The 55,107-nt window shown below is 64.8% G+C and carries 56 protein-coding genes and 1 tRNA gene (2 of these 57 running past the window's edge); 31 read left to right on the top strand and 26 right to left on the bottom strand.

Annotated elements, in window-relative coordinates:
* Nucleotides 1-564: the 3' portion of a mechanosensitive ion channel family protein gene (locus G394_RS19935; RefSeq protein WP_051306901.1), read on the top strand. It extends 1,776 nt beyond the left edge of the window; the window shows 564 of its 2,340 coding nt (coding positions 1,777-2,340); its start codon lies off the left edge, out of view; it ends in the stop codon at nt 562-564.
* A 617-nt stretch (nt 565-1,181) separates the two neighbouring features.
* Here G394_RS19935 and G394_RS0102615 read toward each other — a convergent pair.
* Nucleotides 1,182-1,640, bottom strand: a complete 459-nt coding sequence (locus tag G394_RS0102615; protein ID WP_028576320.1) for an L-2-amino-thiazoline-4-carboxylic acid hydrolase — start codon at nt 1,638-1,640, stop codon at nt 1,182-1,184.
* A gap of 44 nt (nt 1,641-1,684) precedes the next feature.
* On the opposite strand from G394_RS0102615, the gene G394_RS0102610 reads away from it, so the two are divergent.
* Nucleotides 1,685-2,086, top strand: coding sequence for a cereblon family protein (locus G394_RS0102610; RefSeq protein WP_028576319.1), 402 nt, complete (start codon nt 1,685-1,687; stop codon nt 2,084-2,086).
* A gap of 165 nt (nt 2,087-2,251) precedes the next feature.
* Here the strand turns inward: G394_RS0102610 and G394_RS17675 are convergent, their stop codons facing one another.
* Nucleotides 2,252-2,947 (bottom strand): SIR2 family NAD-dependent protein deacylase, encoded by a 696-nt coding sequence (locus G394_RS17675; RefSeq protein ID WP_043774530.1) that lies wholly within the window; start codon nt 2,945-2,947, stop codon nt 2,252-2,254.
* A gap of 81 nt (nt 2,948-3,028) precedes the next feature.
* On the opposite strand from G394_RS17675, the gene G394_RS17670 reads away from it, so the two are divergent.
* From G394_RS17670 to G394_RS0102575, 5 genes are all read left to right on the top strand, one after another.
* Entirely contained in the window at nt 3,029-3,847 is an 819-nt protein-coding gene (locus G394_RS17670) for a TatD family hydrolase (protein ID WP_051306899.1), read from the top strand.
* 53 nt (nt 3,848-3,900) lie between these two features.
* A complete protein-coding gene (locus G394_RS17665; protein WP_051306898.1) occupies nt 3,901-4,674 on the top strand; it encodes a tRNA threonylcarbamoyladenosine dehydratase in 774 nt (257 codons plus the stop codon).
* Nucleotides 4,671-5,207: a DUF3750 domain-containing protein gene (locus tag G394_RS0102585; protein WP_028576318.1), complete on the top strand. Its 537-nt coding sequence runs from the start codon at nt 4,671-4,673 to the stop codon at nt 5,205-5,207. Before G394_RS17665 ends, G394_RS0102585 begins: the two co-directional genes overlap by 4 nt.
* A gap of 123 nt (nt 5,208-5,330) precedes the next feature.
* On the top strand, nt 5,331-6,473 hold the full coding sequence (locus tag G394_RS17660) for an efflux RND transporter periplasmic adaptor subunit (RefSeq protein WP_084435237.1): 1,143 nt from the start codon (nt 5,331-5,333) through the stop codon (nt 6,471-6,473).
* Nucleotides 6,470-9,559, top strand: coding sequence for an efflux RND transporter permease subunit (locus G394_RS0102575; protein ID WP_028576317.1), 3,090 nt, complete (start codon nt 6,470-6,472; stop codon nt 9,557-9,559). Before G394_RS17660 ends, G394_RS0102575 begins: the two co-directional genes overlap by 4 nt.
* An 88-nt stretch (nt 9,560-9,647) precedes the next feature.
* On the opposite strand, the gene wrbA is transcribed toward G394_RS0102575, so the two are convergent.
* From wrbA to G394_RS0102560, 3 genes are all read right to left on the bottom strand, one after another.
* Nucleotides 9,648-10,259, bottom strand: a complete 612-nt coding sequence (gene wrbA, locus G394_RS0102570) for an NAD(P)H:quinone oxidoreductase (RefSeq protein ID WP_028576316.1) — start codon at nt 10,257-10,259, stop codon at nt 9,648-9,650.
* 153 nt (nt 10,260-10,412) lie between these two features.
* A complete protein-coding gene (locus G394_RS0102565; RefSeq protein ID WP_051306897.1) occupies nt 10,413-11,480 on the bottom strand; it encodes a tRNA (5-methylaminomethyl-2-thiouridylate)-methyltransferase in 1,068 nt (355 codons plus the stop codon).
* A 127-nt stretch (nt 11,481-11,607) separates the two neighbouring features.
* Nucleotides 11,608-11,684: transfer RNA gene (locus G394_RS0102560), tRNA-Met, on the bottom strand.
* Nucleotides 11,685-11,750: 66 nt separating this feature from the next.
* On the opposite strand from G394_RS0102560, the gene G394_RS0102555 reads away from it, so the two are divergent.
* Together G394_RS0102555 and G394_RS0102550 are read left to right on the top strand one after the other, a co-directional pair.
* A complete protein-coding gene (locus G394_RS0102555; protein WP_028576314.1) occupies nt 11,751-12,482 on the top strand; it encodes a glycosyltransferase family 2 protein in 732 nt (243 codons plus the stop codon).
* Between the two features lie 92 nt (nt 12,483-12,574).
* Nucleotides 12,575-12,862 (top strand): lipid-A-disaccharide synthase N-terminal domain-containing protein, encoded by a 288-nt coding sequence (locus G394_RS0102550; RefSeq protein ID WP_028576313.1) that lies wholly within the window; start codon nt 12,575-12,577, stop codon nt 12,860-12,862.
* Here G394_RS0102550 and G394_RS17655 read toward each other — a convergent pair.
* Entirely contained in the window at nt 12,802-13,404 is a 603-nt protein-coding gene (locus G394_RS17655; RefSeq protein ID WP_051306896.1) for a phosphatase PAP2 family protein, read from the bottom strand. The two genes, G394_RS0102550 and G394_RS17655, sit on opposite strands and share 61 nt — an antisense overlap.
* A 131-nt stretch (nt 13,405-13,535) precedes the next feature.
* Between G394_RS17655 and rpmH the strand changes: the two genes are divergently transcribed.
* From rpmH to mnmE, 6 genes are all read left to right on the top strand, one after another.
* Nucleotides 13,536-13,673 carry a 50S ribosomal protein L34 gene (rpmH, locus tag G394_RS20545; RefSeq protein WP_015775318.1) on the top strand — a complete coding sequence of 46 codons (138 nt, stop codon included), beginning with the start codon at nt 13,536-13,538 and terminating at the stop codon, nt 13,671-13,673.
* Nucleotides 13,661-14,032, top strand: coding sequence for a ribonuclease P protein component (gene rnpA / locus G394_RS0102540; protein WP_028576312.1), 372 nt, complete (start codon nt 13,661-13,663; stop codon nt 14,030-14,032). The genes rpmH and rnpA overlap by 13 nt, the downstream gene beginning before the upstream one ends.
* Nucleotides 14,033-14,048: 16 nt before the next feature.
* Nucleotides 14,049-14,282, top strand: coding sequence for a membrane protein insertion efficiency factor YidD (gene yidD / locus G394_RS20540; protein WP_084435233.1), 234 nt, complete (start codon nt 14,049-14,051; stop codon nt 14,280-14,282).
* 5 nt (nt 14,283-14,287) lie between these two features.
* A complete protein-coding gene (gene yidC, locus G394_RS0102535; RefSeq protein WP_028576311.1) occupies nt 14,288-15,901 on the top strand; it encodes a membrane protein insertase YidC in 1,614 nt (537 codons plus the stop codon).
* Between the two features lie 82 nt (nt 15,902-15,983).
* The gene (locus G394_RS17650) at nt 15,984-16,871 is read left to right on the top strand and encodes a Jag family protein (protein ID WP_043774526.1); all 888 of its coding nucleotides are present in this window, start codon (nt 15,984-15,986) and stop codon (nt 16,869-16,871) included.
* A gap of 41 nt (nt 16,872-16,912) precedes the next feature.
* The gene (gene mnmE / locus G394_RS0102525; protein WP_028576310.1) at nt 16,913-18,286 is read left to right on the top strand and encodes a tRNA uridine-5-carboxymethylaminomethyl(34) synthesis GTPase MnmE; all 1,374 of its coding nucleotides are present in this window, start codon (nt 16,913-16,915) and stop codon (nt 18,284-18,286) included.
* A gap of 221 nt (nt 18,287-18,507) precedes the next feature.
* Here mnmE and G394_RS21805 read toward each other — a convergent pair whose 3' ends face one another.
* The 4 genes from G394_RS21805 to G394_RS0102505 all read right to left on the bottom strand — a co-directional run bounded on the left by G394_RS21805 (nt 18,508) and on the right by G394_RS0102505 (nt 23,218).
* Entirely contained in the window at nt 18,508-18,810 is a 303-nt protein-coding gene (locus G394_RS21805; protein ID WP_028576309.1) for a GIY-YIG nuclease family protein, read from the bottom strand.
* Between the two features lie 489 nt (nt 18,811-19,299).
* Nucleotides 19,300-21,402: a ribonuclease R gene (gene rnr, locus G394_RS17645; protein WP_043774522.1), complete on the bottom strand. Its 2,103-nt coding sequence runs from the start codon at nt 21,400-21,402 to the stop codon at nt 19,300-19,302.
* Nucleotides 21,374-22,471 (bottom strand): tetraacyldisaccharide 4'-kinase, encoded by a 1,098-nt coding sequence (lpxK, locus tag G394_RS0102510; RefSeq protein WP_043774520.1) that lies wholly within the window; start codon nt 22,469-22,471, stop codon nt 21,374-21,376. Before lpxK ends, rnr begins: the two co-directional genes overlap by 29 nt.
* Nucleotides 22,472-22,513: 42 nt before the next feature.
* Entirely contained in the window at nt 22,514-23,218 is a 705-nt protein-coding gene (locus tag G394_RS0102505) for a Bax inhibitor-1/YccA family protein (protein ID WP_043774518.1), read from the bottom strand.
* Nucleotides 23,219-23,562: 344 nt separating this feature from the next.
* Between G394_RS0102505 and G394_RS21715 the strand changes: the two genes are divergently transcribed.
* The gene (locus G394_RS21715) at nt 23,563-23,979 is read left to right on the top strand and encodes a type II secretion system protein (RefSeq protein WP_084435261.1); all 417 of its coding nucleotides are present in this window, start codon (nt 23,563-23,565) and stop codon (nt 23,977-23,979) included.
* Nucleotides 23,980-24,504: 525 nt separating this feature from the next.
* Here G394_RS21715 and G394_RS0102495 read toward each other — a convergent pair.
* Nucleotides 24,505-24,759, bottom strand: a complete 255-nt coding sequence (locus G394_RS0102495; RefSeq protein ID WP_028576305.1) for a helix-turn-helix domain-containing protein — start codon at nt 24,757-24,759, stop codon at nt 24,505-24,507.
* 83 nt (nt 24,760-24,842) lie between these two features.
* On the opposite strand from G394_RS0102495, the gene G394_RS0102490 reads away from it, so the two are divergent.
* Nucleotides 24,843-26,075, top strand: a complete 1,233-nt coding sequence (locus G394_RS0102490; RefSeq protein WP_028576304.1) for an ATP-binding protein — start codon at nt 24,843-24,845, stop codon at nt 26,073-26,075.
* Nucleotides 26,076-26,117: 42 nt separating this feature from the next.
* On the opposite strand, the gene G394_RS0102485 is transcribed toward G394_RS0102490, so the two are convergent.
* Complete coding sequence (locus G394_RS0102485) at nt 26,118-27,089, bottom strand: helix-turn-helix domain-containing protein (RefSeq protein WP_028576303.1); 972 nt, start codon at nt 27,087-27,089, stop codon at nt 26,118-26,120.
* Between the two features lie 130 nt (nt 27,090-27,219).
* Here G394_RS0102485 and G394_RS0102480 point away from each other — a divergent pair, with 130 nt between their 5' ends.
* The 4 genes from G394_RS0102480 to G394_RS0102465 all read left to right on the top strand — a co-directional run bounded on the left by G394_RS0102480 (nt 27,220) and on the right by G394_RS0102465 (nt 28,612).
* Nucleotides 27,220-27,498 carry a type II toxin-antitoxin system TacA family antitoxin gene (locus G394_RS0102480; protein ID WP_028576302.1) on the top strand — a complete coding sequence of 93 codons (279 nt, stop codon included), beginning with the start codon at nt 27,220-27,222 and terminating at the stop codon, nt 27,496-27,498.
* Complete coding sequence (locus tag G394_RS0102475; RefSeq protein ID WP_043774516.1) at nt 27,498-27,995, top strand: GNAT family N-acetyltransferase; 498 nt, start codon at nt 27,498-27,500, stop codon at nt 27,993-27,995. Before G394_RS0102480 ends, G394_RS0102475 begins: the two co-directional genes overlap by 1 nt.
* Before the next feature lie 103 nt (nt 27,996-28,098).
* A complete protein-coding gene (locus tag G394_RS0102470; protein WP_028576300.1) occupies nt 28,099-28,338 on the top strand; it encodes a CopG family ribbon-helix-helix protein in 240 nt (79 codons plus the stop codon).
* On the top strand, nt 28,268-28,612 hold the full coding sequence (locus G394_RS0102465) for a type II toxin-antitoxin system RelE/ParE family toxin (RefSeq protein ID WP_342663396.1): 345 nt from the start codon (nt 28,268-28,270) through the stop codon (nt 28,610-28,612). Before G394_RS0102470 ends, G394_RS0102465 begins: the two co-directional genes overlap by 71 nt.
* Before the next feature lie 5 nt (nt 28,613-28,617).
* On the opposite strand, the gene G394_RS0102460 is transcribed toward G394_RS0102465, so the two are convergent.
* Entirely contained in the window at nt 28,618-30,258 is a 1,641-nt protein-coding gene (locus G394_RS0102460; protein ID WP_245578245.1) for a class I SAM-dependent rRNA methyltransferase, read from the bottom strand.
* 408 nt (nt 30,259-30,666) lie between these two features.
* Between G394_RS0102460 and G394_RS21035 the strand changes: the two genes are divergently transcribed.
* Nucleotides 30,667-30,909 (top strand): energy transducer TonB, encoded by a 243-nt coding sequence (locus tag G394_RS21035; protein ID WP_051306895.1) that lies wholly within the window; start codon nt 30,667-30,669, stop codon nt 30,907-30,909.
* Between the two features lie 129 nt (nt 30,910-31,038).
* On the opposite strand, the gene G394_RS0102450 is transcribed toward G394_RS21035, so the two are convergent.
* The 6 genes from G394_RS0102450 to G394_RS0102425 all read right to left on the bottom strand — a co-directional run bounded on the left by G394_RS0102450 (nt 31,039) and on the right by G394_RS0102425 (nt 37,321).
* On the bottom strand, nt 31,039-32,361 hold the full coding sequence (locus G394_RS0102450; protein WP_028576297.1) for a malic enzyme-like NAD(P)-binding protein: 1,323 nt from the start codon (nt 32,359-32,361) through the stop codon (nt 31,039-31,041).
* Nucleotides 32,362-32,650: 289 nt separating this feature from the next.
* Nucleotides 32,651-33,208, bottom strand: a complete 558-nt coding sequence (locus G394_RS0102445; RefSeq protein ID WP_028576296.1) for a Fe-S-containing hydro-lyase — start codon at nt 33,206-33,208, stop codon at nt 32,651-32,653.
* Complete coding sequence (locus G394_RS0102440) at nt 33,208-34,047, bottom strand: fumarate hydratase (RefSeq protein WP_028576295.1); 840 nt, start codon at nt 34,045-34,047, stop codon at nt 33,208-33,210. The genes G394_RS0102445 and G394_RS0102440 overlap by 1 nt, the downstream gene beginning before the upstream one ends.
* A gap of 3 nt (nt 34,048-34,050) precedes the next feature.
* Complete coding sequence (locus G394_RS0102435) at nt 34,051-34,788, bottom strand: fumarate reductase iron-sulfur subunit (RefSeq protein WP_028576294.1); 738 nt, start codon at nt 34,786-34,788, stop codon at nt 34,051-34,053.
* A gap of 10 nt (nt 34,789-34,798) precedes the next feature.
* Entirely contained in the window at nt 34,799-36,655 is a 1,857-nt protein-coding gene (locus tag G394_RS0102430; RefSeq protein WP_028576293.1) for a fumarate reductase flavoprotein subunit, read from the bottom strand.
* Between the two features lie 15 nt (nt 36,656-36,670).
* Nucleotides 36,671-37,321 (bottom strand): succinate dehydrogenase/fumarate reductase transmembrane subunit, encoded by a 651-nt coding sequence (locus G394_RS0102425; RefSeq protein WP_028576292.1) that lies wholly within the window; start codon nt 37,319-37,321, stop codon nt 36,671-36,673.
* 232 nt (nt 37,322-37,553) lie between these two features.
* Between G394_RS0102425 and G394_RS0102420 the strand changes: the two genes are divergently transcribed.
* Genes G394_RS0102420 through G394_RS0102410 form a run of 3 tightly spaced genes read left to right on the top strand, consistent with a single transcriptional unit; the run spans nt 37,554 to nt 41,749 of the window.
* Nucleotides 37,554-40,022, top strand: a complete 2,469-nt coding sequence (locus G394_RS0102420; protein WP_028576291.1) for a heavy metal translocating P-type ATPase — start codon at nt 37,554-37,556, stop codon at nt 40,020-40,022.
* A 42-nt stretch (nt 40,023-40,064) separates the two neighbouring features.
* Nucleotides 40,065-41,258 carry an HDOD domain-containing protein gene (locus G394_RS19930; protein WP_028576290.1) on the top strand — a complete coding sequence of 398 codons (1,194 nt, stop codon included), beginning with the start codon at nt 40,065-40,067 and terminating at the stop codon, nt 41,256-41,258.
* Nucleotides 41,259-41,290: 32 nt separating this feature from the next.
* Entirely contained in the window at nt 41,291-41,749 is a 459-nt protein-coding gene (locus G394_RS0102410; RefSeq protein WP_028576289.1) for a GyrI-like domain-containing protein, read from the top strand.
* 30 nt (nt 41,750-41,779) lie between these two features.
* Here G394_RS0102410 and G394_RS17625 read toward each other — a convergent pair whose 3' ends face one another.
* Both G394_RS17625 and ald read right to left on the bottom strand, forming a co-directional pair.
* Nucleotides 41,780-42,631, bottom strand: a complete 852-nt coding sequence (locus G394_RS17625) for a secretin N-terminal domain-containing protein (protein ID WP_051306894.1) — start codon at nt 42,629-42,631, stop codon at nt 41,780-41,782.
* Nucleotides 42,632-42,803: 172 nt separating this feature from the next.
* Complete coding sequence (gene ald / locus G394_RS0102400; RefSeq protein ID WP_028576288.1) at nt 42,804-43,916, bottom strand: alanine dehydrogenase; 1,113 nt, start codon at nt 43,914-43,916, stop codon at nt 42,804-42,806.
* A 344-nt stretch (nt 43,917-44,260) separates the two neighbouring features.
* On the opposite strand from ald, the gene G394_RS0102395 reads away from it, so the two are divergent.
* The 4 genes from G394_RS0102395 (at nt 44,261) to G394_RS0102380 (ending at nt 47,693) form a co-directional block, all read left to right on the top strand.
* Entirely contained in the window at nt 44,261-45,583 is a 1,323-nt protein-coding gene (locus G394_RS0102395; RefSeq protein WP_028576287.1) for a cyclic 2,3-diphosphoglycerate synthase, read from the top strand.
* Between the two features lie 164 nt (nt 45,584-45,747).
* Nucleotides 45,748-46,389, top strand: a complete 642-nt coding sequence (locus G394_RS0102390; RefSeq protein ID WP_028576286.1) for an ABC transporter ATP-binding protein — start codon at nt 45,748-45,750, stop codon at nt 46,387-46,389.
* Entirely contained in the window at nt 46,386-47,180 is a 795-nt protein-coding gene (locus tag G394_RS0102385; RefSeq protein WP_028576285.1) for an ABC transporter permease, read from the top strand. Before G394_RS0102390 ends, G394_RS0102385 begins: the two co-directional genes overlap by 4 nt.
* A 156-nt stretch (nt 47,181-47,336) precedes the next feature.
* Complete coding sequence (locus tag G394_RS0102380) at nt 47,337-47,693, top strand: DMT family protein (protein WP_028576284.1); 357 nt, start codon at nt 47,337-47,339, stop codon at nt 47,691-47,693.
* 57 nt (nt 47,694-47,750) lie between these two features.
* Here the strand turns inward: G394_RS0102380 and G394_RS0102375 are convergent, their stop codons facing one another.
* The gene (locus G394_RS0102375; RefSeq protein WP_028576283.1) at nt 47,751-48,347 is read right to left on the bottom strand and encodes a nitroreductase family protein; all 597 of its coding nucleotides are present in this window, start codon (nt 48,345-48,347) and stop codon (nt 47,751-47,753) included.
* Between the two features lie 68 nt (nt 48,348-48,415).
* Nucleotides 48,416-49,090, bottom strand: coding sequence for a uracil-DNA glycosylase (locus tag G394_RS0102370; protein ID WP_051306893.1), 675 nt, complete (start codon nt 49,088-49,090; stop codon nt 48,416-48,418).
* A gap of 58 nt (nt 49,091-49,148) precedes the next feature.
* Between G394_RS0102370 and G394_RS0102365 the strand changes: the two genes are divergently transcribed.
* Entirely contained in the window at nt 49,149-49,772 is a 624-nt protein-coding gene (locus tag G394_RS0102365) for a LysE family translocator (RefSeq protein ID WP_028576281.1), read from the top strand.
* A 104-nt stretch (nt 49,773-49,876) separates the two neighbouring features.
* Nucleotides 49,877-52,717, top strand: a complete 2,841-nt coding sequence (gene ptrA / locus G394_RS0102360) for a pitrilysin (protein ID WP_028576280.1) — start codon at nt 49,877-49,879, stop codon at nt 52,715-52,717.
* Between the two features lie 22 nt (nt 52,718-52,739).
* On the opposite strand, the gene G394_RS0102355 is transcribed toward ptrA, so the two are convergent.
* The 3 genes from G394_RS0102355 to G394_RS0102345 form a co-directional block, all read right to left on the bottom strand.
* On the bottom strand, nt 52,740-53,027 hold the full coding sequence (locus tag G394_RS0102355) for a type II toxin-antitoxin system RelE/ParE family toxin (RefSeq protein ID WP_028576279.1): 288 nt from the start codon (nt 53,025-53,027) through the stop codon (nt 52,740-52,742).
* A 5-nt stretch (nt 53,028-53,032) separates the two neighbouring features.
* Entirely contained in the window at nt 53,033-53,233 is a 201-nt protein-coding gene (locus G394_RS0102350; RefSeq protein WP_028576278.1) for an addiction module protein, read from the bottom strand.
* A 74-nt stretch (nt 53,234-53,307) separates the two neighbouring features.
* A protein-coding gene (locus G394_RS0102345; RefSeq protein WP_028576277.1) for an efflux RND transporter permease subunit crosses the window boundary here: on the bottom strand, nt 53,308-55,107 show its 3' portion. 1,419 nt of this gene lie beyond the right edge of the window; only the last 1,800 of its 3,219 coding nucleotides appear in the window; its start codon lies beyond the right edge, outside the window — the gene reads right to left on this strand; the stop codon is at nt 53,308-53,310.

The following is a 55,107-nucleotide window of genomic DNA, read 5'->3' as shown; positions in this document are numbered from 1 at the left end:
ATCGGCTTCGGCATGCAGACCATCATCAGCAACTTCATCAGCGGCCTCATCCTCCTCTTCGACCGCGCCATTCAGCCCGGCGACATCATCGAGGTGAACGGCGTGTGGGCCAAGGTCATGAGCGTGAACATCCGCAACACCGAGGTCCAGACCTTCGAGAACGCCAAGATATTCCTGCCCAATTCGACCCTCATCGCCAACCAGGTCACCAACTGGACCCACCGCAACGACGTGCGCATCCGCCGCGATGTGATGGTCGGCGTGGCCTACGGTTCCGACGTGCAGCGGGTCAAAAAGATCATGCTGGAAGTCGCCCAGGAACATCCCGCAGTCCTGTCGACCCCCGAGCCCTGGGTCATCTTCAACGATTTCGGGGCCAGTTCCCTGGATTTCATCCTGCGCTTCTGGGTGCGGCACGTGGACTTGGGGCTGTCGACCTGTTCCGAGATCCGGGAGGCCATCGACGCAAGGTTCCGCGAGCACGGCGTGGAAATCCCCTTCCCGCAGATGGACGTGCACATGCGCCCCGGCGACGGGGTGATGCGGGTCAAAAGCGGAGACTGACCCTTCTCTCTCCACAGTGGTCCAGCAGGCCGCTCCCTGTCCGGGGGGCGGCCTTTTTCGTCTGTGCGGCAGCCGATGTTGTGCGGATCGTGTGCGGAAACGGGCGGGCCGTCGGAGCGGCGTTTTCGGAACACGGCAGCCCTGCTTTCGAACACGTTACGAACATTCGGCAAACACCCCTGTGAACAACTCCGCAGGGTGTGTGAACGAGCTGTGCATTTTGTGCATAAATAAAATAACATTATGAAATTAAAAAGTATTCAATGTTCGTTTCGCTGTTCTCCGTTTCACGATTGCGTCCGGTATAAGGGTCGCGCGCATTTTCATGGGGCCGGATCGGGGAATTTTGACGGATTCGGGCAAGGAACATGTTGCGAACATTTTTCGGCACATGTTTCCGCACATCCGATCTGAACAGCGCCTGAGATCGTCGTGCTTGCCCGAGTCAGGGCAAACGAATCTGTGCGAATTGTTCAAAATAAAGACAGCGGCCTGTTTTTATATGATTTTTTTTCGACAAGACAGTGTTCGTGGACATGAAGGCACCATGAGGTTCGCCTGTCGTCCGGGCCGGACGAAAGCGCGGGGGCGTGAAGGGGGCGGGCCGGGAGAGCTGGTCACCCGGCCCAGGTGAAGGTGAAAAGGCAGGCTGGAGCTCCCTGCATGATGGTTCGGGAGCGCTCCATGGACAGCCGGTGGCTGTACCCGTGGGCAAAGGGCTCGTCCCGGCAGCAGGACAGGATGAAACCCAACTCGGGGTCGAGACCCATGTCCGCGTAGGCGCGGGCGTACGCGCAGTCCGCAACGGCGAAGGAAAGCGAGTCCCCTGTCAGGGCCACGTTCTCGATGGTCAGGGCGCCGCCTTCGCGCCAGCGTTCCAAAACCGTGGCGAAGTGCGCGAGGCTCGGTGCCTGCAAGGCGAGGCGCGCGAATGCGGCGCCTGCGCAGCGGGCGTCGTTTTCGACGGCCTCGGCCAGCAGGGCGCGGGCCCGGTCCGCACCGACCGCGTTCCTGAGGGATTCGAAGATGCGCGCGGCCAGGCTGGCCTGGGCCGTGCGCACGGCGAGCATGTTCATGCGGTCCTCTTTGCTTTCGGGGGCGTCCGGGGTACCTTCCCGGCATGAACGCGTCGCCCCTTTGTTTGCGAAGTGCCGACGGTCCAGGCCGCAGCCCGGTCCTGGCCGATCAGGACAGGTCATCCCCCGACAAGCCCGGGGACAGGGTTCTGCTGTGCCGGACCTGCGGCCAGACCGTGGCCCGCGTGCGCGACCGCGTCGAGGTGAACGGCAAGCACAGCCACGCCCTGTTCAATCCGTCGGGCATCCTCTTCGAGGTCGGGTGCTTCGCCGCGGCTCCGGGGTGCCGTTTCGAGGGCGGGTTCACCCCGGAGTTCACCTGGTTTCCGGGCTACGCATGGCGCTATGCCATGTGCCGCGGCTGCGGGACGCACCTTGGCTGGGAATATCGCGGCTCGGCCAGCGGCTTCGTGGGGCTCATTCTGACCGAGCTGCGCGAATCATGAATTGTCCTTATCCTTGTCCTTGGGCTGCCAACTGCAGCCGCTGGGCATGGAGCCTCAGCCGTGGATGCCTATCTTCGGAAAGACGAATCGGACCAGCACGAGCCAGACGCCGAAGATGAGGAGCAGGTAGAGCAGTTCCTGCATATGGTTCTCCTTCCGCCGTGGTCAGGCGGGGTTTTCAAGCAATTCTGCCACCAGGAGCGGTACGCGCCCGGCGGCTTTTTCCCGGAAGATTCTGGCCCCCGGAACTCTTTCCTCCCGGGCCTCGGGGTCCACGACGATGATCTCGGCCCCGGCCGGGGCGTCGTGGGCCAGGTACGCGGCCGGGTACACGCCCAGGGATGTGCCGACGATGAGCAGCACGTCGGCCGAGGCGACCACGTCGCGGGCCTCGTCCATGGCCGGCACGGGCTCGCCGAACCAGACCACGTCGGGCCGCAGTTGGCTGCCCAGGGGGCAGGTGTCGCCCATGCGGATGGGGCCGTAGCCGATGTCCATGGTCCAGTCCGGGGCCACGGTGCTGCGTGCGCGCCGGAGCTGTCCGTGCAGGTGCAGCACGCTCGTGGAGCCGGCCCGTTCGTGCAGGTCGTCCACGTTCTGGGTCACGACGCTGACTTTGTGCCCTTGCTCCAGACGGGCAAGGGCCTTATGTGCCTGGTTGGGCTGCACGCTTTCGAGCTGCGCCCTGCGTTGGTTGTAGAAATCCAGCACCATTGCGGGGTCGCGGGCGAAAGCCTCGGGCGTGGCCACGTCCTCGATGCGGTATTTGAACCACAGGCCCCCCGAACCCCGGAAGGTGGGGATGCCGCTCTCGGCGCTGATGCCCGCGCCGGTCAGAACCACGATGTGCCGCCTGTGCATGTCCGCTCCTGTCGGTGCCGAAGAGTCCGATGGGAAATGGCTAGCACAGGCGGTGCGCAAAGGCAAAACAGGGGTTTTTCCGTGACCGACTGGAACGCGTCCGGCAACGTTGATCTCGTGGACTCCCACTGCCATCTGCAGGACGGGTTCCTGCGCCACGCCCTGGAACCGGCCCTGATCCGGGCCCGGGCCGCCGGGGTGCGCATGATGTGCTGCAACGGCACCCACGAGGGCGACTGGGCCTATGTCCTGGGCCTGGGGCGCAGCCACCCCGACATCTGCGTGTCCCTGGGCCTGCACCCCTGGTACGTGGGCGAGCGGGGGCCGGGATGGCTCGAACGGCTGGAGGCGCTGGTGGCCGCCAATCCCGTGGGCGTGGGCGAGATCGGGCTGGACAACGCCCTGCCCGAGCGCAACGACGGCGAGCAGGAGGAGGTCTTCCTGGCCCAGATGTCGCTGGCCGCCAGGTATGGCCGGCCCGTGACCATCCACTGCCGCAAGGCCTTCGGGCGGCTGGCCGATCTGGTCGCGGCCATGGACGAGAGGCCCCCGTTCATGATGCTCCACGCCTATGCCGGGTCCCACGAGATGGTGCCCGTGTTCGAAAAGCTGGGCTTTCACATCTCCATCTGCGCCTCCATCACCCGCACGGCCAATCGCAAAGCGCGCACTGCCTGCGTACGGGTTTCGCCCGACAGGCTGCTGGTGGAGTCCGACAGCCCGGCCATCGCGCCCGTGGGCGTGGATTTCGAGCGCAACGAGCCGGCCTATTTGCCCATGGTGGTGGAGGCGCTGGCGGAGTTGCGGGGCGAGGAGCCAGGGGAGGTGGCGGCGCGAACGGCAGCCAACGCGCGGCTGTTTTTCCGATGTTGCGAGGGTGCGGCCGTGACCGCGGAATGAATCGTACGGGCAGGCCTGCGTGCCTGCCTGAACCCTATATTGGAGAACAAGTTATGATGCGATTCGCCCGGACCATGCAGCTCATCGGGGAGGACGGGTTGGCCCGCCTGCAGGGGGCTACCGTGGCCGTGTTCGGTTTGGGGGCCGTGGGGTCCTATGTGGTGGAGGCCCTGGCGCGGGCCGGGGTGGGGAGCCTGGTGCTCTTCGATCATGATGTCGTGAGCGCTTCAAACATCAACCGCCAGCTTTTCGCCCTGCATTCGACCATTGGCCGGCCCAAGGCCGAGGTGGCGCGGGAGCGGGTGCTCGACATCAACCCGGACTGCGCCGTGGAGGCGCGGATTCAGTTCGTGGACGGGGACAATGTGGCCGGGCTGATGGAGGGGCAGTTCGACGTGGTCGTGGACGCCATCGACGGGGTCAACTCCAAGGTCAACCTCATCGTCGCGGCCCGTGAAAAAGGGCTGGAAGTGGTGGCCAGCATGGGCGCGGCGGCCAAGCTCGACCCGTCGAAGATCAGGGCCGCGGATATTTCCAAGTCCTTCATGTGCCCCCTGGCCCAGATCATCCGCAAGCGGCTGCGGCGCAGGGGCGTGACGGCCGGCGTGCGCTGCGTCTTTTCGACCGAGGCGGCGCAGAACAAGAATGAACCCGTCATCGAGGAGGCGCCGGAGCAGGGCGTCAGCGGCCGTCCGCGGGCGCCCATCGGCTCCATTTCGTACCTCACGGGCATGTTCGGCCTGTACGTGGCCAGCGAGGTGGTGGGCATTCTGCTGGGCGAGCCGATTGCCACGCAGGCCGGGGAAACAATCACGAGGGACCTATGATGCGTCATGTTGCGTTGATGCTTGTCGCGGCGTTGCTGGCCAGCTGTTCCCCGAATCAGGATTGGCGCACCGCCAGCCGCGAACCGGCCGGCATCGCCCCTGATCCGGCCGCGACCAGGGAGGCGGTTTTGCAGGTTTACGGTGCGGACGCCTGGGGCTGGCGCGGCTGGTTCGCGATTCATACCTGGATCGCGGCCAAGGGGGCCGGGCAATCCGCCTACACGGTCTACGAGGTGATCGGCTGGCGCGCCTCGCGGGGCTTGCCGGTGGTGCGCATCGAACAGGACTATCCGGACCGCCATTGGTACGGGGCCACCCCGCGCCTGCTCAAGGAGCACAGGGGGAAGGAGGCCGAGGCGTTGATCGAGGCCGTGGACCGGGCCGCGAAAGCCTATCCCTGGCCGCAGGAATACAAGGTGTTTCCAGGTCCGAACAGCAACACCTTCATCGCCTGGATCGGGCGGCAGGTTCCGGAGCTCGGGCTCGACCTCCCCTTTTCCGCCATCGGCAGCGGGTACGCCTCCTCGAAGTGAGGGCCGGCGCAACTTTTTTGGGCGGTGCACTGGCCTTTTCGTTGACGCTCTCGGGGCTTCGTTCGTATTGCGTCTCCAAAATATCCCGGACAATTCCGTCCGCCCGCAACATTCGAGACGCCCATGACGAAGAGATCCGTGTCCATATGCCTGCTTGCCCTGATTTGTCTGTTTTCGGCCCATAGCCAGGCTTTTGCGCAGGAAAAGCCCAAGGCCAAGGCGGCCCCTGTCCTGGCCGGCGAAGCGGTGCGCGGCTCCATTCCCGTCATCCTGACCGCCGTGGGCACCGTCGAGGCCAGCGAGATGGTGGAGATCAAGGCGCGTATCAACGGCCTGCTGCGCACGGTGCACTTCGAGGAAGGCAGCGACGTGCGCGAGGGGGACCCGCTCTTCTCCCTCGACTCCCGCGATCTCGAGGCGCAGCTGCGCTCGGCCCGGGCCGGCCTCGACCGGATCAAGGCCCAACTGAAGAAGGCCGGCGAAGACAAGCGCCGCAACGACGATCTGTTGCGGCAGGGGCTCATCAGTCGCGATCGGCAGGAAACCACGGACACGGCCCTGGCCGAGCTCCAAGCCGAGCAGCGGGAGGCCGAGGCTGCCGTGGAGGCGGCCGGAGTGGCCCTGTCCTACGCCGAAATCCGCTCGCCCATCACCGGCCGGACAGGCGTTCTGCAGCTCCACGCCGGCAACATGGTCAAGGCCAACGCCGATACGCCCATGGTAATCATCTCCCGCATCGAACCGGTCAACGTGCGTTTTTCCGTGCCCGAGGCCCATCTGTCGGCCATCATGGCCGCCCAGGCCAAGGCCCCCCTCAAGGTCACGGCCAGGCCGGCCGGCGTGAGCGAGGCCGTTTCCGGCAGCCTGTCCTTCATCGACAGCGCCGTGGACTCCAGGACCGGCACCATCACCTTGAAGGCCCGCTTCGCCAATGCGGGGCGGCAGCTCTGGCCAGGCCAGTTCGCCGACGTGTCCCTGGAGGTCGGGAACATGCAGGACGCCGTCCTCGTGCCCGGACGCGCCGTGGCCCAGGGAGCCGACGGCGAGTACGTCTTCGTCATTCTGCCCGACAACACCGTCGAGTATCGCACCGTCAGGACCGGACTGCGACACGGCGATCTCGTTGTCGTCGAGTCGGGACTGAGCGGCGGGGAGCGGATCGTCCTCGACGGCCACCTGCGCCTCACGCCCGGCGCGGCCGTGACCGTCCGCGGCCAGGGCGAGGCGGCGGCTCCGGCCGGGGGCAAGCAGGGAGCCGGGGAATGAACATCGCCGACCTCTTCATCCGTCGGCCCGTGACCACGACCCTGGTCATGCTGGCCATCCTGGTCTTCGGGGTCATGAGCTACCGCATCCTGCCGGTCAGCGACCTGCCCAACGTGGATTTCCCGACCATCCAGGTTTCGGCCAACCTGCCCGGGGCCAGCGCCGAGACCATGGCCTCCACCGTGGCCACCCCCCTGGAACGCCAGTTCGCGACCATCGCGGGCATCGATTCCATCAGCTCCACCAACACCCTGGGTACCACGCGCGTGACCCTGCAGTTCGCCCTGGACCGCTCCATCGACGCCGCGGCCCAGGACGTGCAGTCGGCCATTGCCAAGGTCCAGCGCCAGCTGCCGCCGGACATGACCAGCCCGCCGTCCTACCAGAAGGTCAACCCGGCCGACTCGCCCATCTTCTATCTGACCATGTCCTCGGCCACCCAGCCCATGTCCGTGGTCAACGAGTACGCCGACACCGTCATCGCCCCGCGCATTTCCATGATCGGCGGCGTGGCCCAGGTCTCGGTCTACGGCGCCAAGAAGTACGCGGTGCGCGTGCAGCTTGACCCCAAGGCCCTGGCCGGCCGCGATGTGGGCCTCGAAGAGGTGGCAAACGCCATCGACCGTTCCAACGTCAGTCTGCCCACGGGCACCCTGTACGGAGAGTTCACGGCCATGAACGTGCAGGCCAGCGGCAAGCTCATGGATGCGGCCGCCTTCCGGCCCCTGGTAGTGGCCTGGCGCAACGGCGCCCCCATTCGTCTGCATGATCTGGGCACGGTCATCGACAGCGTGGAGAACGACAAGATCGCCAGCTGGCGCGGGGACACGCGGGCCATCGTCCTGGCCGTGCAGCGCCAGCCGGGGACCAACACCGTCGAAGTCGTGGACAACATCCGCAAGCTGCTGCCGGCTTTTTCTGAGCAGGTGCCTGATTCCATCGAACTCAAGATCCTCTACGACCGCTCCGAGTCCATCCGGGAGTCGGTGGAGGACGTGAAGTTCACCCTGCTGCTGACCATGGGCCTGGTGGTCGGCGTCATCTTCATCTTTCTGCGCAACGTGCGGGCCACGCTCATCCCGAGCATGGCCCTGCCCATGTCCGTGGTCGGCACATTCGCCGTCATGTACCTCTGCGGCTACTCCCTGGACAACCTGTCGCTCATGGCGCTCATCCTGGCCGTTGGCTTCGTGGTCGACGACGCCATCGTCATGCTCGAAAACATCGTGCGCCACCTGGAGATGGGCAAGCCCGTGCTCCAGGCTGCCTTCGACGGGTCCAAGGAGATATCCTTCACCATCCTGTCCATGACCATCTCCCTGGCCGCTGTGTTCATCCCGGTCCTGTTCATGGGCGGGATCGTGGGCCGGCTCTTCCGCGAGTTCGCGGTGGTCATCTCCGTGGCCATCCTCATCTCCGGCTTCGTGTCCCTGAGCCTGACGCCCATGCTGTGCTCCCTTTTCCTGAAGAAGACGCACGAGGTGCGGCACGGGGCGGTCTTCAGGGCCTCGGAGAAGGTCTTCGACGGCCTGCTGGCCCTGTACCGCTGGAGCCTGGCGGCCTGCCTGCGGCATCACGTGCTGACCTTCCTCGTGTCTCTGGCGGTCCTGGCCGGGAGCGTCGTTTTGTTCCGCGACATGCCCAAGGGCTTCCTGCCCAGTCAGGACACGGGCCAGATCAACGCCGTGACCGAGGCCGTGCAGGGCATCAGCTACGAGAACATGGTCCGCAACCAGCTGGCCTTGCATGACGTGCTGCTGGCCGAGCCGGCGGTGGAGACGTTCATGTCCGTGGTCGGCGGCGGCGGTCCCAACGCCGCGGGCAACTCGGGCCGCTTCATGATCCGCCTGAAGAACCACGCCGAGCGCAACGAGACCGCCGACCAGCTCATTGCAAAGCTTCGTCCCAAGCTGAACACCCAGCCGGGCATCCAGGCCTTCCTGGTCAACCCGCCGGCCATCAACATTGGCGGCCGCAGCACCAAGAGCCTGTACCAGTACACCTTGCAGAGTCCGGACACCGACGAGCTCTACCGCTACGCCGTGATCATGGAAGGAGCCCTCAAGGGGCTGCCCCAGCTGCAGGACGTGACGAGCGACCTGCAGCTCAAGAACCCCGAGGTGCGTCTCCTCATCAACCGCGACAAGGCCGCGAGCCTGGGCGTGACGCCCCGCGAGGTTGAGCTGGCCCTGCAGTCGGCCTTCGGCTCGCGCGAGGTCTCGACCATCTACGCGCCCACGGACAGCTACTCCGTCATCATGGAGCTGTTGCCCGAATACCGGCGCGACCCGTCGGCCCTGTCGCTCCTGTACGTCCGCACCGGGGACGGCAGGCTCGCGCCCCTCGACACGCTTGTGGACACCACCACCGGGGTGGGGCCGCTGTCCGTCAACCATTCCGGGCAGCTGCCGTCCGTGACCCTGTCCTTCAACCTGCGCCCCGGCGTGTCCCTGAGCGAGGCCACCGCCGCCGTGGAGGAGCTGGCGGCGAACACGCTGCCCGACACCTTCAGCGCGAGTTTCCAGGGCACGGCCCAAGCCTTCCAGAGTTCCCTCAAGAACATGCGGCTGCTGCTCATCCTGGCCGTGATGGTCATCTACATCGTGCTTGGCATCCTGTACGAGTCCTTCATCCACCCCCTGACCATCCTGTCAGGCCTGCCCTCGGCCGGCTTCGGGGCGCTCCTGACGCTCAAGCTCTTCGGGATGGATCTCAACCTGTACGGGTTCGTGGGCATCATCATGCTCATCGGCATCGTCAAGAAGAACGCCATCATGATGATCGACTTCGCCCTGGAGGCCCAGCGGGCCGGGAACAAGACCCCGGCCGAGGCCATCTTCGAAGGCTGCCTGGTGCGTTTTCGACCCATCATGATGACGACCATGGCCGCCATCATGGGCACCATGCCCATTGCCGTCGGATACGGCGCAGGCGGCGACGCGCGCCAGCCCCTGGGTCTGTGCGTGGTCGGCGGCCTGGTCACGTCGCAGCTTCTGACCCTGTACATCACGCCTGTCTATTACATGTACCTGGACAAGGCCGGCCGCGTGGTGCGGCGGGTCTTCGGGAAGAAAGCCGAGGGTTAGGGGAAGGGTCTTTCGAGCACCGGGACCGAAATGAAAAGCCCCGCGGTCTGTCGATCGCGGGGCTTCGTTCATCTTGTGGCGCAGACCGTCAGGCTTTGAGCTTGAGGCCGATTTTTGCCAAGTGGGCGGCCTGATAGCGCACTCCGTCCAGTTCGTTTTCCGAGGGCTGGCGCGAGCCGTCACCGCCGGCGATGGTGCTGGCCCCGTATGGGGAGCCGCCGGTGATTTCGTCCAGGCGCATCTGGCCCTGGAAGGCGTAGGGCAGCCCGACCACGACCATGCCTTGGTGCAGAAGATAGGTATGGAAGGACAGGATGGTCGACTCCTGCCCGCCGTGCTGGGTGGCGCTGGAAGTGAAGACGCCGCCCGGTTTCCCAACCATGGTTCCATTCGCCCACAGGCCGCCCGTGGCGTCCAGGAACTGGCGCATCTGGCCGGTCATGTTGCCGAAGCGGGTGGGCGTGCCGAAGAGCACCGCGTCGGCCTGGCCCAGTTCCTCCACCGTGGCCACGGGCACGTCGGCCTGGGCCCGGGCCGCGTCCAGGGCGCCCATCTTGGTCAGCACTTCGTCGCTCAGAGTTTCGGGGACGCGGCGCAGGGCCACCTCCACGCCGGGGATTGCGGCAGCCGCTTCGGCAGCGGCCTTGGCCATGGTCCTGATGTGTCCGTATGTGGAATGGTAGACGATGAGCATCTTCATGACGGTCTCCTTGTCCGGCCCTGTCCGGCCGGTGGTGGTCGTTTTTGGCAAAACTTATCAATAGTGGTCTATCAGTCTTCCGTCAAGGATCCCCCGTGAAAAACCGTGCCTGCCGCCGGACAGGAGGGTGAGGCGGGATGGTTGCCGCGGCGTTCACCGTCCCAGGCTTTTTTCCCATTCCTTCTGCTGCGCTCTGGTTTCGGGCCAGGTCGCGTTGTCCGAGAAGCCGTGCGGGGCGTCGGGGCGGACGGCGATGACCCGCTCCTGCCCGAACCGGGTGACGGACACCTCCACCTCGCCTCCGCCCCTGCGGGCCTTGGGCGAGAAGGAGGCCAGGCAGGCGCAGGCCTCGGCCAGAATGTCCTCGGGCCAGTCCCGACCAGGGACGGGGCAGCCCACGGCGTGGGGGCCGGGGAAATTTTTGAGCACAAAGACGTAATGCTCGGGCCGCACCAGCTTCAGGAGCTTCTCGTTGTCCTTGTGCTCCCGGCCCATGGCCAGCCAGTGGCCGCCGTCGCGCCAGAGTTGGCGGCCGACGTTGGCCAGGTCGAAATAATGGGCCAGGGGCCGGGGGAAGGCGCGTAGGATGGGCCAGTAGCGGCGGGCCGATTCCCGCTCGCCCAGGCGGCAGCCTCCGGCCTGGGTGGGGATGGTCGTCACGCCCAGGGTCCTGGCCAGGTCATACTGCCCTTTCCGTCCCCGTCCGACCAGGGACGGGAGTTTCGAACGGTCGACCAGGCCCGACTCCTCCATGGGCGTGGGCTGGAGCACGCCCGCGCTCAAGGGGCGCAGCAGCACGTCGCGCACGTCGGCGTCGTTGCGGATGATGTTCAGTGTGTCGGCGCGCTGGGACATGGGGCGCTGCCCGAGGACCTCGCCGGAGATGATGAACGTGGCGCCGTATGCCGGCAGGAGTTCCTTGGCCCTGCGCAGCATGAGGATCTTGCAGTCCACGCAGGGGTTCAAAACCTTGCCGAAGCCGTGGGGCGGGAAGGCGGCCATGAGGTCGACGAACTCCTGGCCGACGTCGATGATCTCGACCGGGATGCCGTATTCGCTCTCCCAGAAGTCCTTTTTCTCGGGCTTGCCGAAAAAGGGGCTGACGAAGTGCAGGCCCAGGACCCTGTGCCCGTGGCGCTGCAGGAGCATGGTGGCCAGGATGCTGTCCAGGCCTCCGGAAAAGAGGGACAGTGCGTCGAATGATTCTTTGGTCATGTTCATGGAAATAATCGTTGCGGGCAGGCCGGGCAAGGAAGCGGCGCCCTTGTTGGACCGGATTTCGGCGGATATGTCGGGTTGGGGAAAACGGAAAGGGCTTGAATGTTTCCATCCAAGCCCTTGATCTTTTTGGTAGCGGGGGCAGGATTTGAACCTACGGCCTTCGGGTTATGAGCCCGACGAGCTACCATGCTGCTCCACCCCGCGTCATGTGAGAAGAACCTTTTAGGCAGGTTTACAATGCTTGTCAAATGCTATAGTCACTTTTTTTGTATGAAAAACAAAATTAATAAAATTTCACTGATAATTCCGGTATATAACGAAGAGGAAAACCTTCGGGACCTGTGCCGGGAGGTGTCTCGGAGCCTTTCGGGGCTGGCCTGCGCGTGGGAAATGGTCCTGGTCGACGACGGCAGTTCCGACGCGAGCCTGTCCATCATCCGCGATCTGGCCGGCGCCGACCCCCGTGTGCGGTACATCGCATTCGCCAGGAACTGCGGGCAGTCCGCGGCCTTTGCCGCGGGTTTCCGCTTCGCCGGCGGCGATGTGGTAGTGACCCTCGACGCGGACCTGCAGAACGACCCGGCCGACATCCCGGCCATGCTCGAGGTCTACGAACAGGGTGTGGACATGGTCATCGGCTGGCGGGCCAGGCGTCAGGACACCCTGGTCAAGCGCTACGCCTCCCGCTTCGCCAACTGGGTGCGCAACAGGGTCAGCCGCGAAACCGTGCGCGACACGGGGTGTTCCCTGAAGGTCATGCGCACGGAGATGGTGCGGGCCATTCCCATGTTCACCGGCATGCACCGCTTCCTGCCGACGCTCATGAAACTGGAGGGCGCGACGGTGGCGGAGGTGCCCGTCAACCATCGTCCGCGAAGCAGGGGCGTCTCGAAGTACGGGATCTGGGACCGGGCCTGGGCTTCGGCCTATGATCTCCTGGCGGTGCGCTGGATGCAAAAGCGGCACATCGGCTACGTTGTTTCCGATACGAATCTCGAATAATCCTCGAAACATTCCGGATTTCGGGGCGTCATGATGCGGCGGCGCATGACGCCCCGGGCGGGAATGCGGCGCGCTCGCGCCTTGGGCGGAACATGGAATTTTCGACCGAGTGGTGGCTGCTGGCCATCGGATTTCTGGGTCAGGCTTTTTTCTTTTTGCGGTTTTTCTGGCAGTGGGTGGTCTCCGAAAAGGAGAAGCGCAGCGTCATCCCTGTCAGCTTCTGGTATTTCAGCCTGCTGGGCAGCTTTTTTCTGCTGATCTATGCCATCCTGCGCCGCGACATCGTCTTCATCGTCGGGCAGTCCACGGGCTCCATCATCTACGTCCGCAACTTGTTCCTCATCCATCGCGAACGGAGGCGGCTGCACAGCGCCGGATAGAGGGTCACGAACACGCCGCCCACGGCCAGGCCCACGGCCCACGCGGCCAGGACGTCCGTAGGGAAGTGCTTGCCGACGTAGATGCGCGAAAAGCCGATGGCCACGGGGATGGCCCACAGGGATTTCCTGCGCAGCGCGGCATAGAGGAATGTTGCGGCGGCCGCCGCGTTGGAGGCGTGGGAGGACGGGAATGACGAGCCGGTGCGCTTTTGCGGCGAGAAGTCCGCAGGGAGCGTCTTCCAGACGCCCGAGTCCTGATAGCGCGTGCCCGGCAGGCTCTGGTAGGGGCGCACCCGGCCGATGCTTTCCTTGATGTGGTAGCACACCTGGTCCGAAATGCCGACGCACAGAGCCACACCCACGATCATGGTCGCGGTGACGCGCCGGAACTTCATGCCCGCGGCCATCAAGGCGATGCTTGCGGCCCACAGGAATGCCGAGCTGGACAGAAGCGGCATGAGCACATCGAGCAGGCCGTTCTGGATGTCCTGGTTGATCCAGGTGAAGAGCGCCAGTTCCCAGTCCGGGGTGTGAAAAAACATGGTTCCTCCTTGTTCCGCCCAGTTTGGGTGAAGCGGGGGAAATTGTCCAGAGTGCACATGCATGAGAGTGCTTGACGAGCCGCTTTCTTGCGGCTATTTTCCCAGTTTACTTTTTTCGAAGGAGAACAGAAATGAGCAAGAGAACATATCAGCCCAGCACCACCAAGCGCAAAAGAAGCCACGGGTTCCTGGTGCGCTCCCGGACCAAGAACGGCCAGGCAGTCCTGCGCCGCAGAAGAGCCAAGGGAAGAAAAAGATTAGCCGTCTAACCTCCCCTTCCTCGTACCGCCTGAAGAGACGGCCCCAGTTCACGAACTGTTATGATCGGGGCCGTCGTTTTTTCTCAAAGAGCTTCAGCCTCTTTGTTCTCGAGCGGGAAGACGCCGGGGGGACCTGGCGTCTTGGACTGACGGTGAGCAGAAAAGTCGGCAAGTCCGTGCGTCGCAACCGGATCAAACGTCTGGTCCGGGAGTTCTTCCGGCTCCATCAGCACGATTTTTCCCTGCGCGCGGACATTGTCGTCGTGCCCAAGCGGGGCATCTCCGCGGACAGTCTGAGCCTTGCGCAGGTATCCTCGGAGCTCGGCCCCCTGATGGCGAAGATCGTGTCGCGCGCCACCGCCGGGTAGGCTGACCGGAGATTGCATGAGACGAGTATTCGTATCTTTCCTTTCGCTGTATCAGTATCTGATATCCCCGCTGTATTCCCCGTGTTGCCGCTTCACTCCTTCGTGTTCCGAATACGCCCGGCAGGCCGTCATGACTCATGGCATTTTCCGGGGGATGGGCCTTGCCTTCATGCGGATCATGCGTTGTCATCCCCTGTGCGCCGGCGGCTACGACCCGGTTCCCTCCCCTAACTTCTCAAAGAGAGATTGAAATCGATGGATAGCAACAAGCGCGTCATCCTTGCCGTTTCCCTGTCCCTGATGGTGCTTTTGGGCTGGAATTACTTCTTCCCGCCCGTCACCCCCCTGGAGACGGACACCCAGAACGTGACTGCCCCCAGCCAGACCACGGCCCAGGCTCCCGAAGCCGGTTCCCAGGCCGCGCCCGCGGCGTCGTCCGCCCCGAAGGTGCAGTTTTCGCCGGTCAGCGGCCAGAAGCTGAACGTGGACACTCCCCTGTACCACGCCGTGATCAACACCTCCGGCGGCGTGCTCGAGAGCTTCGTGCTCAAGAACTACAAGGAAACCATCGCAGCGGACTCCAAGAATATCGACCTGGTTTCCGCCCAGTCCGTCACCAAGGCCCCCATGGGGCTGATCTGGAACTCCCAGCCCACCTGGGCCCAGGGTGAATGGACGGTGCAGGGCGGCGACATGGACCTGGCCGACGGCCAGACGGGCGCCATCCAGCTGGTGGGCACCCTCGGCGGCGTGAAGGTCGAGCGCAGCCTGATCTTCACCGGCGGCACCTACGAGATCAAGGAAGAGGTCAAGATCACCAACACCTCCCCGGCCCAGATCCAGGGCAATCTCGCCTTTTCCGTTTCGAGCGGCCGGCTCACGGCCGAGAGCGACAAGTACAACCACACCAAGATCGCCTACATGGCCGCCGGCTCCCTCAAGCAGGAGGACAGCCAGAAGGACCTGCATCTGGGAGTTGAATCCTCCGCCCCGGCCCAGTGGGGCGGCATCGAGAGCAACTACTTCCTGCTTGCTCTGGTGCCGACGTCGGCCGACATGACCGTTCGCGCCAAGCTCGAGGACGACGTCTACCGTCTGACCGTAGCCGACCAGATGCTTCTGGATCCGGGCACCACCCAGCTGCGCACGGCGTCCTACTATTTCGGCCCCAAGACCAACAAGGGCCTGTCCGGGCTGCCCAAGAACCTGAAGGCCAGCATCAACTACGGCTTCTTCGACATCATCGCCAAGCCCCTCAACCAGTTCCTGCACTTCCTGCATGGCTATGTGGGCAACTACGGCGTGGCCATCATCATCCTGACGGTCATCATCAAGGCGCTGTTTTGGCCCCTCTCGCACAAGAGCTACAAGTCCATGGAGCAGATGAAGAAGCTGCAGCCCATGATGGCCAAGATCCGCGAGAAGTACGCCGACGACCGCGAAAAGATGAACGCCGAGATCATGCAGCTCTACAAGACCTACAAGGTCAACCCGGCCGGCGGCTGCCTGCCGATGCTGCTGCAGATTCCCGTGTTCTTCGCCCTGTACCAGGCCCTGCTCGGCGCCATCGAGCTTCGGCACGCGCCCTTCATCCCACACCTGCCCTTTACGGACATGGTCTGGCTGGCCGACCTCTCGGCCAAGGACCCGTACTACATCACGCCGCTGATCATGGGCGCCACCATGTTCCTGCAGCAGCGCATGTCCCCGCCCATGGGCGACCCCATGCAGGCCAAGATCATGATGTTCATGCCCGTGATCTTCACCTTCCTGTTCCTGAACTTCCCGTCCGGCCTGGTCGTGTACTGGATGGTCAACAACGTGCTTTCCATCGGCCAGCAGTGGCTGATGATCAGAAAGTCGAAGTAGGGCCTGTGCGGCGCGGTTCCGGAAACGGTGCCGCGCCTGCGACGGGCGCGTTGTTGAACTTCCGGACGCGAAGGAGAATCGCATGAGCGCATACAAGGAATTCCGGGCCAAGACCGTGGACTTGGCCATCGAGGACGCGTGCCGTTTCTTCGCCGTTGGGCGGGACGCCCTGGAGATCGAGATCCTCAGCGGCGGGTCCTCGGGCATTTTCGGCCTGGGCGCCAAGAAGGCCGCCATCAGGGCCGTCCGCCGGCGTCTTGCCTCAGTGCCGGAGGAAACGGCCGCGCCGCAGAAGAAAGAACCGGTCGCTTCGCCGCCCGCGGCGCCAGTCGCGGCAGGGCCTGACGAGGCGGTTGAAGCTGCCGAGGCTGAGGTCGAAGCCGGCCCCGACCTGGTCGAAGAGTTTGAGGATGAGGACGAAGGGACTCCGGCGGTCCTGCTTTCCGACGAGGAAAAGGCCCGGCTGGAGGCCGACATCCGCGTCATCATGACCGCCCTCCTGCGGCCCATCGCCGAGAACGTGACCCTGACCGTCGACGTCGCATCGAGCCCCGTCACGGTCCATATCGAAGGCGAGGAAAGCTCCGGGCTCATCATCGGCCGCGACGGGCAGACCATCACCGCCCTGCAGTACCTGGCCAACCGCATCGTTTCCAAGACCTGGCCCAAGAGCCCGCGCATCCAGCTCGACGCCGGCGACTACCGGCAGAAGCAGGAGGAGCAGCTTCTGAGCATCGCCCAGTTCCTGTCGGAAAAGGCCAAGAAATCCGGCCGGGTGCAGAGCACCAGACCGCTCAGTTCCTTCCATCGCCGGGTGGTGCACATGGCCCTGCAGGACGACCGGGGCGTGCAGACGCGCAGCAAGGGGGAAGGGCACATGAAGCGGGTCCTCATCCTGCCGGTCAAGCGCGGCAAGCACGCGGGCCGGCCGCCCAGGCGGCAGGATCCGCCGCAGGCGCGTCAATCCTAACAACCAGGGCGGGCCTGTACGGTCCGCCCTTTTTTTACGCCATGCCAACACACACCAATACCATCGTCGCCATCGCCACCCCGCCCGGACAGGGCGCCATCGGCATCGTCCGCCTGAGCGGCCCCGCGGCCCGGGACATCGGGCTCGGGCTCTTCCAGTCCTCGCGTCCGGATTTTTCCGGTTTCGGGGCGTACCGCCTGCACCACGGCCAGTTGCGTGACGCGGCGGGAAACTTCATCGACGAGGTCCTGACCGCCTGGATGCCGGGCCCGCGCTCCTTCACCGGCGAAGACGTGCTCGAGTTCCAGTGCCACGGCGGCGCGGCCGTCCTGCGTCTGGTGGTTGAGGCCTGCCTGACGCGCGGAGCGCGGCTGGCCGAGCCGGGGGAGTTCTCCAAGCGGGCTTTCCTGAACGGTCGCATGGACCTGACCCAGGCCGAGGCCATCATGGAGCTCGTGGGCGCGCCCACGGGCGTGGCCGTGGGATTGGCCGGGACCAAGCTCGAAGGGCTCCTGGCGCGGCGCATCGCCGAGCTCCGCGCGAGCCTTGAGGCGTTGCGCGTGCAGCTCTGTGTGGCGGTTGATTTTCCCGAGGACGAAGTGGAATGCTTGGCCCCTGAGGAACTGGAGCGCGGCGTGTCCGAGGCGCGGGCGGCCATGGCCGAACTGGCCGGCAACTACGACCGCGGCCGATGCTGGCGCGAGGGCGCCCTGGTGGTCCTGGCCGGGCAGGTCAACGCGGGCAAGTCGAGCCTCATGAACGCCATCCTCGGCGTGAGCCGCGCCATCGTTACGGACATCCCCGGCACGACTCGCGATTATCTGGAGGAATCCGTACAGCTTGACGGCCTGCCCGTGCGTCTGGTGGACACGGCGGGCCTGCGCGCCTCCCTGGACAGCGTGGAGATGCTCGGCATCGAGCGCAGCCGGGAGCTCATGTCCCGGGCCGACCTGGTGCTGCTGATCATCGACGCGGACCTGGGTCCAGGCGCCGAGGATCTCGACCTTGCGGACGAGGTGAAAAACCTGCTGGTCGTTGCCAACAAGATGGATCTCGTATCCGGCGACCCCGCATGGTTCGCGGAACAGCCCTGGCGTGAACGGACGATCTGCCCCCTCTCGGCCAAACTCGGCCAGGGCCTGCCCGGCCTCCTGGCCGCCGTGCGCCGCCTGGTCGCCGGCGCCGGCACCCCTGAACCCGGTGCCCTGGTCCCCAACCTGCGCCAGCACACGGCCCTGGTCGCCGCCATGGGCGAACTGGACAGCCTCCTGTACGACCTGTCCGCAGGTCTGCCCTACGACATCCTCTCGGTCCACCTGGACACGGCCTGCGCCCTCCTGGGCGAGATTACGGGCGCGATCACGTCGCAGGAAGTGCTGAACGCCGTTTTCGACGGGTTCTGCATCGGCAAGTGATGGGGAAGCGCGAAATGTTCAGTCTTCTCGTGTGAAGTGCATGGGATGGATTCCCGCCTTCGCGGGAATGACGTTCAAATGAAGCGGCAGGCCGAAGCAAGGTTATTACGTTGTCTGAAGGTGGGCCTTGCTGAAATTCAACAGATAGTCTTCGCACAACCCTTCGGCGTCACTACCATGTCATTCCCGCGAAGGCGGGAATCTATGCCTTTCATTCAGTTTTACATAGACGAAATCTCTTCCCACAAATCCTTCCATGCAGGATTGTTTTCCTCGATCAGTCGGATCTTCCAATCCCTGTTCCATTTTTTGATCTGTTTTTCACGTAAGATTGCATCATTTGGAGAGCTGTGCATCTCGAAATAAACGAGTTTGTGCACCTGGTACTTCTGGGTGAATCCTTCCACAACGTTGCTTTTGTGCTGCCAAATCCGAGCTTTCAGGCTCGATGTCACGCCAGTGTACAATGTTCCGTTTAGCTTGCTTGCTAGGATGTACACAAAATAGGATTTTGAGGCGTCCATGGCGTTTTTTCAGAAGGAGATGTTTTAATTTTTCTTGTCTCGACGGCAAAGAGGCAAATAGTCGATGTGCCATTGTGTCATTCCCGCGAAGGCGGGAATCCATCTTCTAAAATGCAGGGAAAGGCATGGATTCCCGCCTTCGCGGGAATGACAAGGTGGTGGTGCGGAATTTCGTTGCGTTTGCCTTAGATGCACTATTTTTTTGGATCAACGCAAAATTTTCTGTAAATATCCTGATATTGCCACAATGACGAGTTGTCCGATGCCGTGTTTCTTGATTTTCTTGGCAAAACGATAAGTTATCATTCAATCACCACGTCATTCCCGCGAAAGCGGGAATCCATCTTCAAAAATGCGGGTAAAGACATGGATTCCAGTCTTCGCAGGAATGACATTGGAGGAGGTGCGGGTGTTCTCAGTTCTTCCTTGATAGAACGGAGAAATCCGTCTGGAGACGAAGTTCTCCAATCACCGCACCTCTTCTTGTGATCACGCCAGCGTGAAATTGATCTCCACCCGCTCCAGGCTCACGACATCAAGCACCACGTCCAGGGTCTGGCCCATGGAGAAGGTCTTGCCCGTGCGCTGGCCCAGGAGGTCCTGACGCTCGGGGTCGTAGACGTAGTAGTCGTCCAGGGTGGCCAGGCGCACGAGGCCGTCCACGGGCATGTCCAGCAGTTCCACCCAGAAGCCGAAATCCGCCACGCCCGAAATCACGCCGCGCATGGTTTCGCCGACCCTGTCCTCCAGGGCCAGGATTGACGCGCGTTTCTGAATCTCCCTCTCCGCCTCCATGGCCTTGCGCTCAAGTGAGTTCAGGCCCTCGCAGATGCCCTGCACTTCATCCATGTCCATGCTTTCCGCCTCGCCGGCCAACAGGCGTTTGAGGCTCCGGTGCACCAGCAGGTCCGCGTAGCGGCGGATGGGCGAGGTGAAGTGGCAGTAGGCCTCGGAAGCCAGGCCGTAGTGCCCTCCGTTGTCCGGCGAGTACTGGGCCTGCATCATGGTCCGCAGGACCAGGCGGTTGACCAGGAACTCCATGTCCGTGCCGTCGGCGGCGTGTGTCAGGCTCTGCAGGCCTTTCTGGTCCAGGTCTTTCGGCAGACGGTCCACCAGACTGGTGTGGGCCAGGAGGTTGCGCAGGGTCTCAAGCTTGCGCTCGTCGGGCTGCGGGTGGATGCGGTAGGGGAAGACGCGTTCGCGCGCCCCGAGGTATTCGGCCACGCGTTCGTTGGCCGCGATCATGAACTCCTCGATGAGGCGGTGGCTGAAGAGGCGCGTACCGGCGTGGACGCTGACGATGTCCTCCACCAGCCTCACCTGGGCCTCGGGGATGTCGAAGTCCAGGCAGCCGCGCTCCGTGCGACGTTTGAGGAAGAGCTGCGCCAGCGCCTCGGCGTCGCGCAGCATGGGCATGAGGGGTTCGGTGTTCGTGTCCGGCGAGCCGTCCAGGGCTGCCTGGACCTGGTTGTAGGTCAGGCGGGCCTGGCTCTCGATCACGGCGTTGTAGAGCCTGGGCTTTCCGGGCTCGCCGTCCAGGGAGTAGGGCGTGTCCACGACCATGGCCAGGCGCGGCACGTGCGGCCGCAGGCTGCACAGGCCGTTGGACAGGGCTTCCGGGAACATGGGTTCCACCGACAGGGGGAAATAGTAGGAGTTGCCGCGCACCCGGGCTTCCACGTCCAGGGCCGAGTTCTCGGGCACGTAGTGGGCCACGTCGGCGATGGCCACGACGAGGCGGTAGCCGTTCTCCTGGCGCTCCACGTAGACCGCGTCATCGAAGTCCTTGGCCGTCTCGCCGTCGATGGTCACCAGGGCCACCCCGCGCAGGTCCGTGCGGCCGGCCCAGTCCGCGGGCGACGGTTCGGCGGGCAGGGCCTCGGCCTGGCGCAGGACGGGCGTCGGGAATTCCTCGGGGATGGAATAGCTGGTCTTGACCAGCAGTTCCTGGGTGGCCAGGTCGCGCTCCTCGCCGAGGCGTCGCAGGGCCGTGCAGCGCCACAGCCCCTTCTCCTGCTCCTCTTCGGGTCGCACGCTCAGGATGTCGCCCTTTTCGGGGGTCGGAATGTCGCTCGTGTCGACCACGGTATAGAAGGGCATGCGTGCATCCGTGGGATGGCAGAAGAAGCTGTCGCCGGAAATGCGGCGGCTGACGCGGACCATCAGTTCCGCGACCCCGCGCTCCAGGATTTCGACGATGCGCCCTTCCGGGGCGTCCTTCTTGCGGCCCGTGTCGACCACGGCCGTGACCCGGTCGCCGGGCCAGGCCCCGCCGAAGTTGCTGGGGTGGATGAAGAGGTCCTTCTGGCGGCGGTCGTCGGAGATGAGGTAGCCCACGCCCGAGCGGCGCACGTCCAGGGTGCCTGTCATGCGCGGCAGGCTGTCCAGCAGGCCGTAGCTCTTGCCCATCTGGGCGATTTCGCCGCTCTCGACCATCTGGGCCAGGGTGGACTTGATGACCTTTTTCAGGGACGCGTCGGCGTCGAAGAGGCCGTAGATGTTCTTGCTGCGCAGGGGAGCTCCGGCCTGGCGCAGGGCGTCCAGGAGGGCTTTGCGGGAAAATTTATTCGTTGCTCGTTTCTTCGGGGGCATGTGGTTTCCGGGGTAAAATGTGGACGCGCTCGTCGAGCCAGGCGCGGAATGACTGCGAGCCGGCGGCCGAGAAGGTCGTGGTCAGCTGCGGGGTCCACAGCCGCTCGTCGGCGAAGGGGGCCAGCTTGACCGCGTCTTTGGGCGTACAGACGATGTGCGTGCAGGCGTTGCGCTCGGCCGAGGCGACGATGGCCTGCCAGTCCGAGACGCTGAAAGGGTGATGGTCCGGGTAGACCAAGTGACGTACGGGCTTTTCGCCCAGATCGCCCTTGCATGTCTGGCAGACCTTGTCCGGGTTGGCGATGGCCGTGACCAGGACGAAGCGCGTGCCGTCGAGGGTGTCCATGGCCTCGCCGGTCAGGGCGTTGGCCACGCCGCGGGCCGTGACGCGAAAGAAGAAGATGGGTTTGCCCAGATGGGTCAGCTTGATGCGGGCCACGGTTTCGATGCAGCCGTCGTCGCTGTCGAACATGGTGTTGACCAGGAAGGCGTCGGCCCGCTTCAGCGCCGAGACGTCCTCGCGCCAGGAACCGGCCGGGATGACGCGGTTCCACTCCTCGTCCAGGTCGCGCGGCGAGAGCAGGCAGAGGTTCAGGTCGCGCTGGATGCGCAGGTGCTGGTACCCGTCATCGAGGATGAAGAGGTCCGTGCGGTTGCGGCCCGCGGTCTTTCCGGCCCGCACGCGCTTGGGGTCCACCAGGATGCGGGCCTGCGGGTGGGTGCGCTTGAGGAGCAGGGGCTCGTCCCCGGCCTCGCGGGGCGGGCTCAGGAGCTGGACCTCGTAGGGCAGGTGCGGCGGGCGCCCGCCGTAGCCCCGGGTCAGGACCGTGGCGTCGATGCCCTCGCCGCGGGCCCAGTCCAGGAGCCACGAGACCACGGGCGTCTTGCCCGTGCCGCCCCAGGAGATGTTGCCGACGCTGATGCAGGCCGCCGGCGGCCGCCAGGAGGCCCATTTGCCGGACAGGTAGAACTGGGCGCGCAGGCGCATGAGCCGGGCGTAGGCCTTGCTGAGCGGGCCCAGGATGTGCGCGAATTTTTCTTGCAGGCCAAGGATGCGGTCTGGGGTCATGGGTACGCCACAAAGGAAAAGGGCGGCTTGCGCCGCCCGGTGTTATTCGCGGGAGGACCCGAAGAACCTGAGCAGGAAGAGGAACAGGTTGATGAAGTCCAGGTACAGGGTCAGGGCGCCGAGGATGGTGCCTCGGCGGATGGCCAGGGCGTCGTCCATGGGCGCGGACTCGCCCATGACTTTGAGCTTCTGGGTGTCGTAGGCGGTCAGGCCCGTGAAGATGAGGACGCCGATGCCGCTGATGACGAAGTCCAGGGCCGAGCTGGCCATGAAGATGTTGACGATGGACGCGATGATGATGCCGATGAGGCCCATGAACAGGAAGCTGCCCCATCCGGTCAGGTCCTTCTTGGTCGTCGCGCCGTAGACGCTCATGGCCGCGAACATGCCCGTGCAGACGATGAAGGCCTTGAAGATGGAGGCCGCCGTGTACACCAGCAGGATGACCGAAAGTGTCGCGCCGTTCAGGGCGCTGTAAAGCAGGAACAGGCCCGTGGCCATTCCGGCGGACATGCGGTGCACGGCGCCGGACAATCCCATGACCATGCCGAACTGGGCCAGGATCAGTCCCCAGAACAGGATGGGGTTCGTGAAGATGGCCTGCGCCAAGGCCGGCGTGGTGGCCACGGCGTAGGCCACAAGGGCCGTGAGCCCGAGCCCCAGGCTCATCCAATTGTAGACCCCGCGCAGGAACAGGTTGGTGGCCTGCACATCGGTCCGGGTCCGGGAAATGGTCTGGAAGTTCATTGCTCCTCCTTATTTGGTAACTTTACTATAACGAAGTGTGCCCGAGTTCGGCTCAGGCCATCTGTCGGCAAACACCTGGTTCGCTTTGCGTCGATGCACCCCGGCGAGCCGGACACGACGTTTTCAGCCCCATTTGGTTTAGGTCATCTGGGGCGCAAGTCAAGGATTGGCAGGATTTGGCCCAAATTCGCCACGAACTGACAAATTTTGTCGGCATAGTCCCGCAAAAAAATGCCGCTCTCGACTAACCAACGGAAAAAAAAGGGAATGACAACCTGGCACGGAAGATGATAGAGGCCCACCACAAGCATGGATACCTCAACCCAATTTTTGTGGAGGATTGTATGAACCGGTTCAGAAAGAATGAAAAAGGTTTCACCCTGGTCGAACTTCTGATCGTCGTGGCCATCATCGGCATCCTGGCGGCGATCGCGATTCCGCAGTTTGTGAAGTATAAGAGGAATGCTTCGAAATCAGCTTGTGAATCTGATTTGAAGAATTGTATGTCCGAAGTGGCCGCACAATATTCGCTTAACAATACTGTATTCGGTGGCCTGTGCAATAGTACTGTCCCTGGAAATAAATTTCCTGGATATGTTTATACTTCTTCTAACGGGACAATGGTTACTGCTACTTCGGCGATTACGGCCATTGCAAGTGTCAGTACGTCCGCTGATGTCACTGTGACAACAGGTTATTATGGTGTCGATATGACGGCAAATATTGTCGACAATGGAGCAAATTGTACTTTTAATAACTAATTTGCGTAAATGTCAGTGGCCTGTGCCTCTCCAATTGGAGAGGCACAGGCCACTGAGACTGCTGACAAAGTCACCTCAAAACCGTCTTCAAATGACGCGAAAGGCAATGGAGGCACCCATCAAAAGGACCGAGGTCAAGAGAAAGTGCTCCACTGGGCCAGAAAATCAGGTTTTCTTGCCTCGAGTGAAACCGCCTAGGTAATACCTCGGAATTCTTTGTCTTCTACCTTTCTCGCAATATCAACTTTGCGATGTCGGCGTATTTCGCCGCACCAGTCACCCAGCAGGATCTAGGCCGCCGGAGCAGCCCCACCGCCTTGCGACGGCCAGATAATCTTCGATCCCACGCCAAAGGGACAAAGGGGTCAAGGGACAAAGGGGTCAAATCTTTCTTTGTCTCATTTCGATCTCCCTTTTGCTCCTCTCCACCCTATCCGCCAAGTCTTTGTCCGCCTCAATTCTTATCTTGATTCGTGAGATGGCGCTGGCGACGGTGCTGTATTTTTCAATTTGAAGGCAAAGGGGTCAAGTCTTCCTTTGTCTCTTCTCAATCTCCCTTTTGCTCCTCTCCACCCTGTCCGCCAAGTCTTTGTCTGCCTCAATTCTCATCTTGATTCGCGAGATGGCGCTGGCGACGGTGCTGTATTTTTCAATTTTGAACTTTGCGGCAATGCGATTGAGGCTGTCGCCTCTGAGGGTGCGGGCCAGATGCATGGCCACGTCGCGGGGTTCGTTGGTGGCGCCACTAGCGGAGGACATCGCCTGGAAAATTCTGGGCAAGCTGTTCTCATGTAATCGGGATTGCGATCCTAATTAAATGCCAGTATGGTCGGATTTAAATCCTATCACAAAAGGAGACCGCCATGCTCGACGATCTTTTCGCTCTCAGCCAGACATTGATTCGTGTCCGCAAGCGCCCCTACCGGCGTTCGTTTTTCGTGGACGCTCTGTCCGGGGGACGTTTATGCATCATCGTCGGTTCACGCGGGGTCGGGAAGACCACGGTCATGGTCCAGCGGCTGCTGGCGCACGCGGGTGGTGATATTTTCTCGCGTAAGATCCTTTACGTTCAGGCCGATCATTTCCTCGTTGCGCGGTCGTCGTTGTACGAGATCGCCGATGAATTTTTCAAATACGGCGGCGAGCTCGTCTGCTTCGATGAAATCCACAAATATCCCGCCTGGGCAATGGAGCTTAAAAGCATGGCCGACACCTTTCCCGGCCTTAAAATCATGGCCTCGGGCAGTTCGGCTCTGGAGATCGTGCGCGGCAGCCATGATCTGAGCCGCAGAGCCCTGGTCCTGCGGATGCGGGGGCTTTCGTTCAGGGAATACCTTGGCATGGTCCACGGGCTGGAGTTCCAAAAATTGAGCCTTGCGGACCTGACAGACGGCCACGGGCGGGCGGCGGAAGGGGTGGTCGCAGCCCTGGAGCGGGGCGGGCGCAAGGTGCTGGCTTTATTTCAAGATTATTTGACGCGCGGGTATTACCCGTATTTTCTGGAATATCCGGACACGGCACAGTTCCAGCTCACGCTGACCCAGCAGGTCCAGGCCGCCCTGGAGGTGGACCTGCCCGCCATCCACCCCACTCTCGGCGGGGCGAGCGTGGGCAAGATGCGTAAGCTGCTGGCCATCGTGTCGGGGATGGTGCCGTTCACCCCGGACATGAAGGCGTTGAAGGGAATGCTTGAGATCGGCGATGAGCGGACTCTGAAAAGTTATCTCAGATTTCTGGAGGAGGCGGGCATTCTGCTGACCGTGTCCAAGAGCGACAAGGGGTTGCGTGCCATGGAGAAGCCCGAGAAAATCTATCTGAACAACCCCAACCTCTATCATGCCCTTTCTGGAGCAGCTACGGCGGACAGGGGCGCGGTCCGCGAAACGTTCTTCCTGAACATGCTGCAGCCAGACCATGCGGTCAGGGTTGCGGCAAAAGGCGACTTTCTCGTCGACGGTAGCCTGACCTTCGAAATCGGGGGGAAAGGCAAGGACGGCGGCCAGATAAAAGGGGTTGAAAACGCCTGGCTGGCTCTGGACGACATCGAGATCGGCGCAGGCCGTAGGATCCCATTATGGATGTTCGGTTTTTTGTGAGGCAGGGCGACCGCGTCAGACATGAAGGGACCACATCTTCCCTTATCTCTTCCCGATTTCCCTTTTGCTTCTCTCCACCCTACCCGCAAGGTCCTTGTCTGCCACAATTCTCATCTTGATTCGCGAGATGGCGCTGGCGACGGTGCTGTATTTTTCAATTTTGAACTTTGCGGCAATGCGATTGAGGCTGTCGCCTCTGAGGGTTCGGGCCAGGTACATGGCCACGTCGCGGGGTTCGTTGGTGATGCCTCGGGACGAGGAGTTCATGGTTTCCTCTTCGACCCCGTAGACGTTGCAGACAGCTTTCCTGATATCTTCTGCCGTAACAGGCGCGAGCTGCCGTGACTGCGGGACCTCCGGGCTGAGTTTGGCGGCGAAGAAGTGGTCCTTGATGGTCTGCACGAATTCCGAATTGCCGAGAATGGTGGGAAGTTTCTTGAGCGAAAAGACCCTTTCGATGTTTTCGTCGTCATCCCGGGCCATGAAGCGGCGGTATTCGGCGCGCGCCTTGGCCGGGTCGTCGGAGAATTGCGCGAGAAGCGGGCCGGTGTGCAGCCATTTCCAGGCGTCTCCTCGTCGCAGATAGCCGAGGTGGCTGCTCCAGGGGTACTCTTCCAGCGTTTTGACCATCCCTGCCTTGAGCGGATTGTGGTGGATGTAGCGGACCAAACCCTGCAGGTATTCGTCCTCCCCGACCAAAATGGCCTTGTACCTTCCGCGGAAAAGCTGCCCGTCCAGGCCGTGCCGCCGGTTGAACCACTGCGTGTACACCCCGCCGAGATGCCGCATGGCGCGGGCCAGGTTGGCCTCCGGAGTCTGGAGAAGCAGATGGTAATGGTTGGGCATCAGGCAATAGGCCGCGACGCCCAGGCGGAACATCTCCGAGGTGCTCTTGAGCAGGCCGGTGAATGCCTTGTAGTCCTCCGGATCGCGGAAAATGACTTCCCGTTGCCGGCCGCGGTTCATGACATGGTGCCATGCGCCTTCGAATTCGATTCTGAGTGGTCGTGCCATGGGTGTTTGGTAGCGTCGGTGGCTGGTTGAGTCAAAGGAAGATTTGACCCCTTATTTGACTTATTTTTGAAATCATAGGTTGTCATGACGTTGTCGGTACATTATGCGGGTGACAAATTCTGGAGGCACTATGGCAACCACAACCATGTCCAAAACCGAAAGGATCGATGTTCGAGCGAGCATTTCCGTGAAGCAGTTGCTGCAGGAGGCCGCGCAGGCCAGTCATAAGAGCGTGAGCGAGTTTCTGCTGGAGGCGGGCGTCAACGCCGCAAACCAGGCTCTTTCCGAGCGGCGCCATTTCGAGCTTGGGGAGGAGCAGTGGGCGGCCTTCGAGAAAGCCCTCGACAGGCCTGTGCAGACCAAGGCCAGGCTTCGCAGCCTCATCGCCGATGCCGGGGTGCTCGGCTGATGTTCGAACCCGTGCGCAAGCTGCGTCCCGGCGACGACGTTGACCGATTCGACTGCGGCCAGCCCGCGCTCAATCAGTTCCTGCAGCGGTACGCGTTGCTCAGTCAGAAGGCCGGCAGCGCCCAGACGTATGTCAGCATCGCACAGGGGCGGGTGGTCGGCTTCTATTCCCTTGCCGTCGGGAGCGTGTCGCCCGCGGATGCGCCAGGCAGGGTTTGCAAAGGGCTGGCGCGGCATCCCGTGCCGGTCATGATTTTGGCCAGACTGTTGGTGGATGCGGAGTTTCAGCGTAAAGGCCTTGGGCGGGCGCTCCTGAAGGACGCCTTGTTACGGACACTCCAAGCGGCGGACATAGCGGGGATCAGGGCTATTCTGGTGCATGCCAAGGACGAGCAGGCACGGGCATGGTATGCTTCCTGGGATTTCGAGCCGAGCGTGACCGATCCGTATCACCTTTTTCTGCTGCTGAAGGATTTGAAGGCCATTCTGGTTTCGTAAGAGTCGGCCTTGACTCTGCACGGCAAGAGTCATAGCTGATTTCTGTGCGTAGTTCGATGTATACATTGTATCCTCAGCCATTTTTATCTGCCGAGGAGGAGTTATGAGCGTCATGTCCATGCGGCTACCTGATGAAGCCATGGATCGTTTGGGAGATTTGGCCAAGGCTACCGGCAGAACGAAGTCATTTCTTGCCGGGCAGGCCATCATGGAATTTCTCGAGCGGGAGTCGTGGCAGGTGAACGAGATTTCTCAGGCGCTGGGAGAAGCGGATGCCGGCGATTTTGCGAGCGATCAGGAGATCGAGGCGATGCACGATAAATGGGGCGGCAATGCGCGTTAGATGGCTGCGCAAAGCCCTGGCGAATTTGAATGCCGAGGCGGAATACATCGCGGCGGATGATCCGGATTCGGCTGCGAACATGTTTGATTGCGTCGTGACCAAGGTGGCGACTTTGACGGATTTCCCCAGTCTGGGACGGCCGGGGAGAGTACCCGGCACACGGGAGCTGGTTATTGAAAGGTATGACTTGCTCATCCCATACAGAGTCCTGGCGGATGAAGTGCACATCCTTCGTGTCTTCCACACCCGGCGCAAACCTCCTACCTCCAGGTAGCCCTCTCACTCTACCTCGATTTCGAGCCCCTTCAGATACGCCCCCTCCGGAAAGGCAAGCTCCACCGGGTGGTCCGGGGCCTGCGTAAGCCTGCGCACGATCCGTCCGGTGCGCCCTGCGTCCAGGGCCGCGTCGGCCACGATTTTCTGGAACAGGGTGTCCTCCATCAGGCCCGAGCAGGAGAAGGTGAAGAGGCGGCCGCCGGGGCGCAGGAGGTGGAAGGCGCAGAGGTTGACGTCCTTGTAGCCGCGGGCCGCGCGGGTGAGGCTGGCCTTGGAGTCGACGAACTTGGGAGGGTCCAGGACGATGAGGTCGAAGGTGCGGCCTTCCTTGCGCCAGGCGCGCAGGATCTGGAAGGCGTCGCCGCAGACCGTGGTCATGGAATCGGGGGCGAAGCCGTTCAGGGCGCGGTTGCGGACGGCCAGTTCCAGGGCCGGGGCCGAGGCGTCGAGCTGGGTGACGCTTTTTGCCCCGCCCCGAAGTGCGGCCAGGCCGAAGCCGCCGGTGTAGGAGAAGCAGTTCAGGACTTCGGCCCCGGCCGCGGCCCGGCCCACGGCCAGACGGCTGTCACGCTGGTCGAGGTAGAAGCCGGTCTTGTGGCCGCTTCTGACGTCGACCAGGAGGCGCACGCCGTTCTCGCGGATTTCGACAAGCTCCGGGATTTCGCCATGCACGGCTTCGATCCGCTCGGCCAGTCCCTCCTTGGCCCGCACGTCCACGTCGGAGCGTTCCAGAATCGCGTCGTCCGGAAACAGGGTGCGCAACGCCGCGATGATCTCCGCCCGCCAGAATTCGGCACCGGCCGTCAGGAGCTGGAAGACGAGGACCGCGGCGTAGCGGTCCAGGATGAGGCCCGGCAGGCCGTCGGATTCCGATTGTACGAGGCGCAGGGCGTCGCTTTCGGTTTCGAGCCTCCGGCGTCTGGCGGCGGACTGGCCAATGCGGCGCAGGAAGAATTCGGCATCGATCCGTTCGTCCGCATCGAAGGTCCAGACCCGGCCCTGGATCTGGGATTTGGGCGAAAAGGCGGCCCTGGCCAGCCACTGGCTGTTTTGTCCCAGAACATCGACGGTCTGCCCTGATTTGGGGCGGCCCTTGACAGAGGCCACCGCACCGGAAAAGATCCACGGATGACGCCGGAACAGCGATTTTTCCCGGCCCGCGGCGATGATGAGCTGTTGGTCCACGATGATGTCCTTGATGCGCAGGGGGAACCCCCGCAATGTGAGTGCCTGCGCGCCATGGACGGGCAGGCCACCGAAAACATAGGTCAAGCCCCGGGGGGCGTCCACGGGAAAAATGGCGCCGCTGGACCTGACAATTTTTGGCGCCGCGTTACAACTGGGCATTTCCTGTTGGCCGTCTTCTGCGCCCTGCTGGTGCACGTCGCGGTTTTCGGCGCGGTCAGGCTGTGGTTCGTGCCCTGGTGGGGCATGACCGGACCACGACTGCTGTCCCTGGAGCTCGCCGGAATTTCCGGCGGGGGCGGCGCCCGGGACGGCCGGGGAGCCGGGGCGGGGGAAAAAGCCGGCGCCGCGCTCGGCAGTGGCGAAACGGACGCGTTCGCGGGACGCATGTCCGATCTTCTGCCCCTTCTTGGCGCCGAGAAGTCGGAGGATGCGTCTGAGACCCAACCCGCGCGGCACGTCGCACCCAGACAGCCTGATGTCCGCCCCGCCGCATCCTCCCCCAAGCCAAAGCCTGTCGCACCCGAAGCGCTTGCCCCCAAAGAAACAGCACCTCCCCAGCCGGAACCCGTTCGTTCCGAGCCGCCGGAATCCCCTCGCCCTGAAAATGAATCGCTCCCAGGACATGACTCTCAGGAATCTCCGGGAGAACCTGCCGCCGTAGCGGCTGGAACCGTTTCGGGCGCAGGGACTGGCGACCCCACGGGCAGCGGCGTCGGTGCAGCCGCTGCGGGAGGCGACGGCGTACCGGCCAAGGGAAACGGGCCCGGCGCAGGCGGGGGGCCTGGCGGCGAGGGACGCGGCCAAGGAGGGGGCGAGGGCGGGCTGCTCAGTTTCGGGACCCCGGGCGGGCCCGCGATCGCGCGCATGGCCATGCCCGAGTACCCGCGCGAGGCCCGGCGGCTGGGCAAGGAAGGGACCGTGGTGCTGAAGATTTCCCTCGACGCGTCCGGCGCAGTCGCGGCCATCGATGTGCTCCAGACGCCAGGCTACGGTCTGGACGCGTCCGCCCGCGAGGCCGTGATGCGCTCCCGCTTCCGTCCGGCCACGGCCCGCGGCGTGCCCGTGGCCTGCCAGGCCATCCTGCCGGTGCATTTCAAGCTGCGGTGAACGCTCCTCGATTTTCGCAGTGACAAGCGTGCGGTTCATGCTCCATCACTGCGGCCGCCATCCCCTTAGACAACACCGCCCCGCCGGCTTACGCTGACGGGGCGGTTCTTTTTGGGCTTCGGACGCCGATCAGAAGATCTGCGGGTAGCTCTTCACGAAGGCGTCGAGGCGTTCGCGGGACTTGGTGATCCTTTCCCGCAGCGAGGCCTTGTAGGCGTCCATGTCGGCGATGGGCTTGCGGGCCACGCCCGTGTCCATGGCGGCCTGGGCCACGGCGGCGGACTCGAACTCGATGAGGCGCAGGTCAACGGGTTTGGGGATGATGTAGTCGATGCCGAATTCCAGCTTGTCGACCCCGTAGGCTTCGAGGACGTAGTCCGGCACCGGCTGCTTGGCCAGGTCGGCCAGGGCCTTGGCGGCGGCCATTTTCATTTCTTCGTTGATGTTGGTGGCCATGACGTCCAGGGCGCCGCGGAAGATGAAGGGGAAGCCCAGGACGTTGTTGATCTGGTTGGGGTAGTCCGAGCGGCCCGTGGCCATGATGGCGTCGGGGCGGGCTTCCTTGGCGTCGGTGTAGGAGATTTCCGGGACCGGGTTGGCGCAGGCGAAGATGATGGGGTCCTTGGCCATGCCTTTGACCATGTCCTTGCTGACCACGCCGGCCTTGGACAGGCCCAGGAAGACGTCGGCTCCGACCATGGCCTCGGCCAGGGAGCCGTAGGCCTTCTTGGTGGCGAATTCCCGCTTCTGCTCGTTCAGGTCCGTGCGGCCCAGGTGCATGTGCCCGCGGGAGTCGAACATGGCGATGTTTTCGAGCTTCATGCCCAGCGCCACGTACAGCCGGGTGCAGGAGATGGCCGCGGCGCCGGCGCCGGATACGACCATGCGCAGGTCGCCGATCTTCTTGCCCGTGATTTCGAGCGCATTGAGCAGGCCGGCGGCGGAGATGATGGCCGTGCCGTGCTGGTCGTCGTGGAAGACCGGGATGCCCATTTCCTTTTTGAGCTTGTCCTCGATGTAGAAGCATTCCGGGGACTTGATGTCTTCGAGGTTGATGCCGCCGAAGGTGGGCTCCATGGCCTTGACGATCTCGCAGAGCTTGTCGGGGTCGGTCACGTCGAGGTTGATGTCGTAGACGTCGACGTCGGCGAAAATCTTGAAGAGCAGGCCCTTGCCTTCCATGACGGGCTTGCCTGCGTGGGCGCCGATGTTGCCCAGGCCCAGGACGGCGGTGCCGTTGGAGACCACGGCCACGAGGTTTCCGCGCCCGGTGTACTTGTAGGTCAGGTCCGGGTCCTTGGCGATGGCCAGGCAGGACTCGGCCACGCCCGGGCTGTAGGCCATGGTCAGGTGCTTCTGGGTGGAGTAGGGCTTGACCGGCACGACCTCGATTTTGCCGGGACGGACTTCGGAATGGTAATCCAGCGCTTCCTGGGGTGTGAAAAGGGCCATGTTGTCCTCCATGTGATGCCGCATGGGCGGCGTTGACAATTTCGGTGATCGGGCCGTGCGTATCCCGCACCGTAGGGGCGAAAAATTTTTCGCCCCTACAATGGTGCACATATTCGCACGGGGCGTGCGCGTGTGTCTCGTTTTGCGCCTAACACGAATAAAAATAATAAACGTCACGCCCGCGTTCAAGACGCAGCGTGTTCATGACTGCCAATCCCGCCCAACCGGGTCAAGGGGCGAGCCCCTTGCGGGGCGCGGGGCAGCGCCCCGCATCTCCCTCCTACCCTACTTATTCCAGCCCAGCTGCCGTCCGGTCGGGCTGCACGTACAGCTCGCCGCCGTGGCAGTCGTTGATGACCAGGAGCGGGAAGTCTTCCACGGTCAGTTCGCGGATGGCCTCAGGGCCCAGGTCGTCGAAGGCGATGACTTTGGCCGCCGTGATGCACTTGGACAGCAGGGCACCGGCCCCGCCCGTGGCGCCGAAGTAGACGGCCTTGTGGTCCGCGAGGGCCTGCTTGACCGCGTCGCTTCTCTTGCCCTTGCCGACGGAGGCTTTGCAGCCCAGGGCGTGCAGGCGCGGGGCGTAGGTGTCCATGCGGTAGCTGGTGGTCGGGCCGGCGGCGCCGATGGGGCGGCCGGGGGGCGCGGGGCTGGGGCCCACGTAGTAGATGACGGAGCCCTGCAGGTCGAAGGGCAGGGGTTCGCCCTTGTCGAGCAGGCCGCAGAGGCGCTTGTGGGCGGCGTCGCGGGCCGTGTAGATGGTGCCCGTCAGCCGGACCACGTCGCCGGCCTTGAGCCGGGTCGTGTCTTCGTCCGTGAGAGGTGTGCGCAGCGTATATTCGGCCATCAGAGTTCCACCTCCTGGTGTCTGGAGGAATGGCACTGGATGTTCACGGCCAGGGGGAGGCTCGCGATGTGGCAGGGGCTCATGGCTATCTTGACGGCCAGGCAGGTGGTCCTGCCGCCCAGGCCCATGGGGCCGATGCCGAGCTTGTTCAGGGCTTCGAGGAGTTCCCTTTCCATGCCGGCCAGCTTGGGGTCCGGGTTCACGTCGTCCAGTTTTCGCAGCAGGGCCTTTTTGGCCAGGATGGGCGCGTAGTCGAAGGTGCCGCCGATGCCGATGCCGACGATGGTCGGCGGGCAGGGGTTGGGACCGGCCTCGGCCACGCGCTCGATGACGAACTTCCTGATGCCGGGCCAGCCCTGGGCCGGGGCGAGCATGGTCACGCGGGACATGTTCTCGCTCCCCCCCCCCTTGGCCATGAAGGCGATTTTCAGTTTGTCGCCGGGCACGATGTCGAAGTGGATGACGGCCGGGGTGTTGTCCCCCGTGTTGGCGCGGGTCAGCGGGTCGCAGGCGGACTTGCGCAGGAAGCCTTCGGTGTAGCCCTTGCGCACGCCTTCGTTGATGGCCTCGCGGATGTTCATGCCCGCAACGCGCAGGTCCTCGCCGACGTCGACGAAGAACACGGCCAGCCCTGTGTCCTGGCACAGGGGCAGGCCGGTCCTTTCGGACAGTTCATAGTTCTCGGTCAGCTGGCGGAAGATCTCCCTGGCCGCGGCTCCGTCCTCGGCGGCAGCGCAGCGGGTGAAGCCGGCGCGCACGTCCTGCGGGAGGTTGCGGTTGGCGTCGATGCACATCCGGGCCACGGTGTCGATGATCTGTGTAGCGTCGATGGTGCGCATGGCCTATTTCCCGAAGAGGTTCCTGATGGCGGTGATGCCCATCTTGCGCCGCAGGAAGCCGAGCTGGTTCTGCAGGGGCAAGTGCTTGGGGCAGACGTCCTCGCAGGCCAAGAGGCCCATGCAGCCGAAGATGCCGTAATCGTTGCCGATGATCTCGAAGTACTCCTTGTCGGTGCGCTCGTCGCGCGGGTCGACGACGAAGCGGGCCACGCGGTTCAGGGCGGCGGCGCCGAGGAAGTCGTCGCGCATGCGGGCCGTGCCGCAGGCCGCGATGCAGCAGCCGCACTCCACGCAGCGTTCGAGTTCGTAGATCTGCTCAGCCACGGCGTTGTCCATGCGCTCTTCTTCCTTGGCGGGGTCGAAGACCTTTCTGGTGTGCACCCAGGACTCGGTCTTCTGGTACATTTCGCGGAACCAGACGCCCGTGTCCACGGACAGGTCGCCCACGAGCTTGAAGACCGGCAGGGGCAGCAGGACGATGTGGTCCGGCAGGTCCTTGGTCTTGGTCTGGCAGGCCAGGCGCGGACGGCCGTTGACGACCATGCCGCAGGACCCGCAGATGCCGGCCCGGCAGCAGAAGTCGAAGATGAGGCTCGGGTCCTGCTCCTCGCGCAGGCGGTTGAGGACGATGAACAGGGTCATGTTCGCCGTCTCCTCCAGCCGGTAGGTCTGCATGCGCGGTTCGGTTCCTTTTTCCTCGGGATTGTAGCGGAATATTTCGAAGGTCAGCATTCTGCCCATGGCGTGCTCCTTATTTGCCCTTGATGGTCTTGGCCGCGATCAGTGCGGGATCGGCCTGGATGATCTTGCCTCCGCCGTAGCCGCGTTCGCCCGGGGGGATCTCGAAGTACGGGGTGGCGTCCTCGTACTTGAGCACGGGCATGTCGGCGCCTTCGGGCCAGTAGGCCAGGGTCCTGTTGAGCCAGTTCTGGTCGTCGCGGGCGGGGTAGTCCTCGCGGTTGTGGCTGCCGCGGCTTTCCTTGCGGGCCAGGGCCCCGGCGGCGATGCACAGGGCCAGGCGCACCTGGCCGCGCAGCTTGAGGGCCGCGGCCAGCTCGTGGTTGGCGCCCAGGCCGTTCGAGACCAGGCCGATTTTCCCGGCGCGGTCGTACACGCCCTGCAGGGTCTCGATGCAGGTCTGCAGGTCCTTCTCGTTGCGGAAGACGAAGCAGCCCTTCATGAGGGCCTCCTGCATTTCGGAGCGGACCTTGTAGACGTTCTCCCTGCCCAGGCGCCCGGCGATGAGGTCGTCGATGCGCTGCTGCTGGCGTTTGACTTCGGCATTGATGGCGGCCGTGCTGTAGGTCGTCTCGCAGCCCCTCAGGTATTCGACGATGCATTTGCCGATGATGCCGCCGGCGACCACGGTCTCGGCCAGGGAGTTGCCGCCCAGGCGGTTGAAGCCGTGCATGTCCCAGCAGGCCGCCTCTCCGGCCGAGAAGAGGCCCTTCAGGCCATAGGCCGCGCCGGTCTTGTCCGTGCGGATGCCGGACATGGTGTAGTGCTGGGTCGGGCGGACCGGGATGAGCTGGGTGCGGGCGTCCACGCCGAGGAAGTTCTTGCAGATCTCGTCGACCTCGCGGAGCTTGGTGGAGATGTGCTTGTCGCCGAGGTGGCGGATGTCGAGCCAGAGGTGCTCGCCGTAGGCCGACTGCACGCCCTTGCCTGCGCGCATGTGTTCGGTCATGCGCCGGGCGACCACGTCGCGGGAGGCCAGTTCGGCCTTCTCGGGCTCGTAGATGTGCATGAAGCGCTCCTCGTTCACATCGAGGAGCGTGCCGCCGTCGCCGCGGCAGCCTTCGGTCACGAGGATGTCCGTGGGCACGATGCCCGTGGGGTGGAACTGGATGGACTCGGGGTTGCCGATGGGCACCAGGCCCGTTTCCTGGGCAATGGCGTTGCCCGCGCCGTCGCAGATGACGGCGTTGGTCGTGGCCGTGTAGAGCCGCCCGTAGCCGCCGGTGCAGACGACCGTGGCCTTGGCCAGGAAGACTTCGAGCTTGCCCGTGCGCAGGCAGCGCACCACCGCGCCCATGCACTTCTCGCCGTCATGGATGAGGGAGATGGCCTCCTTGCGGTCCAGGACCGTGATGCCAAGCTCCGCGCACTTGTTGTCCATGGTGCACATGACGGCGTGGCCCGTGCCGTCGGAGGTGTAGCATGTGCGCCACTTGGCCGTGCCGCCGAAGGAGCGGGCCGTGATGAGGCCTTCCTTCTCGGGCTTCTCGAACTTCTCGAACTTCTCGCCGCCCTTGAAATAGAAGGATTTGCCCGGCACGACGCGGTTCCACGGCACGCCCCAGTGGGCCAGGCGGCGCATCTCGATGGGCGCGGTGTCGGCGAACATGCGGGCCACTTCCTGGTCGCAGCCCCAGTCCGAGCCCTTGACCGTGTCCAGGAAATGCACATCTGGATTATCCCCCTCGCCCATGGCGCAGTTGCCGATGGCGGCCTGCATGCCGCCCTGGGCCGCGGAGGAGTGGGAGCGCCTGGCCGGCACGATGGACAGGCAGACGACGTCGAACCCCGCCAGGGCCGACTCCACGGCCACGCGTTCGCCCGAGAGTCCGGCGCCGATGACCAACAGATCAGAAGTATGGGTGTACATGGCAGCTCCCTGAAATTAGACGGTCATGGTGGCGTAGCGGGCCAGGGCGATGAGGGCCAGGGCGGTGACGCAGCCGAAGACGATGGTCAGGATCTTCACGGCCTTGGGCCGCAGGGCGTCGGTGATGAAACCCCACTTCACGCCGATGCGGTACACGCCGATGAAGATGTGCAGCTGCACCAGCGGCACAAGCAGCAGGTAGAAGAACGTCCAGCCGCCGCTCTGCACGCGGGCCGTGGACGTGGTCGCCAGGATGGCCGCGTCGTTGATGTTGGTCCACATGTGGATGGCGCCCAGAACGAGGATGATCATGGCCGAAACGGCCTGCACGATCCAAAGCCAGGTGTCGCGGTGGCGCAGGAGCTTGGCGTCGCGCCAGATGGCGGTCTGACCTTCGCTTCTGAAGGGGATCTTGCGGGCGGCCACGACGAAGTGGGTGAAGAAGAGGATGGGAACGAAGATGTGGGCCAGGGTGTCGAGGTGCAGGGTCTCCAGGAAGCCGGCGACGCCGTCCAGGGCCCCCGCGCCGAAGATGATGGACGAGGTGAGCAGGGTGTGGAAGGCCATGAACAGGACCAGACCGACGCCCGTGAGCATCTGGATCCAGTCGAGGTATGCATCCCGGCGGCTCGGGCGCGCGACATGCATGGTGGCATCAACGGACATACTTCCTCCGAAGTTGCGGAGCCGATGCAGTACAGGCTCCTGGTTGAACAACCAATTCGTTTGTCTCAACGCGATGATGCTCCGAAGAATTTCGGACATGGATTTTTGTAGAAAGAGTTGCTAGTCCATTGGGATTGATCAGTCAATCATGTACGTAGGGCGGGTACGTATCGTCCGCCCTGCAGAATGGAAAAAGTCCTGAAAAAATTGGAATAAAGGCTGGGAGGTGCGCATGGGTAGCGAAGCGAAACGTCTGACCGTCGGGGGAATGCACTGTGCTGCCTGTTCGTCGCGCATCGAGAAGGTGGTCGGGGGCATGCCCGGCGTGGAGGGGATCTCCGTCAACCTGGCCACAGGCGAGATGGACCTGCGCTACGACGCGGGCGGTGTGAAACTGGACGAAATTCTGGGGCGCGTGCGCGACATGGGCTTCAGCGTGGAGGAGCCGGCCGCCGAGACGGTGCTTGAGCTGCGCATCGGCGGCATGCACTGCGCGGCCTGCTCGTCGCGCATCGAGCGCATCGCGGCCGGCATGGACGGCGTGAAGGAGGCCGCGGTCAACCTCGGGGCCGAGAGCGGGCGGTTCGTCTTCGACCCGTCGAAGGTGTCCCAGCGCGCCCTGCGCCAGGCCATCCACGACGCGGGCTTCACCACGGACCTGCCGCGCCGGGAGAAGGCCGGGGAGGAGGAGGCGCGCATCGCCGCCCGCCTGGCCGAGAAGAGGCGCGGCGTGGTATGGGCCATGGCCTTTGCCCTGCCGCTCCTGGTCCTGTCCATGGGCCACATGTGGGGCCTGCCTCTGCCGCATTGGCTCGACCCCATGCACGCGCCCGGCGCCTTCGCCCTGGCCCAGCTCCTGTTGACCCTGCCCGTGGTCTGGAGCGGGCGCAGCTTCTATCTCGTGGGCTTCCCGGCCCTGGCCCGCCGCGCCCCGAACATGGACTCCCTGGTGGCCGTGGGCACGGGCGCGGCCCTGGTCTACTCCCTGTGGAACACGGTCGAGATCTGGCTCGGGGTGGACGCCATGGCCCGGGCTATGGACCTCTATTACGAGTCCGCGGCCGTGCTCATCGCCATGATATCGCTGGGCAAGTATTTCGAGGCCCGCTCCGTGTCCCGCACCACGGGCGCGGTGCGCGCCCTCATGGCCCTGGCCCCGGACACGGCTTTCCTGGTGGAGGGGAGCGGCGAGCGTGAGATCCCGGTGGAAGAGATCGAACCCGGCGACCTGCTGCGCATCCGCCCTGGCGGGCGTCTGCCCGTGGACGGCGAGGTGGCCGAGGGGGAGAGCCACGTGGACGAGTCCATGCTCACGGGCGAACCCCTGCCCGTGCGCCGGGCCCCCGGCGACACGGTCTTCGGCGGCACCCTGAACACCACGGGTTCCTTCGTCATGCGCGCCTCCCTGGTGGGCGAGGACACCATGCTTGCCCGCATCGTGCGCCTGGTGCGCGACGCCCAGGGCTCCAAGGCCCCCATCGCCAGCCTGGCCGACACCATCAGCTACTATTTCGTGCCCGTGGTCATGGCCCTGGCCCTGGTTTCGGGTCTGGCCTGGTACTTCTTCAGCGACGAGCCCTTCGTCTTCGCCCTGCGCATCGCCATCTCGGTGCTGGTCATCGCCTGCCCCTGCGCCATGGGCCTGGCCACGCCGACGTCCATCATGGTCGGCACGGGGCGCGGCGCGCAGCTGGGCGTGCTCATCAAGTCCGGCCGCGCCCTGCAGCGGGCCGGGGAGCTCGACACCCTGGTCTTCGACAAGACCGGGACGCTGACCGTGGGCAAGCCCGTGCTGGCCGAGGTCTGGACGGCGCGGGGCGAGGGTTTTGAAAGGGACGGCTTGGTGCGGCTGGCCGCGGCCGTGGAGGCCCAGTCCGAGCATCCCCTGGCCCGGGCCGTGGTGGCCGCGGCGGGAGGCACCGTGCCCAAGGCCTCGGGCTTTTCGGCCGTGCCCGGACAGGGCGTGAGCGCCGAGGCCGATGGCCGGCGGGTGGCCATCGGCAACGAGCTGATGATGCGCGCTCTGGGCATCGATCCGGCCGCGGCGGCCGCGGACCGCGCGCGCCTGGAAGGGCAGGGGGCCACGGTGGTCCATGTGGCCGTTGACGGGCGCCTGGCCGGCCTGCTGGCCATCAGCGATCAGATCAGGCCCGAGTCCGCGTCGACGGTCAAGCGGCTGCGGGAGCTGGGCATGGAGGTCGTGCTCCTGACGGGCGACTCCGAACGCGCGGCCCGCGCCGTGGCCGGGAAACTCGGCATCGAGCGGGTCGTGGCCGGGGTGCTGCCCGACCGCAAGGCCGAGGAGATCGAGGCCTTGCAGCAGGAAGGCCGGGTGGTCGGCATGGTCGGCGACGGCATCAACGACGCCCCGGCCCTGGCCCGGGCCGACCTGGGCGTGGCCATGGGCTCGGGCATGGACGTGGCCATGGAGTCGGGCGACGTGGTGCTCATGCGCGAGGACCTTTCGGGCGTGCTCACGGCGCTCTCCTTAAGCCGCGCGGTCATGCGCAACATCCGCCAGAACCTGTTCTGGGCCTTCGCCTTCAATACCATCGGCATCCCGGTGGCGGCCGGCCTTCTGCACCTTTTCGGCGGGCCTACCATGAGCCCCATGCTGGCCGGCACGGCCATGGCCATGAGCTCGGTCTTCGTGGTCTCGAACGCCCTGCGGTTGCGTTTTTTTGCCCCGCCGCATAGATGAGGAAATGGTCGGAGATTCGTTGTCTGCGCATGGAGGGACGGCATGGAGAAGCTCATCGATCGCGTCACGCCAGGTGAGACCCTGGCGGCGGACATCACGGACGGTACGGGACGCGTCCTCTACCCGCGCGGCGCGACCCTGAACGGGAGCGCCATCGAGGCCTTGCGCCAGCGCGGCGTTTCGACCGTGTCCGTCGTCGGGGAGCATGCGCCCCTCAACCCCTCGCTGCTGGCCAAGGCCACCGAGCGGGCGCGCAAGTACTATGCGGGCCACGACATGGCCATTCCCCCCGGACCCGTCCTGCTCGGCCTGCGCGTCGAGGCCGAGGCGCAGCGCATGGAAAAGGGGCTGCCTGCGCTGTTGCGGGAATGCCGGAAGCCCGTGGGGGACACCCCGTCCCCCGAAGAGCTGCCGACCTTCTGCCTGGACAGCTTCGAGCCGCCGCAGCTCTCGGCCGTGGCCTTCCAACTGAACCGGGAACTCTCCACCCCCGAACCCTCCAGCCGGAAGATCGTGTCCATCATCGGGCAGAGCCCTGGGCTCACGGCGCGCCTCCTGCGCCTGGTTAACTCCCCCCTTTATGGCTGCCACGGCAAGGTCGAGACCGTCTCGCGGGCCGTGACCATCGTGGGGCAGAAGGAAGTGGGCATGCTGGCCTCGAGTTTGCTGATGGTCGAGCAGTTCGGGGTGATTCCTGCGTCCGTGGTCGACATGCGAACCTTCCTCGAACATTGCCTGGCTTGCGCCCTGGCCAGCAAGGCCCTGGCCGAAGCCACGAAGGCCGTGGAGCCGGAGCAGGCCTTTGTCGCGGGCCTGCTGCACGACATCGGCCGGCTGTACTTCTTCACGGCCTTTCCGGAGCGCTCCCGGTACTGCATCAACAGCGGCCTCCGGCACGGCCGGCCGCTCATGGACGAGGAGGTCCTCTTCTTCGGCGTGGACCACGGGACCATGGGCCGTCATCTCCTGGAGGGCTGGGGTATGCCCAGATCCCTGAGCCAGGCCGCAGGCTTTCATCACGACCCCCTCAAGGCGCCGGATTCCATGCTGCCCGGCGTCCTACATCTGGCGGACCTTGTCGTCCACGCCATGGGCCTGGGGTGCAGCGGCGAGTGCGGCCCTCCGCCCATCAGGCCCGGCTTTGCCGCGCTGCTGCCCCTGCGGCCGGACCAGACCGCGGACATCGCCTCGCGCATCGCGGCGCAGCTCGACGCCATCGTGGCCGCCTTTGACTGAACCCGGAAACACTGACCCCCCAAGGAGGGCCCATGCAGATCGAGCGCAAGCGCATCCCGGCATACACGGCCATCGAGGCCGTCACGACCCTGACCATTCCCGATGTCCCGGCCTACGCCGAAAAGATCATCCCCATGCTCCTGGCCGAAGCCGAGAGCCGGGGCATGGCCGTGACCGGTCCCTGCGTCTTCACCTACGAAGGGTGCGACGGCTCTCCCGACAGGGAGTTCACCATGAAGGTCGGTTTTTCGGTTGACGCCTGCCGCGGTCAGGGCGCTTTCGCGTGCGCGGAGGTTGCCGCCCACGAATGCCTGAGCACCGTGTACCGCGGGCCCATGAAGGGGATCGGGCCGGCCTGGAGCGCTTTCACGCCGCAGGCCCTGCAAAGGGGCGAGGCGCTGCAGCCCGTCGGCCGCGAGGTCTACCTGGACTGGATTGACGAGGGCAGTGCGGACAACCAGGTCGAGCTGCAGATTCCTCTGCAGGGCTGAGGGTGCGGGGAGGGCCGGAGCGCCCCTGGTTCAGCGCACCTCCTCGACCAGCAGCCAGACGCTGCGGGTGTCGCGCGTTTCCTGCGCCGCGGCGCCCGTGGGGCTTCCCGTGCTTTCGTCCGTTCGGCTGGCGCCGCCGCCGAGTTCGATCCATTCCCCCAGTCGTCCCGTAACCGTGGTCGAGAGGCTCTGGGTGTCCACGTCGCGTCCGCGGCCTGCGAGGCTGTCGAACTGCGGGCTGATCTCGATGGTCACGCGGTCGCCCGACAGGCGCGGTACGGCGGAAAATCCCTGTCCGATGTCGACGTAGACCACGCCCTGGCTGGCCCTGACGCCGCCCGGCCGCATCTCTACGCGGCGGAAGGGCACGGCCAGGGACCGGCCGACCCTGATGAAGGCCTCGCCCCCGTCCATGACCCGCACGAACTGGTCCGCGCCGCTCGAGGAGCTGCTTCGGACGTCCTGCCCGTACACTCCGGCGGCCGACCCGCCGCTGCGCACCTCCACCCCGGTTCCGCCGGGCATGTTCCCTCCCGGCGCGACGACACGCACGTTGTCGCCGACCTCGACTGCGCCGGACACGCCCAGGGACCGCCTCGCGCCGCTCGTCTCGCGGCTCTGGCTGACGCGGATGAGCAGCTGGCGGACGGGTTGGTCGATGACGGCCAGCACCTTCCGCAGCTCCTGAAGGTTGGCGGGCGAGGTGCGCACGATGAGATGCCCGTTCATGCCCGACAGCGCCCCGCCCGGCTCGACGAGGGGCTCCAGCACGGGCAGGACATCCTCGACCGTGCGGTGGCGCAGTTCGATGATCTCCACCTGTTGCGCGGCCAGGACCGGCGTGGAGAGCAGGAGAATGATGCAGAGCAGTGCGAGGCGCATGGGAGCCTCCTTGTCTGTTGGTTGGGGTCGGCCGGAAGGGTGCGGCGGCGTCCGTGTTCCGTCCATACCGTCAACGCCGGGGCTTCGTCGAGGGACGAGCGCGGTGCGCAGGAAGACAAAAAGGCCGCCCCGGTGAAGGAGCGGCCTTTCGAAAGGCGGGTTTCTTCCACTCCTAGAGGCAGGATTCGGCCGGCGTGTAGGGCAGGCCGAAGGCGTCGGCCACGCCCTTGAAGGTGATCTTGTCGCCAACCATGTTCAGGCCGTTCTTGAGCCCCGGGTTTTCCTTGCAGGCGGCCTGCCAGCCCTTGTCCGCTATCTGCAGGGCGTAGGGCAGGGTGGCGTTGGTCAGGGCCATGGTCGAGGTGATGGGCACGGCGCCGGGCATGTTGGCCACGCAGTAGTGGATGATGCCGTCCACCTCGTAGATCGGGTCCGTGTGCGTGGTGGGCTTCGACGTCTCGAAGCAGCCGCCCTGGTCGATGGCCACGTCCACGAGCACGCAGCCCGGCTTCATGTCCTTGAACATCTCGCGGGTCACGAGCTTGGGCGCCTTGGCACCGACCACGAGGACCGCGCCGATGACTGCGTCGGCCTCCTTGGCCAGTTCGCGGATCTTGGCCGGGGAACTCATCAGCGGCGTGACGTTCTTGGGCATGATCTCCGAGAGGTAGCGCAGGCGGTCGAGGTTCATGTCCAGGATGTGGACGCGGGCACCCAGGCCGGCGGCCATCATGGCCGCGTTGGTGCCGACGATGCCGCCGCCGAGGACCAGGACGTTGGCCGGGGCCACGCCGGTCACGCCGCCCAGCAGGATGCCACGGCCGCCGTGGACGCGCTCATTGTACTTGGCGGCTTCCTGGGCGGCCATCCGTCCGGCCACCTCGCTCATGGGTGTCAGGAGCGGCAGGCCGCCCTGGGGGCCGGTTACGGTCTCGTAGGCGATGGCCACGGAGCCGGTCCGCATGAACTCGCGGGTCAGCTTCTCGTCGGCCGCGAAATGAAAATAGGTGAAGACGACCTGTCCGGGGCGGATCAGGCCGTATTCGGAAGGCTGGGGCTCCTTGACGTGCATGACCATGTCGGACTGGCCGTAGATGTCCGCCGGGGCTGCGACGATTTTAGCCCCTGCGGCCTCATAGTCGGCGTCAGCGAAGCCGCTGCCCACACCGGCCGTCTTTTCCACCAGCACGGTGTGCCCGTGCTGCTTCATGACTTCCACACCGGCCGGCGTCATGCAGACCCGGTTTTCCTGCGTCTTGATTTCCTTGAGAACGCCGACGATCATGTTCGAGCTCCTTGCGCTGCGTCTTGTGCCTGGGTTGAAGGGAACGATGCGGGACTCATGGCAAAAAGCTTACCACAACGCGAGGAAGCAGGCAAAGCCGGACGGAAAAATGGTCAATGCAGAAACGGCAAGGGTTTGCGGGGGGGGGCGTGGTCGCTTTCCCGTCGGAGCCGACCGCTGCGTGATACTCGGTTCTGCGTCCGTCTGGAATTATTTGTTTCCATTTTGATGATAATGGCTTGAAAATAGAGGGCGTCGACGCGATGCCCTATTTGGAATGTTATATTTCCAATATCTATATTTAATTTCCATTTTGTCGGACAGAGCTGGGCATGGAGGTTGCCATGGTCGAAAAGGTCATCATCATGGGCGCGGCCGGCCGTGATTTCCACAACTTCAACATCTATTTCCGCGGCAACCCGCGCTACCGCGTGGTCTGCTTCACGGCCACGCAGATTCCGGACATCGACGGCCGCGTCTACCCCCCGGAACTGGCCGGGGACATGTACCCCGAGGGCATCCCGGTCTTCGCCGACTCGGAGCTTGCGCGCCTCATCAGGGGGTTCTCCGTCGACCTCGTGGTCTTTTCCTATTCCGACATCACCCACAACGAGGTCATGCACAAGGCTTCCCTGGTCACGGCCGCGGGCGCGGACTTCATGATCGCCGGGGCAACCTACACCATGCTGCCGACGACCAGGCCGGTGGTGGCCGTGTGCGCCGTGCGCACGGGCTGCGGCAAGTCCCAGGTCAGCCGCGAGATCGTCCGCGTGCTTCAGGAGGATGGGCGCCGGGTGGTCATCGTGCGCCACCCCATGCCCTACGGCGACCTGCGCGCCCAGGCCGTGCAGCGTTTCGCCTCCCACGCCGATCTGGACCTTCATCGCTGCACCATCGAGGAGCGGGAGGAGTACGAGCCCATCCTGGACATGGGCGTGGTGGTCTACGCCGGGGTGGATTACTCCAGGATTCTGGCGCAGGCCGAGGCCGAGGCGGACGTCCTCGTCTGGGACGGCGGCAACAACGACACGCCGTTCTACAGGCCCGCCCTGCACGTCACGGTCTTCGACCCGCACCGTGCCGGGCACGAACTGCTCTACCATCCCGGCGAGACGAACATGCGCATGTGCGACGTGGCCGTCATCAACAAGGTCGATACGGCCCGGCCGGATCAGGTCGAGGCCGTGCTCGCGAACATCCGGGCCTGCAATCCGGGGGCGCGCATCGTCCTGGCCAGGTCGCCCCTGACCGTGGACCGTCCGGAGCTCATCCGGGGGCGTCGCGTCCTGGTGGTCGAGGACGGCCCGACCCTGACCCACGGCGGCATGCCCCACGGGGCGGGCTTCCTGGCCGCGCGGCAGTGCGGGGCGGCCGAGCTGGTGGACCCCAGGCCCTGGCTCGCCGGCAGTCTGGACGAGACCTTCGCCGCGTATCCGGACATCGGCCCCGTGCTGCCGGCCATGGGGTACGGCCCGGGGCAGATCCGCGACCTGGAGGCGACCATCGCTGCCGTGCCCTGCGACGCCGTGGTTTCGGGCACGCCCATCGACATCGCGCGCGTGCTGCGCATAGGCAAGCCCGTGGCCCGGGTGCGCTACGCCCACGCCGATCACGACGGGCCCGCGCTGGGCTCGGTGCTGTTGGAATTGCTGGAGGGGAAGGCGTAGGGGGTATTTTGCAGGCGGGGCTCATGCCCTTGGTTTCGTTCCGTCCGAAGATGGATTCCGCCTGCGCGGGAATGACGCTGTGGCAGGGCGGGAGATCCCGGCCTTGATCTTCCGCAGCGTGCCTGCAATGTTGGGTCATCGATTCGTCATTTCATGGAGAGAACATGCTGGAACTTCGCAATGTGACCGTGCGCCGGGGCGGGCGGGTCATCCTTGACCGGGTCGACCTGGCCGTTACTCCGGGGGAACACCTGGTGCTGACGGGACCGTCCGGGGCGGGAAAATCGACCATCCTCAAGGTCGCCCTGCTGTTCGAGCCCGTGGACGAGGGCGAGGTGCTTTGGGACGGCCGCACGGTGACCGCCGCGGACCAGGCCGAACACCGCGCCCGTTTCCTCTACATCGGGCAGAAGCCGCTGCCTTTCGACGGCTCGGCCGGACAGTACCTGGACCTGCCCTTCACCTTCGCCGCCAACCGCGCCCGCCGCGCGGACCGGGCCATGCAGGACCACCTCATGGAGGCCATGGGCCTGGACCCGGCTTTGCGCTCGAGCCCCTACGGGCGGTTGTCGGGAGGGGAGCAGCAACGCCTGACCATCATCCAGGGCCTGCAGCTGGAGCGCTCCTTCTGCCTGTTGGACGAGGTCACCTCCAGCCTGGACCAGGAGTCCCTGGAGGCCGTGGTCCGTTATTTCGCACAGGACACGGCGCGTACCGTCCTGGCCGTGACCCACAACCGGCAGTGGTTCGATTTCGGCTTCGCCGAGATCGCCCTCGAATCGGGAAAGCTCCGGAGGCTCCCATGAACGAAACCATGGTCATCTCCATCCCGGCCCTGATCCTCTTTTCCGTCATGCTCGTTTTTCCGGTGGCCGTCTTCCGCCACCTGCAGCTCAGGCTGACCCGCGACCTGATCGTGTCCATGCTGCGCATGGCCGTGCAGCTCGGGCTGGTGGCCGTGTACCTCGAATGGGTCTTTCGCCTGGACCTGCTGGCCCTCAACGTGGCCTGGGTGCTGGTCATGATCGTCGTGGCCACGGGCTCCATCCTGCGCCAGAGCGGTCTGTCGTGGCGCAGGTGCCTGCGGGCGGTCCTGCCGGCCCACCTGATGACGTCCCTGCTGACCCTGGCCGGGTTCCTGCTGGTCTTCGACCCCGCCACCCTGGGTTCGGCCCGCTATCTCGTTCCGCTCATGGGCATGGTGCTCGGCAACATCCTGCGCAGCAACGTGGTGGCCCTGGACCGCTTCTTTTCGGACCTGCGCGCCAACCGCGACATGCACATCCAGTACCTGACCCTGGGGGCCAGCGAGTCCGAGGCCGTGCGGCCCTTCCTGCGCAGCGCCCTGCGCGCGGCCGTGGGCCCGCAGCTGGGCACCGTGGCGACCATGGGCATCGTCTCCCTGCCGGGCATGATGACCGGCCAGATCCTGGGCGGTTCGTCCCCGGCCGTGGCCATCGCCTACCAGATCATGATCATGATCGCGATCTTCACGGCGGCCACGGTCTCGGCCTTCCTGGCCGTGCACTTCGCCCGCAAGGCTGCCTTTGATCCGTTCGGGAGGCTCGACGAGTCCATTTTTCTGCGAAGGTCGTGAGAAGGCGTACAGGATGGCCGATGGGCTGATGTAGCTTCTTGGAATAAAAGAGTTTATTTTTTTGGCGGACGTCTTGTTTTTTCCCGGGGCCCTGCTACACCCAGCCGCATCCATATCTTCCACGATTGCGGCCCGGTCCGGGCCGAGGCGGGCGCCATGCGTTTCTATCTGACAACCATCATTCTGCTGTCCCTGAGCAACATCTTCATGACCTTCGCCTGGTACGGGCATCTGCGCAACCTGTCCCACACGCCGTGGGTCATCGCGGCCTTCGCCAGCTGGGGCATCGCCCTGCTGGAGTACCTGCTGCAGGTCCCGGCCAACCGCATCGGGCATCAGGTCATGAACGTCGGCCAGCTCAAGATCCTGCAGGAGTGCATCGCCCTGTCGGTCTTCATCCCCTTTTCCATCATCTACATGAAGGAGAAGCCCAGCATGGACTACGTCTGGGCCGGCCTGTGCATCCTCGGCGCTGCCTTCTTCATGTTCCGCAAAAAGATCTTCGGGGCCTGACGGCCGTCCCTGCGCACGAAAAAGGGCCGCGTTCCAGGTGGAGCGCGGCCCGTTCTTTTACCAGGCTCCCTGCTTCCAGACTTCCGGCAGGGGTTTGCGCGGCGACGGCCCCTCCCAGTCGGCATAGGGCTTGTCGAGCTTCTCCTTCAGGTCCAGGATGCCGATGGTGAAGCCGGCCACGACCTCGTATTCCTCCCGGTCGATGCCGAAGGCCTCGTAGATGGCGTCCTTTCGGATGCCGGCCATGCCGTGGGTATAGAGACCGAGTTTGCGGGCCTGCATGGTCAGGGACATCCAGGCCGAGCCGCAGTCGAACACGGCCGTGGAGTTGGGCTTGCCGTTGTGGGTGAAGTTCTTCCTGGCCACCATGAACCCGATGAGGGAGACGTTTTTCGCCCATTTCTGGTTGGCGTCGACCAAAAGGCCCAGGAACGTGTCGAAGGTCTCGGGGGTGGAGGTCAGGATGCGCCAGGGCTGTTCGTTGTAGGCGGACGGCGTCCAGCGGGCCGCGTCGAAGATGACGGCCAGGTCCTCGGCCGGGATAGGCGACCTGACGAAGGAGCGGGGGGACCAGCGGCCGGGGAATTCCTCGGCCACGCCGGGCAGGGGGTCGCGTTTGCTGAAGTCGGGGGTGTATGGGCTCTGGTATTTCATGTTCGCCTCCGGGGTGAATTTTCCTGCACCATATCCCGAGGGCGAGGGGCCGTGTCAACGCATGCCGTTCATCCGATCCGATTTTTCACGATGCGGGCGAACTGCTCCCGGAACTGCCCGGCCCCGCCGTTGGCCGGGTGCCGCAGGGCCGGGGCGGTGATGCCCATGTTCGCCAGCAGGGCCGCCGACTTCTGACCCACGGCCAGGATTTCGGCCTGGGGGACGAAGGACTTCAGGGCCAGGAGCACGGGTCTGCCCAGCAGCACCTCGTCTTCCGTGGGCGTGCGGTTGCTCAGGAGCCCGATGCCCGGCTTGTAGGGATGCCAGGGGAAGGCGTTCCACAGGATGACGTCGCGCGGGTCCACGCCCAGTTCGCGCATGGCGCCCCAGACGATGGTCGCCGTGGGTTCCGTGAAGCCGTCGGGGCGCACGTCCTCGCGGCTGGTGCGGCGCGGCGCGGCCGCGAAGACCATCTCCGGGCCCAGCCCCTTGTGACGCAGGTACCCCAGCAGCAGGCGCTCGGAGGTCATGGCGATGCCCGTGAAGTGGCCGCCCTGGTAGCCCAGGGCCTCGGCCAGGAGAATGGTGGTGGCCTTTCGGCGCTCTCCGAGATAGGAGGCGAGCTGCTCGCGCCGTACGGCGGGCGCCCGGTTTGAGGCGTCGTGCAGCGGGTCGCGCTGGTGCCAAGGGTTGAAGACCGGGCCGCCGGGAGAATCTTTCAGGAGCTTGAGGAAGGCGTTCATGGGCACGGGCTACACGCAGGCCCGCCCCGGGGCAAGCCTTCTTCGGCAGGAGGAACTCATGTTCGACATCGTCCACTATCCGCTCTTTCTGCTCACGGCCGTGACGCTGAACCTCTATCCCGGTCCAGACACCCTTTACATCCTTGGCCGCAGCGTCTCCCAAGGGCGCGGGGCGGGCATGGTCTCGGCCTTAGGCATCGGCAGCGGCGCCGTGGTCCACACCCTGCTCGGCGCCGCGGGGCTGACGGCCATCGTCGCCGCCTCGGCCACGGCTTACCAGATCGTCAAATGGGCAGGCGCCGCCTACCTGGTCTGGCTCGGCCTGACCATGCTGCTGTCTCGGCCCGAAGGCCCCGGGAAGCTCGAAACGGCGCCCCGGACCCTGGGCCGCATCTATCTCCAGGGCGTGGCGACCAACGTGCTGAACCCCAAGGTGGCCCTCTTCTTCCTCGCCCTCCTCCCGCAGTTCATCGTCCCCGGCGCGACCCATCCTGGCCTGGCCTTCCTGATGCTCGGCCTGACCTTCGTGGCCACGGGCACCCTGTGGTGCCTATTCGTGGCCGTGGCGGCCGGAGCCGTGCATCGCCGCTTGGCCGGAACCGGCCGGGCCGCGCTGTGGCTCAAGCGCCTGGGCGGCGGCCTTCTGGCCGGACTCGGGGCGCGGTTGGCCCTTTCGGACTAGCCCTTGACGTCGCCCCGAACGGTTTTACCGTAACCTTTCGTCGCCCGGGCTCGTCGAGCGAGACGGCGACGCCCGTTTTCCACACGACCACCCGAGGTGCAGCCATGCGCATATTCCGCTTCGTCATGCTCTTTCTGCTCGTCGCGACCCAGGCTCTGGCGGCCCAGGTGCGCGTCTCCGACACCGATTACCGCGACTACCGCGCTCTGACCCTGGACTCGGGCCTCACGGTTCTGCTGGTCCACGACGAGCGCGCCTCCAAGGCCGCCGCCGCCTTGGCCCTGCCCGTGGGCAGCCTCGACGACCCCGACTCCCAGCCGGGCCTGGCGCACTACCTGGAGCACATGCTGTTTCTGGGCTCCGAGTCCTATCCCGGGGCCGAGGAGTACCAGTCCTTCATAACCAGAAACGGCGGCCAGACCAACGCGGCCACGGGATACACCTCCACGACCTACATGATGGAGGTCGACCCGCCGGCCTTTCCCGAGGCCCTGCGCCGCATGGCCGACACCCTGGCCCGGCCCCTGCTCGACCCGGTCTACGCCGACAAGGAACGCAACGCCGTCAACGCCGAAATGGAGTCCAAGAAGCACAGCGACGGCCGGCGAATCGCCATGCTGACCCTTTCGACCCTCAACCCGGCCCACCCGGCCACGCGCTTCACGGGCGGCAATCTCGAAACCCTGTCGGACAAGCCGGGCAGCCGTCTGCACGACGAACTGGTCCGCTTCCACCACACCTGGTACTCGGCCAACCTGATGAAAGGCGTGCTCTACGGGCCCCAGAGCCTGGACGAGCTGGAGCGTCTGGCCCGGTCCGAGCTGGGCGTCATTCCCGACCGGGGGGCGCAGGTCCGCGAGCCCTCGGTCCCTCCGGTGACGGACGCCGAGCGCGGCGTGGTCTTCGGTGTCCGGCCCGTGCGTGAGACCCGCAGCATGACCATCGATTTCGTACTGCCGCAGAAGTTCGACAATCCGTCCACCAAGCCCCTGCAGGTCGCGGCCGCGGTGCTCGGCACCGAGACCGACAATTCCCTGGTGGCGAACCTGCGCGGGCGCGGACTTGTCCTGGGGCTTTCCGCAGGCGGGGACACGACGTCCCTGCGCAACGGCGTGACCATGTCCCTCTTTCTGCAGTTGACGGAGGACGGCGACCGGCGGCGCGACGAGATCCTGGCCACGGTCTTCTCCTATCTCGACATGCTGCGGTCCAGGGGCATCGGCCAGGAGTACGTCGACCAGCTTGGGAACATGATGTCCATGGAGTTCCGCTTCGCGCCCCTGACGAGCGGCTTCGACTATGTGGCCGAGGCCGCGGGGACCATGCTCCGCCACCCGGTGGAGGACGTCAATTACGGTCCCTACCGGCTGGATTCCTATGACGCCGCGGCGGTCAGGGAGCTGGTGGGGATGCTCACGCCGGCCAATGCCCGCATTTTCCACGTAGGTCCGGACCAGCCGACGGACCGCGAGGCCTTCTTCTATCAGACACCCTACAGCGTGCGCCCCGTCGCCGCGGCCGACACGGCGCGTTGGGCGGAGCTGGGGCAGGGCATGAAGCTGGCCCTGCCGGACCTCAATCCCTTTGTGCCCGATGATTTCTCCCTAGTGCACCGCGACGGCGGCAAAGGCCCCCGCAAGCTGGCCGACCGGCCAGGATTGACGGTCTGGCAGGGCCAGTCCCAGTTCCGGCGCGAGCCCAGGGCCATCCTCATGACCAGGCTGCAGTCGGCGCACATCGCCGGGACCCTGGAGCAGACGGCCATGCAGGGCGTGCTCCTGGAGCTCTGGGACCAGAAGCAGGCCGGCCTTCGCTATCAGGCCCAGGAAGCGGGACTGAACCTTTCGGTTTCCGGCGACGAGGGCGTCCTGATCCGTATCGACGGCTTCAGCCAGCATCAGGCCGACCTGCTGCCCCGAGTGCTGGGCTTCCTGAACCAGGAGGTCACGGCCGATGAGTTCGAACTGGCCCGGACCGAGCAGCTCAGAAGTCTGGCCAACATGGAGAAGCAGAGGCTTTTCGGCCAGGCCATGGGCGCCATGCGCGGCCTCCTCAAGGTCCCGTCCTGGGATCACCGGGCCATGGAGGAGGCGACCAGGGGCGTGACCCTGGACGGCCTGAAGGCCTACATGGCCGCCATGCGCCGCGACCTGCGCTTCACGGTCTTCGGTTTCGGCAACGTCACGCAGGATGATGTGCTGGCGGTGGCGGATTCCGTCGCGCCCTTCATCGGGCCTGAGGCCGGCGAGCCGGGCGAGGCCGCGCGCATACTGCCCGTGCGGGGCGTCGTGGCCGACTACCGGCGGGACAGCGTGCTGGAGGACAGCGCCCTGGTTGAAATGTTCCTGGACCCGGCCGTGGGCCCCGAATCCAGGGCGCGCATGCTCCTGCTGGAGGGCCTGCTGTCCACGCGCTTCTACAGCCGGCTGCGCACCGAGGAGCAGCTCGGCTACGTGGCCACGAGCTTCCCGGTCATGTTCGCTCACGGGGCGGGCATCGGCTTTGGGGTGCAGAGCCCGGTGGCGGGCACAGCCGACCTGGCGGACCGCTTCGAGTCGTTCTACTTCAAGGCCCTGTCGCAGCTGCGCGGCGTGACGGACGAAGAGTTCGAGAGCGTGCGCCAGGGCGTGCTGGCCTCGCTGACCAAGACCCCGGACACCCTGGACGAGGAGTTCGGCTGGTACGAGACGGACCTGCGCCTGGGCAACGCTGCCTTCGACGGTTTGGAGCGGCTGGTCGCGGCCGTGGAGAAGGCGAAGCTGCGGGAGGTGGTCCGCGCCTATGAGACCCTGGTTCTGGGGCCCGGCGGTACGCGGGTCCTCGTCCAGATCCAGGGCTCGCGCTTCAGGGATCTGGGCTGGGCTGACAAGAAGGGGGCGGTGCAGACTCCGCGATTCGAGGAGTTCCACCGGGTCATGGGCGCGCAGCGCTACCGGGGGCTGTAGAGCGGTTTGGAGATATTCAGCGTCAGCGTTCAGCCCAATAATCCGGCCGGCGGTGCTGGTGGGCGACGGCGATGATGAAGATGTGGTCGGGTTCGATGGAATACAGGATGCTGAAGGGAAACCTGTGCAGCAGACATTTTCTGACTTCCCCGCGCCCGGGAGACCAGGCGCGGGGATAGTCGGCGATACGCAAGGCAGCCTTGCGGACCTCCGATTTGAATGAATCCCCGAGGCCTTCGAATTGCAGTTCGTAGAACGAGGCCGCGTCGTCCATTTCCAGCTTGGCAAATTCGGAAAAAACTATCCTCATTGCCGCTAACCGAAAATTTCTTCCATCGCGATGCCCCGCAGAGATCCCTTGCGGTATGCATGCAGCCTTTTTTCGGCTTCCTCGAACCAGATTTCCTCCAGCTTCCTGTCCGGTTCGTCCAGGCTCTTCAGCAGACCCTCGACGACAAGAAACTTCTCTTCCGGCTTCAGGGCCATGGCCATCTCCAGAACTTCGCGTGTACTCATGATCCCTCCCGCATGTTCACCATTATAAAATAGACCAGGAGACATGCCCCCACAAGAGGCATGCTCCCCCGTTTTCACGCCCCCCTGCGCTGATCCAGATAGTACATCACCGGCACGACCATGCGCGAGAAGAGCGTCGCCGCCACTTCCCCGGCCAGGAGCGAGATGGCCAGGCCCTGGAAGATGGGGTCGAAGAGGATGACGAAGGCCCCGGCCACCACGGACAGGGCCGTCAGGACCATGGGCCTGAAGCGCACGGCCCCGGCCTCGACCACGGCGTCCTCCAGGGTCTCGCCCTGTTCGCGGCGCATGACGATGAAGTCCACCAGGATGATGGAGTTGCGCACCACGATGCCCGCGCCGGCGATGAAGCCGATCATGGACGTGGCCGTGAAGAAGGCGCCGGAAACGGCGTGGGCCGGGATGATGCCGATGAGCGAGAGCGGGATGGGAATCATGATGGCCAGCGGCGTTGTGTAGGACCCGAACCAGCCGACCACCAGGATGGCGATGAGCACCAAAACCACGGCGAAGGCCACGCCCATGTCCCGGAAGACCTCGTAGGTGATCTGCCATTCCCCGTCCCACTTCATGGCGATGTCGTGGGTCGTGTCGGGCCCGGCGGTGTAGAGGCGCCTGAGCACCCGCGTGTCGCCGGCCTGCCAGGCACCACGTCCCGTCGCTGCAAGCTCGTCCAGAGCCTTGTCCACGCGGGCCATGCCGTAGACCGGGCTTTCCTCGTCGCCGGCCATGTCGGCCGTGACGTAGACCACGGGCAGCATGTTCTTGTGGTAGATGAAGCCGGGCGTCACGCCTTCGTTCAAGGCCGCGACCTGCCCCAGGGAGACCATGCCGTCTCCTCCGCGCACGGGCAGGGTTTCCAGGTCGGCGGGGCTTGAGCGTCTGGCCAGGGGCAGGCGGACCACGATGGGCACGTCCTCGCGGGCCGTCGGGTCGTGCAGGATGCCGGCCTGCACGCCCGCCACCGACGTGGCCAGGACCTGCCGCGCCCGGTCGGGGCTGACGCCGCTTTGCAGGGCCTTGTCCGGGTCCAGGCGCACGCGCGTCTCGGGGCGCGGGTCGTTCACGAACCAATCCACATCCACCACGCTCGGCGTTTCCGAAAAAATGTCCTTGACCTGCCGGGCCACGGCCAGCCTGCTCTCGGGCGTGGGCCCGTAGATTTCGGCCACCAGGGTCTGCAGCACGGGCGGGCCGGGCGGCACCTCCACCACCTTGATGCGCGCTCCGTGCGCCTTGGCCACGGGCGTGACGAGCCCGCGCACGCGTCCGGCGATCTCGTGGCTCGACGCGTCCCTTTCGCCGCGGCCCACCAGGTTGACCTGGATCTGGGCCACGTTCGGCCCTTGCCGCAGGTAGTAGTGGCGGACCAGACCGTTGAAGGAGAAGGGCGAGGCCGTGCCGACGTAGAGCTGCACGTCCGTGACCTCGGGCTGTTCCAGGACGCGGCGCGACAGGGCCTCGGCCGCCGCGGCCGTAGATTCGAGGCTCGTGCCGTCGGGCATGTCCACGACGATCTCGAACTCGCTCTTGTTGTCGAAGGGCAGCATCTTCACGAGCACGGCCTTCAGCGGGAAGAGGGCCACGGCCAGGGCCAGCAGACCGGCCACGACGGCCAGGAAGGTCCAGCGGAAGGCCGGGCGCTCGATGAGGTGGCGCATGAGCCAGATGTAGCCGCGGGTGAAGGGGTCATCGTGGATTTCGGGTTCGTGGCTGTCCGAGGGCTTCAGCACCCGCCGGGCCAGCCAGGGCGTGATGACGAAGGCCACGGCCATGGACAGGAGCATGGCCATGCTCGCGCCGACCGGCATGGGCCGCATGTACGGTCCCATGAGCCCGCCGACGAAGGCCAT

This window comes from Desulfomicrobium escambiense DSM 10707 (assembly GCF_000428825.1).
Lineage (GTDB): Bacteria > Desulfobacterota > Desulfovibrionia > Desulfovibrionales > Desulfomicrobiaceae > Desulfomicrobium > Desulfomicrobium escambiense.
The sequence above is the reverse complement of the archived record's forward strand: the minus strand, read 5'-3'. Positions and strand labels throughout refer to the sequence as shown.

Coding starts and splice junctions, on each gene's coding strand:
- G394_RS0102615 (WP_028576320.1), bottom strand. CDS start 1,640: ATGAACATGCTCGCCGTGCGCACGGCCCAGGCCAGCCTGGCCGCGCGC.
- G394_RS0102610 (WP_028576319.1), top strand. CDS start 1,685: ATGAACGCGTCGCCCCTTTGTTTGCGAAGTGCCGACGGTCCAGGCCGC.
- G394_RS17675 (WP_043774530.1), bottom strand. CDS start 2,947: ATGCACAGGCGGCACATCGTGGTTCTGACCGGCGCGGGCATCAGCGCC.
- G394_RS17665 (WP_051306898.1), top strand. CDS start 3,901: ATGATGCGATTCGCCCGGACCATGCAGCTCATCGGGGAGGACGGGTTG.
- G394_RS0102585 (WP_028576318.1), top strand. CDS start 4,671: ATGATGCGTCATGTTGCGTTGATGCTTGTCGCGGCGTTGCTGGCCAGC.
- G394_RS17660 (WP_084435237.1), top strand. CDS start 5,331: ATGACGAAGAGATCCGTGTCCATATGCCTGCTTGCCCTGATTTGTCTG.
- G394_RS0102575 (WP_028576317.1), top strand. CDS start 6,470: ATGAACATCGCCGACCTCTTCATCCGTCGGCCCGTGACCACGACCCTG.
- wrbA (WP_028576316.1), bottom strand. CDS start 10,259: ATGAAGATGCTCATCGTCTACCATTCCACATACGGACACATCAGGACC.
- G394_RS0102565 (WP_051306897.1), bottom strand. CDS start 11,480: ATGAACATGACCAAAGAATCATTCGACGCACTGTCCCTCTTTTCCGGA.
- G394_RS0102555 (WP_028576314.1), top strand. CDS start 11,751: ATGAAAAACAAAATTAATAAAATTTCACTGATAATTCCGGTATATAAC.
- G394_RS0102550 (WP_028576313.1), top strand. CDS start 12,575: ATGGAATTTTCGACCGAGTGGTGGCTGCTGGCCATCGGATTTCTGGGT.
- G394_RS17655 (WP_051306896.1), bottom strand. CDS start 13,404: ATGTTTTTTCACACCCCGGACTGGGAACTGGCGCTCTTCACCTGGATC.
- rpmH (WP_015775318.1), top strand. CDS start 13,536: ATGAGCAAGAGAACATATCAGCCCAGCACCACCAAGCGCAAAAGAAGC.
- yidD (WP_084435233.1), top strand. CDS start 14,049: ATGAGACGAGTATTCGTATCTTTCCTTTCGCTGTATCAGTATCTGATA.
- yidC (WP_028576311.1), top strand. CDS start 14,288: ATGGATAGCAACAAGCGCGTCATCCTTGCCGTTTCCCTGTCCCTGATG.
- G394_RS17650 (WP_043774526.1), top strand. CDS start 15,984: ATGAGCGCATACAAGGAATTCCGGGCCAAGACCGTGGACTTGGCCATC.
- mnmE (WP_028576310.1), top strand. CDS start 16,913: ATGCCAACACACACCAATACCATCGTCGCCATCGCCACCCCGCCCGGA.
- G394_RS21805 (WP_028576309.1), bottom strand. CDS start 18,810: ATGGACGCCTCAAAATCCTATTTTGTGTACATCCTAGCAAGCAAGCTA.
- rnr (WP_043774522.1), bottom strand. CDS start 21,402: ATGCCCCCGAAGAAACGAGCAACGAATAAATTTTCCCGCAAAGCCCTC.
- lpxK (WP_043774520.1), bottom strand. CDS start 22,471: ATGACCCCAGACCGCATCCTTGGCCTGCAAGAAAAATTCGCGCACATC.
- G394_RS0102505 (WP_043774518.1), bottom strand. CDS start 23,218: ATGAACTTCCAGACCATTTCCCGGACCCGGACCGATGTGCAGGCCACC.
- G394_RS21715 (WP_084435261.1), top strand. CDS start 23,563: ATGAACCGGTTCAGAAAGAATGAAAAAGGTTTCACCCTGGTCGAACTT.
- G394_RS0102490 (WP_028576304.1), top strand. CDS start 24,843: ATGCTCGACGATCTTTTCGCTCTCAGCCAGACATTGATTCGTGTCCGC.
- G394_RS0102485 (WP_028576303.1), bottom strand. CDS start 27,089: ATGGCACGACCACTCAGAATCGAATTCGAAGGCGCATGGCACCATGTC.
- G394_RS0102480 (WP_028576302.1), top strand. CDS start 27,220: ATGGCAACCACAACCATGTCCAAAACCGAAAGGATCGATGTTCGAGCG.
- G394_RS0102475 (WP_043774516.1), top strand. CDS start 27,498: ATGTTCGAACCCGTGCGCAAGCTGCGTCCCGGCGACGACGTTGACCGA.
- G394_RS0102470 (WP_028576300.1), top strand. CDS start 28,099: ATGAGCGTCATGTCCATGCGGCTACCTGATGAAGCCATGGATCGTTTG.
- G394_RS0102465 (WP_342663396.1), top strand. CDS start 28,268: ATGCCGGCGATTTTGCGAGCGATCAGGAGATCGAGGCGATGCACGATA.
- G394_RS21035 (WP_051306895.1), top strand. CDS start 30,667: ATGGCCATGCCCGAGTACCCGCGCGAGGCCCGGCGGCTGGGCAAGGAA.
- G394_RS0102450 (WP_028576297.1), bottom strand. CDS start 32,361: ATGGCCCTTTTCACACCCCAGGAAGCGCTGGATTACCATTCCGAAGTC.
- G394_RS0102445 (WP_028576296.1), bottom strand. CDS start 33,208: ATGGCCGAATATACGCTGCGCACACCTCTCACGGACGAAGACACGACC.
- G394_RS0102440 (WP_028576295.1), bottom strand. CDS start 34,047: ATGCGCACCATCGACGCTACACAGATCATCGACACCGTGGCCCGGATG.
- G394_RS0102435 (WP_028576294.1), bottom strand. CDS start 34,788: ATGGGCAGAATGCTGACCTTCGAAATATTCCGCTACAATCCCGAGGAA.
- G394_RS0102430 (WP_028576293.1), bottom strand. CDS start 36,655: ATGTACACCCATACTTCTGATCTGTTGGTCATCGGCGCCGGACTCTCG.
- G394_RS0102425 (WP_028576292.1), bottom strand. CDS start 37,321: ATGTCCGTTGATGCCACCATGCATGTCGCGCGCCCGAGCCGCCGGGAT.
- G394_RS0102420 (WP_028576291.1), top strand. CDS start 37,554: ATGGGTAGCGAAGCGAAACGTCTGACCGTCGGGGGAATGCACTGTGCT.
- G394_RS19930 (WP_028576290.1), top strand. CDS start 40,065: ATGGAGAAGCTCATCGATCGCGTCACGCCAGGTGAGACCCTGGCGGCG.
- G394_RS0102410 (WP_028576289.1), top strand. CDS start 41,291: ATGCAGATCGAGCGCAAGCGCATCCCGGCATACACGGCCATCGAGGCC.
- G394_RS17625 (WP_051306894.1), bottom strand. CDS start 42,631: ATGCGCCTCGCACTGCTCTGCATCATTCTCCTGCTCTCCACGCCGGTC.
- ald (WP_028576288.1), bottom strand. CDS start 43,916: ATGATCGTCGGCGTTCTCAAGGAAATCAAGACGCAGGAAAACCGGGTC.
- G394_RS0102395 (WP_028576287.1), top strand. CDS start 44,261: ATGGTCGAAAAGGTCATCATCATGGGCGCGGCCGGCCGTGATTTCCAC.
- G394_RS0102390 (WP_028576286.1), top strand. CDS start 45,748: ATGCTGGAACTTCGCAATGTGACCGTGCGCCGGGGCGGGCGGGTCATC.
- G394_RS0102385 (WP_028576285.1), top strand. CDS start 46,386: ATGAACGAAACCATGGTCATCTCCATCCCGGCCCTGATCCTCTTTTCC.
- G394_RS0102380 (WP_028576284.1), top strand. CDS start 47,337: ATGCGTTTCTATCTGACAACCATCATTCTGCTGTCCCTGAGCAACATC.
- G394_RS0102375 (WP_028576283.1), bottom strand. CDS start 48,347: ATGAAATACCAGAGCCCATACACCCCCGACTTCAGCAAACGCGACCCC.
- G394_RS0102370 (WP_051306893.1), bottom strand. CDS start 49,090: ATGAACGCCTTCCTCAAGCTCCTGAAAGATTCTCCCGGCGGCCCGGTC.
- G394_RS0102365 (WP_028576281.1), top strand. CDS start 49,149: ATGTTCGACATCGTCCACTATCCGCTCTTTCTGCTCACGGCCGTGACG.
- ptrA (WP_028576280.1), top strand. CDS start 49,877: ATGCGCATATTCCGCTTCGTCATGCTCTTTCTGCTCGTCGCGACCCAG.
- G394_RS0102355 (WP_028576279.1), bottom strand. CDS start 53,027: ATGAGGATAGTTTTTTCCGAATTTGCCAAGCTGGAAATGGACGACGCG.
- G394_RS0102350 (WP_028576278.1), bottom strand. CDS start 53,233: ATGAGTACACGCGAAGTTCTGGAGATGGCCATGGCCCTGAAGCCGGAA.